General features: G+C 71.8%; 46 protein-coding genes and 1 tRNA gene. 26 read left to right on the top strand and 21 right to left on the bottom strand.

Translation table 11 applies throughout. The features are described from left to right. Window positions 1-92 precede the first annotated feature (92 nt). Window positions 93-1,640 (bottom strand): beta-N-acetylhexosaminidase, encoded by a 1,548-nt coding sequence (locus ACFVS8_RS19280; protein ID WP_387066113.1) that lies wholly within the window; start codon window positions 1,638-1,640, stop codon window positions 93-95. A gap of 420 nt (window positions 1,641-2,060) precedes the next feature. Between ACFVS8_RS19280 and glyA the strand changes: the two genes are divergently transcribed. From glyA to ACFVS8_RS19255, 5 genes are all read left to right on the top strand, one after another. Continuing rightward, window positions 2,061-3,335, top strand: coding sequence for a serine hydroxymethyltransferase (glyA, locus tag ACFVS8_RS19275; RefSeq protein WP_387066110.1), 1,275 nt, complete (start codon window positions 2,061-2,063; stop codon window positions 3,333-3,335). A gap of 7 nt (window positions 3,336-3,342) precedes the next feature. Continuing rightward, window positions 3,343-4,218: a bifunctional methylenetetrahydrofolate dehydrogenase/methenyltetrahydrofolate cyclohydrolase gene (locus ACFVS8_RS19270; RefSeq protein ID WP_387066107.1), complete on the top strand. Its 876-nt coding sequence runs from the start codon at window positions 3,343-3,345 to the stop codon at window positions 4,216-4,218. Window positions 4,219-4,364: 146 nt separating this feature from the next. Further along, complete coding sequence (locus ACFVS8_RS19265; protein ID WP_387066104.1) at window positions 4,365-5,645, top strand: cytidylyltransferase domain-containing protein; 1,281 nt, start codon at window positions 4,365-4,367, stop codon at window positions 5,643-5,645. 15 nt (window positions 5,646-5,660) lie between these two features. After that, the gene (locus ACFVS8_RS19260; protein ID WP_387066101.1) at window positions 5,661-6,533 is read left to right on the top strand and encodes an N-acetylneuraminate synthase family protein; all 873 of its coding nucleotides are present in this window, start codon (window positions 5,661-5,663) and stop codon (window positions 6,531-6,533) included. Continuing rightward, on the top strand, window positions 6,530-7,930 hold the full coding sequence (locus ACFVS8_RS19255; protein ID WP_387066098.1) for a DUF6716 putative glycosyltransferase: 1,401 nt from the start codon (window positions 6,530-6,532) through the stop codon (window positions 7,928-7,930). Before ACFVS8_RS19260 ends, ACFVS8_RS19255 begins: the two co-directional genes overlap by 4 nt. Here ACFVS8_RS19255 and ACFVS8_RS19250 read toward each other — a convergent pair. Together ACFVS8_RS19250 and ACFVS8_RS19245 are read right to left on the bottom strand one after the other, a co-directional pair. Then, window positions 7,889-8,422 (bottom strand): gamma carbonic anhydrase family protein, encoded by a 534-nt coding sequence (locus tag ACFVS8_RS19250; protein WP_387066095.1) that lies wholly within the window; start codon window positions 8,420-8,422, stop codon window positions 7,889-7,891. The two genes, ACFVS8_RS19255 and ACFVS8_RS19250, sit on opposite strands and share 42 nt — an antisense overlap. Window positions 8,423-8,431: 9 nt before the next feature. Next, window positions 8,432-9,712: an APC family permease gene (locus ACFVS8_RS19245; protein WP_387066093.1), complete on the bottom strand. Its 1,281-nt coding sequence runs from the start codon at window positions 9,710-9,712 to the stop codon at window positions 8,432-8,434. 108 nt (window positions 9,713-9,820) lie between these two features. Here ACFVS8_RS19245 and ACFVS8_RS19240 point away from each other — a divergent pair, with 108 nt between their 5' ends. Together ACFVS8_RS19240 and ACFVS8_RS19235 are read left to right on the top strand one after the other, a co-directional pair. Then, a complete protein-coding gene (locus ACFVS8_RS19240) occupies window positions 9,821-10,312 on the top strand; it encodes a YbaK/EbsC family protein (RefSeq protein ID WP_387066090.1) in 492 nt (163 codons plus the stop codon). After that, window positions 10,309-10,926, top strand: coding sequence for a GNAT family N-acetyltransferase (locus tag ACFVS8_RS19235; protein WP_387066087.1), 618 nt, complete (start codon window positions 10,309-10,311; stop codon window positions 10,924-10,926). Before ACFVS8_RS19240 ends, ACFVS8_RS19235 begins: the two co-directional genes overlap by 4 nt. Before the next feature lie 33 nt (window positions 10,927-10,959). Here ACFVS8_RS19235 and galK read toward each other — a convergent pair whose 3' ends face one another. Next, complete coding sequence (galK, locus tag ACFVS8_RS19230; protein ID WP_387066085.1) at window positions 10,960-12,123, bottom strand: galactokinase; 1,164 nt, start codon at window positions 12,121-12,123, stop codon at window positions 10,960-10,962. Continuing rightward, a complete protein-coding gene (galT, locus tag ACFVS8_RS19225) occupies window positions 12,120-13,310 on the bottom strand; it encodes a galactose-1-phosphate uridylyltransferase (RefSeq protein WP_387066083.1) in 1,191 nt (396 codons plus the stop codon). Before galT ends, galK begins: the two co-directional genes overlap by 4 nt. Window positions 13,311-13,393: 83 nt before the next feature. On the opposite strand from galT, the gene ACFVS8_RS19220 reads away from it, so the two are divergent. Both ACFVS8_RS19220 and ACFVS8_RS19215 read left to right on the top strand, forming a co-directional pair. Further along, complete coding sequence (locus ACFVS8_RS19220; RefSeq protein WP_387066080.1) at window positions 13,394-14,305, top strand: DeoR/GlpR family DNA-binding transcription regulator; 912 nt, start codon at window positions 13,394-13,396, stop codon at window positions 14,303-14,305. After that, window positions 14,302-15,237: an aldose 1-epimerase family protein gene (locus ACFVS8_RS19215; RefSeq protein WP_387066077.1), complete on the top strand. Its 936-nt coding sequence runs from the start codon at window positions 14,302-14,304 to the stop codon at window positions 15,235-15,237. The genes ACFVS8_RS19220 and ACFVS8_RS19215 overlap by 4 nt, the downstream gene beginning before the upstream one ends. Before the next feature lie 79 nt (window positions 15,238-15,316). Here ACFVS8_RS19215 and ACFVS8_RS19210 read toward each other — a convergent pair whose 3' ends face one another. Continuing rightward, the gene (locus ACFVS8_RS19210) at window positions 15,317-16,495 is read right to left on the bottom strand and encodes a MarP family serine protease (protein WP_387066074.1); all 1,179 of its coding nucleotides are present in this window, start codon (window positions 16,493-16,495) and stop codon (window positions 15,317-15,319) included. A gap of 308 nt (window positions 16,496-16,803) precedes the next feature. Between ACFVS8_RS19210 and ACFVS8_RS19205 the strand changes: the two genes are divergently transcribed. Continuing rightward, window positions 16,804-17,853 carry an LLM class F420-dependent oxidoreductase gene (locus ACFVS8_RS19205; protein WP_387066071.1) on the top strand — a complete coding sequence of 350 codons (1,050 nt, stop codon included), beginning with the start codon at window positions 16,804-16,806 and terminating at the stop codon, window positions 17,851-17,853. A 465-nt stretch (window positions 17,854-18,318) separates the two neighbouring features. Here ACFVS8_RS19205 and ACFVS8_RS19200 read toward each other — a convergent pair. After that, window positions 18,319-18,390: transfer RNA gene (locus tag ACFVS8_RS19200), tRNA-Lys, on the bottom strand. Window positions 18,391-18,396: 6 nt separating this feature from the next. On the opposite strand from ACFVS8_RS19200, the gene ACFVS8_RS19195 reads away from it, so the two are divergent. After that, window positions 18,397-19,008 carry a hypothetical protein gene (locus tag ACFVS8_RS19195; protein WP_387066068.1) on the top strand — a complete coding sequence of 204 codons (612 nt, stop codon included), beginning with the start codon at window positions 18,397-18,399 and terminating at the stop codon, window positions 19,006-19,008. A gap of 5 nt (window positions 19,009-19,013) precedes the next feature. Continuing rightward, a complete protein-coding gene (locus tag ACFVS8_RS19190; RefSeq protein WP_387066066.1) occupies window positions 19,014-19,658 on the top strand; it encodes a DNA-directed RNA polymerase subunit beta in 645 nt (214 codons plus the stop codon). A gap of 350 nt (window positions 19,659-20,008) precedes the next feature. On the opposite strand, the gene ACFVS8_RS19185 is transcribed toward ACFVS8_RS19190, so the two are convergent. Together ACFVS8_RS19185 and ACFVS8_RS19180 are read right to left on the bottom strand one after the other, a co-directional pair. Next, on the bottom strand, window positions 20,009-21,007 hold the full coding sequence (locus ACFVS8_RS19185) for a transglutaminase-like domain-containing protein (protein ID WP_387066063.1): 999 nt from the start codon (window positions 21,005-21,007) through the stop codon (window positions 20,009-20,011). A gap of 92 nt (window positions 21,008-21,099) precedes the next feature. Further along, window positions 21,100-21,930, bottom strand: a complete 831-nt coding sequence (locus tag ACFVS8_RS19180; protein WP_387066060.1) for a MerR family transcriptional regulator — start codon at window positions 21,928-21,930, stop codon at window positions 21,100-21,102. A gap of 93 nt (window positions 21,931-22,023) precedes the next feature. Between ACFVS8_RS19180 and ACFVS8_RS19175 the strand changes: the two genes are divergently transcribed. The 4 genes from ACFVS8_RS19175 to ACFVS8_RS19160 all read left to right on the top strand — a co-directional run bounded on the left by ACFVS8_RS19175 (window position 22,024) and on the right by ACFVS8_RS19160 (window position 30,238). After that, entirely contained in the window at window positions 22,024-22,905 is an 882-nt protein-coding gene (locus ACFVS8_RS19175) for an aminodeoxychorismate lyase (RefSeq protein ID WP_387066057.1), read from the top strand. Window positions 22,906-23,033: 128 nt separating this feature from the next. After that, entirely contained in the window at window positions 23,034-25,562 is a 2,529-nt protein-coding gene (locus tag ACFVS8_RS19170) for a LuxR C-terminal-related transcriptional regulator (RefSeq protein WP_387066054.1), read from the top strand. 106 nt (window positions 25,563-25,668) lie between these two features. Then, window positions 25,669-28,212, top strand: coding sequence for a glycosyl hydrolase family 18 protein (locus ACFVS8_RS19165; RefSeq protein WP_387066052.1), 2,544 nt, complete (start codon window positions 25,669-25,671; stop codon window positions 28,210-28,212). Between the two features lie 169 nt (window positions 28,213-28,381). Beyond that, window positions 28,382-30,238: a glycosyl hydrolase family 18 protein gene (locus ACFVS8_RS19160; RefSeq protein ID WP_387066050.1), complete on the top strand. Its 1,857-nt coding sequence runs from the start codon at window positions 28,382-28,384 to the stop codon at window positions 30,236-30,238. Between the two features lie 132 nt (window positions 30,239-30,370). On the opposite strand, the gene pstB is transcribed toward ACFVS8_RS19160, so the two are convergent. From pstB to ACFVS8_RS19125, 7 genes are all read right to left on the bottom strand, one after another. After that, window positions 30,371-31,150 carry a phosphate ABC transporter ATP-binding protein PstB gene (gene pstB / locus ACFVS8_RS19155; protein ID WP_387066048.1) on the bottom strand — a complete coding sequence of 260 codons (780 nt, stop codon included), beginning with the start codon at window positions 31,148-31,150 and terminating at the stop codon, window positions 30,371-30,373. A 60-nt stretch (window positions 31,151-31,210) separates the two neighbouring features. Continuing rightward, window positions 31,211-32,311, bottom strand: a complete 1,101-nt coding sequence (gene pstA / locus ACFVS8_RS19150) for a phosphate ABC transporter permease PstA (protein ID WP_387066045.1) — start codon at window positions 32,309-32,311, stop codon at window positions 31,211-31,213. Beyond that, the gene (pstC, locus tag ACFVS8_RS19145; protein ID WP_387066041.1) at window positions 32,311-33,255 is read right to left on the bottom strand and encodes a phosphate ABC transporter permease subunit PstC; all 945 of its coding nucleotides are present in this window, start codon (window positions 33,253-33,255) and stop codon (window positions 32,311-32,313) included. The genes pstA and pstC overlap by 1 nt, the downstream gene beginning before the upstream one ends. 123 nt (window positions 33,256-33,378) lie before the next feature. Beyond that, complete coding sequence (gene pstS, locus ACFVS8_RS19140) at window positions 33,379-34,467, bottom strand: phosphate ABC transporter substrate-binding protein PstS (RefSeq protein WP_387066037.1); 1,089 nt, start codon at window positions 34,465-34,467, stop codon at window positions 33,379-33,381. 212 nt (window positions 34,468-34,679) lie between these two features. After that, window positions 34,680-35,621 carry an NUDIX domain-containing protein gene (locus ACFVS8_RS19135; RefSeq protein WP_387066035.1) on the bottom strand — a complete coding sequence of 314 codons (942 nt, stop codon included), beginning with the start codon at window positions 35,619-35,621 and terminating at the stop codon, window positions 34,680-34,682. After that, window positions 35,618-37,798 carry an RNA degradosome polyphosphate kinase gene (locus ACFVS8_RS19130; RefSeq protein ID WP_387066032.1) on the bottom strand — a complete coding sequence of 727 codons (2,181 nt, stop codon included), beginning with the start codon at window positions 37,796-37,798 and terminating at the stop codon, window positions 35,618-35,620. Before ACFVS8_RS19130 ends, ACFVS8_RS19135 begins: the two co-directional genes overlap by 4 nt. A gap of 45 nt (window positions 37,799-37,843) precedes the next feature. After that, window positions 37,844-38,530 (bottom strand): DNA-binding response regulator, encoded by a 687-nt coding sequence (locus tag ACFVS8_RS19125; protein WP_387066029.1) that lies wholly within the window; start codon window positions 38,528-38,530, stop codon window positions 37,844-37,846. A gap of 74 nt (window positions 38,531-38,604) precedes the next feature. Between ACFVS8_RS19125 and ACFVS8_RS19120 the strand changes: the two genes are divergently transcribed. From ACFVS8_RS19120 to ACFVS8_RS19110, 3 genes are all read left to right on the top strand, one after another. Continuing rightward, entirely contained in the window at window positions 38,605-38,919 is a 315-nt protein-coding gene (locus tag ACFVS8_RS19120) for a hypothetical protein (protein ID WP_387066026.1), read from the top strand. Between the two features lie 205 nt (window positions 38,920-39,124). Beyond that, window positions 39,125-39,733, top strand: coding sequence for an FABP family protein (locus ACFVS8_RS19115; protein WP_387066023.1), 609 nt, complete (start codon window positions 39,125-39,127; stop codon window positions 39,731-39,733). Next, window positions 39,733-40,896, top strand: coding sequence for a YgfZ/GcvT domain-containing protein (locus tag ACFVS8_RS19110; protein ID WP_387066021.1), 1,164 nt, complete (start codon window positions 39,733-39,735; stop codon window positions 40,894-40,896). The genes ACFVS8_RS19115 and ACFVS8_RS19110 overlap by 1 nt, the downstream gene beginning before the upstream one ends. Window positions 40,897-40,914: 18 nt before the next feature. On the opposite strand, the gene ACFVS8_RS19105 is transcribed toward ACFVS8_RS19110, so the two are convergent. Next, window positions 40,915-41,772, bottom strand: a complete 858-nt coding sequence (locus ACFVS8_RS19105) for a class I SAM-dependent methyltransferase (protein ID WP_387066018.1) — start codon at window positions 41,770-41,772, stop codon at window positions 40,915-40,917. A 116-nt stretch (window positions 41,773-41,888) separates the two neighbouring features. Here ACFVS8_RS19105 and ACFVS8_RS19100 point away from each other — a divergent pair, with 116 nt between their 5' ends. Continuing rightward, window positions 41,889-42,635, top strand: a complete 747-nt coding sequence (locus ACFVS8_RS19100; protein ID WP_387066016.1) for a phosphoglyceromutase — start codon at window positions 41,889-41,891, stop codon at window positions 42,633-42,635. Window positions 42,636-42,721: 86 nt separating this feature from the next. On the opposite strand, the gene phoU is transcribed toward ACFVS8_RS19100, so the two are convergent. Beyond that, window positions 42,722-43,384 carry a phosphate signaling complex protein PhoU gene (gene phoU, locus ACFVS8_RS19095; RefSeq protein WP_387066013.1) on the bottom strand — a complete coding sequence of 221 codons (663 nt, stop codon included), beginning with the start codon at window positions 43,382-43,384 and terminating at the stop codon, window positions 42,722-42,724. A gap of 192 nt (window positions 43,385-43,576) precedes the next feature. Here phoU and ACFVS8_RS19090 point away from each other — a divergent pair, with 192 nt between their 5' ends. Both ACFVS8_RS19090 and ACFVS8_RS19085 read left to right on the top strand, forming a co-directional pair. Continuing rightward, the gene (locus ACFVS8_RS19090; RefSeq protein WP_387066010.1) at window positions 43,577-44,803 is read left to right on the top strand and encodes a sensor histidine kinase; all 1,227 of its coding nucleotides are present in this window, start codon (window positions 43,577-43,579) and stop codon (window positions 44,801-44,803) included. Between the two features lie 55 nt (window positions 44,804-44,858). Continuing rightward, on the top strand, window positions 44,859-45,539 hold the full coding sequence (locus ACFVS8_RS19085) for a winged helix-turn-helix domain-containing protein (RefSeq protein ID WP_387066007.1): 681 nt from the start codon (window positions 44,859-44,861) through the stop codon (window positions 45,537-45,539). Between the two features lie 72 nt (window positions 45,540-45,611). Here ACFVS8_RS19085 and ACFVS8_RS19080 read toward each other — a convergent pair whose 3' ends face one another. Next, window positions 45,612-46,061, bottom strand: coding sequence for a hypothetical protein (locus tag ACFVS8_RS19080; RefSeq protein ID WP_387066004.1), 450 nt, complete (start codon window positions 46,059-46,061; stop codon window positions 45,612-45,614). A gap of 158 nt (window positions 46,062-46,219) precedes the next feature. Here ACFVS8_RS19080 and ACFVS8_RS19075 point away from each other — a divergent pair, with 158 nt between their 5' ends. The 4 genes from ACFVS8_RS19075 to rlmB all read left to right on the top strand — a co-directional run bounded on the left by ACFVS8_RS19075 (window position 46,220) and on the right by rlmB (window position 50,576). Then, complete coding sequence (locus ACFVS8_RS19075; protein ID WP_022889889.1) at window positions 46,220-46,702, top strand: CarD family transcriptional regulator; 483 nt, start codon at window positions 46,220-46,222, stop codon at window positions 46,700-46,702. Window positions 46,703-46,813: 111 nt separating this feature from the next. Next, window positions 46,814-48,049 (top strand): 2-C-methyl-D-erythritol 4-phosphate cytidylyltransferase, encoded by a 1,236-nt coding sequence (gene ispD, locus ACFVS8_RS19070; protein WP_387066002.1) that lies wholly within the window; start codon window positions 46,814-46,816, stop codon window positions 48,047-48,049. An 89-nt stretch (window positions 48,050-48,138) separates the two neighbouring features. Then, entirely contained in the window at window positions 48,139-49,548 is a 1,410-nt protein-coding gene (gene cysS, locus ACFVS8_RS19065; RefSeq protein WP_387065999.1) for a cysteine--tRNA ligase, read from the top strand. Continuing rightward, complete coding sequence (rlmB, locus tag ACFVS8_RS19060) at window positions 49,545-50,576, top strand: 23S rRNA (guanosine(2251)-2'-O)-methyltransferase RlmB (protein ID WP_387065996.1); 1,032 nt, start codon at window positions 49,545-49,547, stop codon at window positions 50,574-50,576. Before cysS ends, rlmB begins: the two co-directional genes overlap by 4 nt. A gap of 131 nt (window positions 50,577-50,707) precedes the next feature. Here rlmB and ACFVS8_RS19055 read toward each other — a convergent pair whose 3' ends face one another. Together ACFVS8_RS19055 and ACFVS8_RS19050 are read right to left on the bottom strand one after the other, a co-directional pair. Then, a complete protein-coding gene (locus ACFVS8_RS19055) occupies window positions 50,708-52,027 on the bottom strand; it encodes a DUF4032 domain-containing protein (RefSeq protein WP_387065993.1) in 1,320 nt (439 codons plus the stop codon). A gap of 79 nt (window positions 52,028-52,106) precedes the next feature. Beyond that, complete coding sequence (locus tag ACFVS8_RS19050) at window positions 52,107-53,207, bottom strand: ABC transporter ATP-binding protein (RefSeq protein ID WP_387065990.1); 1,101 nt, start codon at window positions 53,205-53,207, stop codon at window positions 52,107-52,109. Window positions 53,208-53,229 lie beyond the last annotated feature (22 nt).

The following is a 53,229-nucleotide window of genomic DNA, read 5'->3' as shown; positions in this document are numbered from 1 at the left end:
GGGAGGAGATTCGCGCGACGGGAGGTCCGGGCTCGCCCCAGGTGCCTCCCGTCGCGCGAATCTCCTCCCCTCGCCGTGTGGAGCAGCCAGGGTCACTCGACCCAGGGCACCCCGCCGACCTTGCGGTACGAGACGCCGAGCGCGTCGAGGTGGGTGCCGAGCCCGGCGAGCCGGGCGTGCAACGACGCCTCGTCGCGCGCGCCGGCGGGTGCCGGAGACCAGGCGATCTCGGCGATCGCCGCGATGCGCGGGAAGACCATGTACTCCAGGTCGGGCGCGGTGCCGATCGTCTCGGTCCAGACGGGCGCCTCGACGCCGAGGATGTCGGACTCGGCGAGCCCTGGCACGATGGCGGTCGGCTCCCAGGCGTAGGCCTCCTCGAGGGTCGTGGGACCGTCGGCCCACAGCTGGCCGAGCTTCGTGCCGAGGGGGCCGTCGGGGTCGTCGGGGTACTTCATGTCGAGGTAGGCGACGTCGGCGGGGGAGAGGATCACGCTGCCGCCCTGCTCGACGAACGAGGTCGTGAGCGCGGCTGCGTCTTCGCGGGGGGTCACGAAGTCCCAGTACTGGCCGACGGTGCCGGCGGGCAGGTCGCGCGAGGCGCCCATCTCGTGCCAGCCGATGACGGTCTTGCCGGTGGCGGCGCCGGCCGCGGTGATGCGTCGCACGAGGTCGAGGTAGTCGGCCTCCGAGGTGGCGAGCGACTCGTCGCCGCCCACGTGGATCCACGGGCCGGGCGTCAGCTCGGCGACCTCGCCGAGCACGTCGGCGAGGAACCGGTCGGTCGCCTCGGCGCGTTCGGGCGTGGCGCACAGCGACGAGAAGCCGACCTCGATGCCCTCGTAGGGCTTCGGCGCGACCCCGTCGCAGTTGAGCTCGGGGTAGGCGCTGAGCGCGGCGTTCGTGTGGCCCGGCAGGTCGATCTCGGGCACGACGGTCACGAACCGCTCAGCCGCGTACTCGACGATGCGGCGGTAGTCGTCCTTCGTGTAGAAGCCGCCGCCGTCGCCGCCGGTCGAGGTCGAGGCGCCGATGCCGGTGAGCTCGGGCCACGAGTCGATCTGCAGGCGCCAGCCCTGGTCGTCGGTGAGGTGCAGGTGCAGCACGTCGAGCTTCAGCAGCGCGATGCGGTCGATGTGGTCGAGCACGTCTTCGACGGGGAAGAAGTGGCGTGCGACGTCGAGCATCGATCCGCGGTAGGCGAAGCGGGGCGCATCGGAGACGGATGCCGCGGGCGCCGTCCAGCCGTCGGCGGGCGCGCGCTCGGCGTCGCGCCGCTCGATCTCGGCGGGAAGCAGCTGGCGCAGCGACTGCGAGGCCCAGAACAGGCCGGCGGGGGTGTCGGCGGCCAGTTCGGCCCCGCCGTCGCCGGTCTCGAGCGTGTACCCCTCGGCCGCCCCGTCGGGCGCGGAGCCGGCGGCGACGGTGAACACGATGTCGGATGCCGCGGGCTCGCCGGCCGTCGCGGCGTCGACCACCGGCAGCTCGAACCCCGTCGAGGTGCGGGCGCGCTCGGCGAACGTCTCGGCCACGCCGTCGGCCCCTTCGCCGGAGACGACGAGGCGCGTGCGCTCGTCGAGCCGGAAGGGCGCGCGGTCGGGGTACTCGGCGCTCACCGGGGCGGGCACGATGCCGGTCATGGGTTCTCCGTTCTGGGATGGTGCGGTGCACGCGGTCAGGGTCGCGACCGCGACGCCGAGGACGAGGCCGAGTGCGGCCAGGCGGGCAGGGGTGCTGGGGCTTCGGTGCATGCGTCCTCGGGTTCGTGCGTCGGTGCGCGATAGGGAAGGAATCCTGACAATGCGGTGCGGGTTCCATTCTGGCATCCGGAGCCGGCGAACGACAGTGGATGCCGCGAACACCGCACGAGGTCGACCCGCCCGCCCGCGGCATCCGTTGCTATGCTTGCGGGGTCGCGACTGGCGTTGAGATGGATTCCCATCGGGGAGCGACTGGCGAGTACACGACCGCACGCCTGGGCCGGTACGGACGCCTCGTCGCGCGAGTCGCACGAGGTGGAACCACCTGTTTGGTCCGTACCGTCACTGAAGGAGCCAGTCTTGGCCGAGTCCGTTTTCAACGCCCCCCTCTCCGAGGTCGACCCCGAGATCGCCGAGGTGCTCGAGCTCGAGCTCGGTCGCCAGCGCGACTACCTCGAGATGATCGCGAGCGAGAACTTCGTTCCCGTCTCCGTCCTGCAGTCGCAGGGCAGCGTGCTCACCAACAAGTACGCCGAGGGCTACCCCGGCCGCCGCTACTACGGCGGCTGCGAGTACGTCGACATCGCCGAGTCGCTCGCGATCGAGCGCGCGAAGAGCCTGTTCGGCGCCGAGTACGCCAACGTGCAGCCCCACTCGGGCGCGACGGCCAACGCCGCGGTGCTCTCCGCGATCGCGACGCCCGGCGACACGATCCTCGGCCTCGAGCTCGCGCACGGCGGTCACCTCACGCACGGCATGAAGCTGAACTTCTCGGGCAAGCTCTACAACGCGGTCTCGTACGGCGTCGACCCCGAGACCTTCCTCGTCGACATGGACGTGGTGCGCGACAAGGCCCGCGAGCACAAGCCGCAGGTCATCATCGCGGGCTGGTCTGCGTACCCCCGTCACCTCGACTTCGCCGCGTTCCGCGAGATCGCCGACGAGGTGGGCGCGAAGCTCTGGGTCGACATGGCGCACTTCGCGGGCCTCGTGGCCGCGGGCCTGCACCCGTCGCCCGTGCCCTACGCCGACGTCGTGAGCTCGACCGTGCACAAGACCATCGGCGGTCCCCGCTCGGGCTTCATCGTCTCGCGCGACACCGAGCTCGCGAAGAAGCTCAACTCCAACGTGTTCCCGGGCCAGCAGGGCGGCCCGCTCATGCACGTCATCGCGGCCAAGGCCACGGCCTTCAAGATCGCAGCCTCCGCCGAGTTCAAGGACCGCCAGGAGCGCACCCTGCGCGGCGCGAAGATCCTCGCCGACCGCCTCACCGCCGACGACTCGCGCGCTGCGGGCGTCGACGTGCTCACGGGCGGCACCGACGTGCACCTCGTGCTCGCCGACCTCCGCAACTCGAAGATCGACGGCCAGCAGGCCGAAGACCTCCTGCACGAGGCGCTCATCACCGTGAACCGCAACTCGGTGCCGTTCGACCCGCGCCCGCCGATGGTCACCTCTGGCCTGCGCATCGGCACGCCCGCGCTCGCGACCCGCGGCTTCGGCGACGCCGAGTTCACCGAGGTCGCCGACATCATCGCGCTCACGCTCCAGGGCGAGGCGGATGTCGCGGCGCTCCGTGCGCGCGTCGAGGCCCTCACGGCGGGCTTCCCGCTGTACCCGGGCCTCGCGCAGTAGGTCGCGCATGACCGCCATCACGCTCGACGGGGTCGCCACGGCGACCGCCGTCAAGTCCGAACTCGCCTCCCGCATCGCCGCGCTCCGCGCGAAGGGCGTCGTGCCGGGCCTCGGCACGCTGCTCGTCGGCGACGACCCGGGCTCGCGCTCGTACGTCGCGGGCAAGCACCGCGACTGCGCCGAGGTGGGCATCGAGTCGATCCGCGTCGACCTGCCCGCGACGGCGACCCCGGCCGACGTGCGCGCCGCGATCGCCGACCTCAACGCGGCATCCGAGGTCACGGGCTACATCGTGCAGCTGCCGCTGCCCGCCGGGCACGACGAGAACGCCATGCTCGAGCTCATCGACCCCGACAAGGACGCCGACGGCCTGCACCCGACCAACCTCGGGCGCCTGGTGCTCGGCGTCGCGGGCGAGCTCGCCTCGCCGCTGCCGTGCACGCCCGCGGGCATCGTCGAGATGCTGCAGCGCTACGACGTGCCCATCGCGGGCCGCCACGTCGCGGTCATCGGCCGAGGCATCACGGTCGGGCGCCCGCTCGGCCTGCTGCTCACGCGCAAGGGGCTCGACGCGACCGTGACGCTCACGCACTCGCGCACCGTCGACCTCGAGGCCGAGGTGCGCCGCGCCGACATCGTCGTGGCCGCCGTCGGCGTGCCGCACCTGGTCAAGTCCGAGTGGGTCAAGCCCGGCGCCGCGGTGCTCGACGTGGGCATCACGCGCGTCGAAGACCCCGAGACCGGCAAGGGGCGCCTCACGGGCGACGTCGACCCGGGGGTCGCGGCCATCGCCGGCCACCTGTCGCCGAACCCCGGCGGCGTCGGCCCCATGACCCGCGCCATGCTGCTCGCGAACGTCGTCAAGGCGGCCGAGCTGCGGTAGCGCGCCACCACGCGAAGCGACACGGATGCCGCGGGCCGACGCCCGCGGCATCCGTCGTCTCCCGGTCTCCGCGCGTTCACCGGGGCATCATCCCGGGGCAAGGCCCCGGCAAGGCCCCGGCAAGGCGGCGACCGTAGCGTCGCAGCATGCTCGAAGACGGGCGGCCGTCGGGTCGCGCCATGCACCCCTCGCCGCGGGTGGTCGCCGTGATCCCCGCGCGCGGAGGCTCCAAGGGCCTGCCGGGCAAGAACCTCGCCGAGGTCGGCGGCATGCCGCTCGTCGCCCGGGCGGTCCGCGCAGCAGCCGCCGCCCGCAGCATCGACGCAGTGCTCGTGTCGACCGACGACGACCGCATCGCCGAGGTCGCGCACGCCGCGGGGGCCGGTGTCGTGCGACGTCCGGCCGGCCTCTCCGACGACACCTCGAGTTCGGAGTCGGCCCTGCTGCACGCGCTGCACAGCATCGCGGCGCACACCGGCGTGCGCCCGGAGGTGCTGGTGTTCGTGCAGGCGACGTCGCCGTTCATCGATCCGGCGTCGCTCGACCGCGCCGTCGAACGGGTGCAGGGCGGCGTCGAGGACGTGGTGTTCTCGGCGGTGCCGAGCCACGTGTTCCTGTGGCGCGAGACGCGCGGCGGCGCCGACGGCGTCAACCACGAGGCATCCGTGCGCCCGCGTCGGCAGGACCGGGAGCCGGAGTTCGCCGAGACCGGCGCCTTCTACGTCATGCGCGCCGGCGACTTCGAACGCTCCGGCCACCGCTTCTTCGGACGGGTCGGCATCGAACGCGTCCGGGCGGAGCACGCGGTCGAGATCGACGACGCCGACGACCTGTCGCGCGCGCGCCTGATCGCCGCGACGGTCGACCCGCTCGCCGAGATCGCCGACCCCCGGCATCCGATCGTCGACGTCGACGCCGTCGTCACAGACTTCGACGGCGTGCACACCGACGACACCGCATGGGTCGACACCCTGGGCCGGGAATCGGTGCGCGTGAGCCGCAGCGACGGCGCCGGGGTCGCCCGGTTGCGGGCCGCCGGCGTGCCGGTGCTGATCCTCAGCGCCGAGGCGAACCCGGTCGTCGCCCGTCGCGCCGAGAAGCTCGGCGTCGAGTGCCTGCACGGCGTCGAGGCGAAGGGCGAGGCGCTCGCCGAATGGGCCGCGGACCGCGGCATCGGCCTCGACCGCATCGCCTACGTCGGCAACGACCGCAACGACCTGCCCGCGCTCGAGCTGGTCGGCTGGCCGATCGCGGTGCGCGACGCCGTGCCAGACGTGCTCGCCGCGGCCAGGCACGTGCTCGAGCGCCGGGGCGGACACGGTGCCGTGCGCGAGCTCGCCGACCTCGTCGTCGCATCGCGCGAGCAGGCGGCCAGAGACGGCGCGACCCAGGACCACCCCCACCACGAGCGCGCCGCGGCGCACTGAGCAGAGGAGCACGACATGTCGGTGCGCATCGGACGATCCCTGATCGGCCCCGGGAACCCCGTCTACGTCATCGGCGAGATCGGCCTGAACCACAACGGCGACGTCGAGATCGCGAAGCGGTTGATCGACGTCGCCGTCGAGGCGGGTGCGCAGGCCGTGAAGTTCCAGAAGCGCACGCCCGAGATCGCGACGCCCGAGCACATGCGCGACGTGCCGCGGGAGACCCCGTGGGGCACCATGACCTACCTCGAGTACCGGCACCGCGTCGAGTTCGGCGAGGCCGAGTACCTCGAGATCGCGTCGTACGCCATGCGCGCGGGCGTCGACTGGTTCGCCTCGCCGTGGGACGTGCCGTCGGTCGAGTTCCTCGAACGGCTCGACGTCGCCGCCCACAAGGTCGCCTCGGCCTCGATCACCGACCTCGAGCTCCTCGACGCGCTCGCCGCGACGGGCAAGCCGATCATCCTCTCGACGGGAATGTCGACGATCGACGAGATCGATCGTGCCGTCGACCGCCTCGACCGCGACCGGCTCGTGGTCATGCACGCCACGTCGAGCTACCCGATGCCCGAGCACGAGGCGAACCTGCGCATGATCGACACCCTCCGCGGGCGGTACCCCGGCGTGCCGATCGGGTACTCGGGCCACGAGCGCGGCCTGCAGATCTCGCTCGCGGCCGTCGCTCTCGGTGCGGTCGCGGTCGAACGCCACATCACGCTCGACCGTGCGATGTGGGGCTCCGACCAGGCCGCATCGCTCGAACCTCAGGGGTTCGAGCACCTCGTGCGCGACATCCGCATCATCGGCGACGCCATGGGCGACGGCGTCAAGCGCGTGTTCCCGGGCGAGGAGGCCCCTCGGGCGAAGCTCCGCCGGGTGCCCGCATGATGTTCGACCGGTCGAGGGTCGCAGGAGCGACGGATGCCGCGGGCCGCCGCCTGCTCGTCGTCGCCGACTCCGACTCCTACGTGAAGTGGGGTGCGGCGCTCGCGTCGACGCTGCCCGATCGCTGGCGCGTGCAGCTCGTGGTGTTCGCCTCGCCCGTGCAGCCGAGCCCGACGCAGCTCGTGCACGCGCTCGCCGGTACCCGGTTCAGCCCGGCGCGCACCCGCGTCGTGCACCTCGACGACCTCGACGGCCTCCTCGACGTGTTCGATCCGCACGCCGTGCTCCTGTCGCTTCGCGGGCCCTTCGTGCGCGTCGTCGCGCCGCGCATCGAACGCCGTCCGAATCGTCCGGTGCTCGTGAGCGGGTTCCCGGGCCTCACGATCCCGGCCGTGCCGAAGGCCGTGGCCTACCGCGAGCAGACCGACCTCGTGGTGCTGCACAGCCGCCGCGAGGTGCGCGAGTTCCGGGCGAACGCGGCCGAGCTCGGGATCGGCACGACGTTCGCGCTCGCGACGCTGCCGTTCCTCGCGGTCGCCGGCCCCGCGGCATCCGATCGCACGGATGTCGTCTTCGCGACCCAGGCAAAGGTGCCGATGGCGCGGGAGGACCGCGTGCGCCTGCTCGGCGCGCTCGCGGAACTCGCGCGCCGGCGCCCGGACCAGCGGGTCGTGGTGAAGGTGCGCGCGCGCCGAGGCGAGGCCCAGACCCACGACGAGTCGTTCGACTACGCCGACCTCATGCCCGAGGTCGATCCGCCGGCGAACCTCGTCGTCGAGGACGGGCCGATGGCCGAGAAGCTCGAGCGCGCCGCCGCGCTCGTCACCGTGAGCTCCACGGCGGTGCTCGAGGCCGTCGCGCTCGACATCCCGGCGCTCGTGATCGAGGACTACGGCGTCTCGGCGGCCATGATCAACCTCGTCTTCGAGGACTCGGGGCTGATCGGCTCGACGGCCGATCTCGTCGAGGGCCGGTTCCGGACGGCGGATGCCGCGTGGCTGGCCGATAACTACTTCCACGCGCCGGATGCGGCCGACTGGGTGCGCCGACTCGACGCGTTCGCGGAGTCCCGTGAGATCGTGCCGCTCGGGCGACTGGAGCGGCGGCGGGACCTGTCGGGCGGCGTGCTCCGCTCGGCGTTCGAGCGGCGCCGCATGCTCGGCGAGCACGACCGGAGCGTGCTCGGTGCGTTCGCCTGGGGGGTCGGGGTGCCCGCACGCGGTGCCGTCCGTCGCGTGCGGCGCCTGCGGTCGCGATGGATCGGCCGCGGCGAGCCCGTCGTGCCGCCGAAGCGGGTCGAGGGCTGGCGCCCGTCAGACCCGGTGCGGGCGACCGCCGGTACGAGTCCTGCGGACCCCTCAGCCGAGCGACGAGTGCCGCTCGACATGGCCGAGGTATGACTCGGCGTTGCGGCGGATCCCCGCCCGCTCGTCGTCGGTGAGCTCCCGGCGCACCTTCGCCGGCACGCCGGCGACGAGCGAGCCCGGCGGCACGACCGTGCCCTCGAGCACGACGGCGCCCGCCGCGACCAGCGATCCCGCGCCGATGACCGCCCCGTTCAGCACGGTCGCGTTCATGCCGATCAGGCAGTCGTCCTCGACCGTGCAGCCGTGCAGCACGGCGCCGTGGCCGACCGAGACGCCCGCGCCGAGCACGAGCGGGAACCCCCGGTCGACGTGGCACGCGACGGTGTCCTGCAGGTTCGAGCGCTCGCCGATCGTGATCGGCTCGGCCTCGGCGCGCAGCACTGCGTTGTACCAGACGCTCGCGCGATCGCCCAGGCGCACGTCGCCCACGAGCACGGCGCCGGCGGCGACGAACGCGGTCTCTTCGACGGCGGGAGCCGGGAGGTCTGGCAGGGCGATGATGCGGGCTGACGGGTCGACGCTCATGGCGTCAGCCTAGCCGCGGTCGGCGGGGCGGCCGCGGGCGAACCGGGTGCGCACGAGCCGGTACCCCGCACCGACGGCGAAGACCGCGAGACCTCCGAGCACGGCCTCGACGGGCAGGGTGGCGACGAGCACGAGGCATCCGATCGCCCCGGCCGCGCTCAGCCATCGCGGCACCCGGCGCTCGCCCCTCGGCTGGGTCAGCGCGGCGGCGTTGGCGACGAGGTAGTAGGCCAGCACCCCGAACGAGCTGAACCCGATCGCGCCGCGCAGGTCGCCGATCAGCACGAGCAGCACGATCGCGACGGCCACGACGAGCTCGGCGACCCACGGCACGTGCGTGCGGGCGTGCACGGCCGCGAGCGGCGCGGGCAGTTCGCGGTCCCGGGCCATCGCGAGCGAGGTGCGCCCGACGCCGGCGACGAGCGCCAGGAGGGCCCCGCAGGCCGCGACCCCGGCCGCGACGCGCACGATCGGACCGAGCCAGGCCCACCCGCCCGCCACGGCGAGGTCGGCGAGCGGCGCGTCGTCGCTCGTCGCGAGGTGCGCGGGGCCGAGCGCCACGAGCAGCACGGCCGCGAGAGCCGCGTAGAGCGCCACGACCACGCCCAGCGAGATGGCGATCGCGCGGGGGATGGTGCGCGACGGGTCGCGCACCTCCTCGCCGAGCGTCGCGACGCGCGCGTACCCCGCGAACGCGAAGAACAGCAGGCCCGCGGACTGGAGCACGCCGTACCAGCCGGGCGACGGCATCGCGTCGCCCCGATGCGGCGGGAGGCCCGACGACAGGAGCCCCGCCGCGCCCGCCGCGAGCACGAGCAGCAGCACGGCGAGCACGCCCGCCGCGATGATCGCGGCCGCCTTCGCGGTGCGCGTGATGCCGAGCAGGTTCACGCCCGAGACCACGATCACGGCCGTCACCGCGATCGGCTTCTCCCACGGGCCGTCGACGAGGTAGTCGGCCGCCGTCAGCGCCATGGCGGCGCAGCTCGCCGTCTTGCCGACCACGAACCCCCAGCCCGCGAGGAACCCGGGCCACTCGCCCAGCCGCTCCCGCCCGTAGCGGTACGCGCCGCCCGACTCGGGATACCTGGCCGCGAGCTGCCCGGTCGAGCTCGCGTTCGCGAACGCGACGAACGCGGCGATGCCGAGCCCCGCGAGCAGCCAGGCGCCCGCCGCCTGCGCGGCCGGGTTCCACACCGAGAACACGCCGGCGCCGATCATCGACGCGAGGCCGATCGCGACGGCGTCGCGAAGTCCGAGTCGGCGCGCGAGCGCGGGGGAGTCGGTCACGCTCGCACCCTAGTGCACCCGGATGACGCGACGGCGACCCGGCGGGCGACCGGGTGCCGCGCCATCCGCTCGTCGGACGGCCCGCCCTCGCCTTCGTAGGATCGACGCATGAGCACACCCTCGCACCCCGCCGTCGAACGCGTCGCCGAAGCCCTCGCGGCGCATGGGCTCTCGCCCGAGATCGTCTGGTTCGACGACGCCGTCACGACCGCACCGCTGGCCGCCGACGCGCTCGGGGTCGAGGTCGGCCAGATCGCGAACTCGCTCGTCTTCACGCTCGACGACCAGCCCATCCTCGTGCTCACCTCCGGTGCGCACCGCGTCGACACCGACTGGCTCGGCTCGCAGCTCGGCGGCACCATCGGGCGGGCGTCGAAGGAGACGGTGAAGGATGCCACGGGGCAGGTCATCGGCGGCGTCGCACCGCTCGGCCACCCGTCGCCCGTGCGCACCATCGTCGACACCGCGCTCGCCGGGTACGACGAGGTCTGGGCGGCGGCCGGGCACGCGAAGACGGTGTTCCCGACCACGTTCGACGAGCTCGTGCGCATCACCGGAGGCACGCCGCACGCGGTCGAGGCGTCGGAGGCCGCGCGGTGACCCGTGCCGAGGTGTCCTGGCCGCGTCGGGCCGGCGAGCTCGAGCTCCGCACGCCCACCCGCGACGACCTCGAGGCGGTGCTCGCCTGGCGCAACCGGCCGGAGGTGACGCGCTGGCTGCTGCGCACGAGCGTCGCACCCGAAGCCTTCGTCGCGGCCTGGCTCGACGCCGTCGGCAACCCCGCCGAGCAGGCCGTCGTGGCCGTGCTCGACGGTGCGGTCGTGGGCACCGGCTCCCTCGAGGTGCACGACGGCATGGGACAGTTCGACGGCGACGCGTGGCGCGCGAGCGAGGGACTGCTCGGATACCTGATCGACCCGGCGCACGCGGGGCGCGGCCACGCGACCGAGATCGCCCGCGCACTGCTCGACGTGGCGTTCGGCGAACTCGGCCTGCACCGGGTGACCGCCGGGTGCTTCGCCGACAACCACGCATCGTGGCGGGTCATGGAGAAGCTCGGCATGCGCCGCGAGCAGCACGGCGTGCGCGATTCATGGCATGCCGAGCTCGGGTGGGTCGACGGGTACACCTACGGGATCCTCGCCGAGGAGTGGGCGACGGCGCGGGAGCACGGCCGGGCGTCGCCGCCCGGGCGACCTGCCGTGCGGGCCTGACTCAGCTCGGGCGTCGCCACCCGGGCGGCCCGATCACGCGTCGCGGCGCGCGCCCTCGCTCGGCCGCACGACGAAGGTCGTCGGCTCGCGATACCCCTGCGCGGCGAACGCGGCGTGCACCTCGCGCTCGATCACGGGAACGAGCGCGTCGATGACGAGCGCGATGGCCGAGCCGCCGAAGCCGCCGCCGGTCATGCGGGCGCCGATCGCGCCGTTGGACTGGGCGGTCTCGACCGCGAGGTCGACCTCGGGCACCGTGATCTCGAAGTCGTCACGCATCGACACGTGCGAGGCGTCGAGCAGCGGGCCGATGGCGCCCGCACCCTGCTCGCGCAGCGTGCGCACGGTGTCGAGCACCCGCCGGTTCTCGGTCACGATGTGGCGCACGCGCCGGAACGTCTCGTCGTCGAGCACCTCGGCGGCGCGGTCGAGGTCGGCGAGGTCCACGTCGCGCAGCGAGTCGACGCCGAGCGCGCGGGCGCCGGCCTCGCACGACGCGCGGCGTGCGGCGTAGCCGCCGGTCGCGTGCTCGTGCGACACGTTCGTGTCGATGACGAGGATCGAGAGCCCGTCGTCGACGAGCCCGAGCGGGATGACCTCGGCGTCGAGGCTGCGGCAGTCGAGGAACACCGCGGCGTCGGCTTGCGAGAGCAGCGAGGCCGACTGGTCGAGGATGCCGGTGGGCGCGCCGACGACTCGGTTCTCGGCGAGCTGGCCCACCTTGGCGAGCGTCGGGCGGTCGAGGCCGAGACCCCAGTGCTCGTCGAGGGCGAGCGCGACCGAGCACTCGATCGCGGCCGACGACGAGAGGCCGGCCCCCACGGGCACGGTGCTGTCGATGTGCAGGTCGACGCCGCCGACCGCCGACAGGTCGGCGCCGAACTGCGTGAGCGCCCATGCGACGCCGAGCGGGTAGGCCGCCCAGCCGACGACGGCGTCGGGCGCGAGGTCGTCGATGGCGAGCTCGACCGACTCCTCGGCGAACGTCGACGACACGCGGATGACCCGGTCGTCGCGCGCGCCGAGCGCGACGCTCGCACGCTGGTCGATCGCGAAGGGGAACACGAAGCCGTCGTTGTAGTCGGTGTGCTCGCCGATGAGGTTGACCCGACCGGGCGACGACCAGACGCCGGCCGGCTCGTGCCCGTGGCGCTCGATGAATCCGCGGGTCACGGTCTCGACGGGGGTGGCGGTCATGCGCGGGGTCCTTCGGGGTCGGTCGTGACGGGGGTCTCGGCGTCGGAGCGGGCGATCGCGGCGCGCAGCGCCTCGGCCGCGGCCTCGGGTGCGACGTCGCCGATCCAGGCGCCCTTCGCAGCCTCCGACCCGGCGAGGAACTTGAGTTTGTCGGCCGCGCGGCGGGGGCTTGTGATCTGCAGCATGAGCCGCGCGTCGTCGCGGTGCTCGTGCACGGGCGCCTGGTGCCAGGCGGCGATGTACGGCGTGGGCGAGTCGTAGAGCCGGTCGATGCCGCGCAGCAGGCGCAGGTAGAGCTCGGCGAGCTCGTCGCGCTCGGCGAGGGAGGTCGCGGCGAAGTCGGGCACGTGCCGGTGGGGGAGCAGGTGCACCTCGACGGGCCAGCGCGCGGCGAACGGCACGAACGCGGTCCAGTGCTCGCCGGTCAGCAGCACGCGCGGGCCGTTCCGCTCGCGTTCGAGGATGTCGGCCATGAGCGTCGGGCCGTAGTCGTCGATCGCGGCGAGCAGTCGCTCGGTGCGCGGAGTCACGTAGGGGTAGGAGTAGATCTGTCCGTGCGGATGCGGCAGCGTGACGCCGATCTCGCGGCCGCGGTTCTCGAACGGGAACACCTCCTGCACGCCGGGCAGTGCCGACAGCGCGGCGGTGCGGTGCGCCCACGCCTCGATGACGGTGCGGGCGCGGGAGCGCGAGAGCGATCCGAACGAGCCCTCGTGCTCGGGGCTGAAGCACACGACCTCGCAGCGTCCGATCGACGTTTTCGTGCGTTCGAGGCCGATGCGGCGCAGGTCGGCGAGCGCGTCGGCGTCGTCGAACGCACCGCTCGCACCCGGCTCGCCGAGCGCGGGGCCGAACGACGGCGAGCGGTTCTCGAACACCGCGACGTCGTAGAGGCTCGGGATCTCCGACGGGTTCTCCGGCGTCTGCGGCGCGAGCGGGTCGAGGTGCGCGGGCGGCAGCACGACGCGGTTCTGGCGCGCCGCGGCGATCGAGATCCACTCGCCGGTCAGCGGGTCCTGTCGCATGTGCGCGTTCGCGGGGCGCGGGTCGAGCACCCGTCCGTCGATCGCGCGCTCGGCCTCGAGCGTCGTGTCGGCGTCGTCGAAGTAGAGGAGGTCGCGGCCGTCGGCGAGCTTCGCCTGGCGCACCGTGATCGCGGGGTCGAAGTCGGGGGTGTTGTCTGGCACGCGGTCACCCTACGCGCTTTTCGTTTGGCAAACAAGCAGGTTTCGTATTGCAAAACCGGCTTGCGTGGTCGAAGATTGCCGACATGACGGATGTCGCGCGCGAGCCACTGCCCCCGACCGGCGCGCTCGCCGCCGGGGCCGCCGCGCTCCCGCCGGTGCCGGCCGCCGTGCCCGCCCCCGCGATGCCGGCACCCGAGCGCCGTGAGCGCGCCCTCGCGCTCGTCGCCGAACGCGGGTTCGTGCGCGTCGCCGAGCTCAGCCGCGTGTTCGGCGTCACCACCGTCACCGCCCGCGCCGACCTCGACGCCCTCGAGCGCGGCGGCTCCATCCGCCGCGTGCACGGCGGAGCCGTTCCGCTCACGTCCCTCATCGAGGCCGAGCGGCCCGAGCGCGAACCCAGCTTCGAAGAGGCGCTCGCGGCATCCGTCGAACCGAAGCGCCTCATCGGCGTGCACGCGGCCTCGCTCGTGCGCAGCGGCCAGAGCATCATCCTCGACGTCGGCACGACGACGCTCCAGATCGCCAGGGCGCTGCGCGCGAGGGGCGAGCTCGAAGACCTCACGGTGTTCACCAACGGGCTCTCGATCGCGCTCGAGCTCGAGCCCGAGATCCCGAGGTTCACGGTCATCGTCACCGGCGGCAGCCTCAGGCCGAAGCAGCACTCGCTCGTGCATCCGCTCGCGGGCTCGATGCTCGACGAGGTGCACGTCGACCTCGCCTTCATCGGCTGCAACGGCGTCGATCCCGTGCACGGGGTCACCAACGCGAACCTGCCCGAGGCGTCGGTCAAGGCGCTCATGCTGAAGGCCTCGGCGCGCTCGATCGTCGTCGCCGATGCCACCAAGCTCGGCGAGGTGCACCTCGGTCGCATCGCCGCCGTCGACGCCTTCGACACGCTCGTGACCGACGCCGCCGCGCCGCCCGCGCTCATCGCCGAGCTGCGCGAGGCGGGCCTCGCGACGGCCGTCGCGCGAGACCCTAGAGTTGAGGCATGACGCTTCCCACGGGCGAGCAGTTCGTGCTCGAGACCTCGACCGCGACCGGTGACCTCCGCGCCACGATCACGGCCGTGGCCGCCGGCATCCGGAGCCTCAGCATCAACGGCATCGACCTCGTGCCCGAGTACGGCGAAGACCTGCCCGCCCCGATGGGCGCCGGCATCGTGCTCGTGCCGTGGCCGAACCGCATCCGCGACGGCGTGTGGCGCGACGACGACGGCGTCGAGCACGCGCTCGCGATCACCGAGCCCAAGCACCGGAACGCGATCCACGGGCTGCTCCGCTACGCCGAGTACCGCGTCGTCGACCAGCAGCGCGACTCGGTGACGCTCGCCGCGAACGTCTACCCGCAGCTCGGATACCCGTTCCTGCTCGAGACCGCCGTGCACTACGAGCTCGTCGCCGACGGCCTGCGCGTCACGCACCACATCGAGAACCAGGGCGGCGAGGCCGCGCCCGTCGCCATCGGCACCCACCCCTATCTCAAGATCGGCGACGTGCCGACCGGCGACCTCGTGCTGCGGCTCGACGCCGCGAGCCACATCGAGGTCGACGAGCGACTGCTGCCGACCGGCGAGGTGCCCGTCGACGGCACCGAGTGGGATCTCCGAGAGGGTCGTCGCGTCTCCGAGCTGTCGCTCGACGACGCCTTCGGCGAGGTGACCGCCCACGATGGAGCGGTGCAGCACTCGCTCACCGCGCCCGACGGTCGCAGCGTGTCGATCAGGGCCGACGACGAGTTCGCCTACGTGCAGGTCTTCACGACGCACCGGTTCCCCGGCGAAGACGGCCAGGTCGCGATCGCGATCGAGCCCATGACGGCGCCGGCCGAGGCCTTCAACTCGGGCCGCGGCCTCCGCTGGCTCGACCCCGGCGAGGCGTGGGAGCTCTCGTGGGGCATCCACTTCGAGGGCTTCAGCGCCGAGTAATCCCGACCGCCGGCCCCGGGTCGCCGACCGGCCGGCCGAGCTGGGTCAGCCCGCCGAGCAGGTCAGCCCGCCGAGCAGGTCAGCCCGCCGAGCAGGAGCCGGAGTCGACCGGCTGCTCGAGCGACGACGCGTCGCCCGCGAACGCCTCCAGCGTCGAGACCGGGATCGCGAACCCGACGTTCTCGACGCTCTCCGACTTGGCGAACACGACGCCCGAGACCGCGCCGTCGCCCGTGAGCACGGGCCCGCCAGAATTGCCGTGGTCGACGTCGGCGGCGAGCGTCACGACGTCGCGCGTCGAGGTTCCCGCCGCCTCGCGGAACGTCACCGCCCCCGCCGACATGACCTGGCCGGGTCGCAGCTCGAGCGGCCCGCCGAACGGGTAGCCCGCGATCGCGACGGCGTCGCCCGCGGCGGCATCCGTCACCGGCAGCGCGGCCGCGTCGAGCCCGTCGACCGCGATGACCGCGAGGTCGAGGTCGGCGTCGAACGCGACGATCTCGCCCGTGCGCGCCTCGAGGCCGGGCGTCTCGACCACGGGCTCGTCGACGCCGGCCACGACGTGCGCGTTGGTCACGATGCGGTCGGGGGCGATCACGAACCCGCTGCCCGACATCGACACGCCGCACTCGAACGCGGTGCCGGTGATGCGGACGACGGATGCCGAGGCCTGCACGATCTCGGGATCGTCGACGCCGCCCGACGGCAGGGTCGGGGCGTCGGCCGGCACCTCGAACACGTCGACGAGCCACGGCAGCGCCTCGCCGACCGCTGCGGACCGCACCTCGGCGAGGAAGCGCTGCGCGGGCGTCGGCGTGAGCGCCTCGATCGTGCCGATCACGCGGGACCCGGCGATCGCCGGCGAGAGCACCGGCACGCCCATCGCCGAGACCCCTGAGGCGACGAGCAGCAGCACGAAGACCGTCACCAGCAGGTTGCCGACGGCGCCGAGCACCCGGTCGACGACGCCGAGCTTCACGGCCTCCGCCCCGCGACCCAACGCCGCGCCGAGCGCTCCGCCCGCCGTGCCGCCGATCGCGACCAGCGCGAGCGCGGACCCGAGGGCCGCCGGCGCCCGCCACTCGGGAGCCGCGACGAGTCCCATGACCCACGGCATGACGAACGCCGCGGCGACCGCACCCAGCAGCACGCCGATGAGGCCGGCGGCCGTGCGCAGCAGGCCGGCGCGGTACCCGTTCACGACGGCGCCGATGAGCATGAGCACCAGCAGCACGTCGAGCAGCAGGCTCCAGTCCATGTTCCTCCAGGGTCGGCGCAGCGGAGCTGGGCGGTGGTCATCGGGCGGCAGCGGTCGCCGGGCGGCAGCGGTCGGACGATCGCGGTCGGCGGCGCACCGTCGTGCGGACTCAAGCCTGCGGCATCCGCCTCGGAACAGGCTGAGCCCCGCCGAGGCCACCGCGTTCACGGAATCCACGACGCGACGCAGCCCGGTCGGGCGCCGAGTCGTGGGCGCCGCACAACCGACCCTGCCGTGCGGGGCCCGTCGGTTAGCCTCGGAGGGGCCGGACTCCGGCTCACCAGCACGATCGCACGATGAGGAGTGACATGCGCGTCGGGATGTTCCTGAACTATGCGGGCGGGTTCCGCGAAGCCGCCGACGAGGTCGCCGAGCTCGAGCAGGCCGGCATCGACCTCGTCGTCGTGCCCGAGGCCTACTCGTTCGACGCGGTCAGCCAACTCGGGTTCCTAGCGGCGCGCACGTCGACGATCACGCTCGCCTCCGGCATCCTGCAGCTCTACACGCGCACGCCGACGCTCACGGCGATGACGGCCGCCGGACTCGACTACGTCTCGGGAGGCCGCTTCGAGCTCGGCATCGGCGCCTCGGGCCCGCAGGTGATCGAGGGCTTCCACGGCGTGCGCTACGACGCGCCGCTCGGGCGCACGCGCGAGATCATCGACATCTGCCGCATGACCTGGCGCCGCGAACCGGTCGTGCACTCCGGACGCAACTACTCGATCCCGCTGCCGGCGGGCGAGGGAACCGGGCTGGGCAAGCCGCTGAAGCTCATCAACCACCCCGTGCGCGACCGCATCCCGATCACGGTCGCGTCGCTCGGCCAGAAGTCCGTCGAGCAGACCGCCGAGATCGCCGACGGCTGGCTGCCGATGTTCTTCCACTCCGGCCGGGCGGCCGAGGTCTGGGGCGACGCGCTCGCCGCGGGCGGGGCGAGGCGATCGGCCGACCTCGCACCGCTCGACGTCTTCGCGAACCCGGCGCTCGCGATCACCGACCGGCCCGAACTCGTGACGGCCGCGATCGCCGCGGTGAAGCCCCAGCTCGCCCTCTACGTCGGCGGCATGGGCGCGCGCGGCAAGAACTTCTACAACGACCTCGTCGCGAGCTACGGCTTCGAGGCGGATGCCGCGCACATCCAGGACCTGTACCTCGAAGGCCGCAAGGACGAGGCGATCGCCGCCGTGCCCGACGAGCTCGTGCGCGCGATCTCGCTCATCGGCTCGGCCTCGGAGGTCGCCGAGCGCGTCGCCGCGTTCCGCGAGGCCGGGGTCACGACGCTCGCCGTCACGCCGCTCGGGCGCACCTCGGCCGAGCGCATCGGCCTCATGGCGGGGCTGCGTTCGATCGTCGGCTGAGCACTGCGCGGATCGGCGTCGGGTCGGCGCCGATCCGGCGCGGTGACGCGCGTGAGCGCACGTTCCGCCTCGTGGCCGCGCTCTCACACGGACCCGTTCGCGCGAGCGGATAGGATCGCCGCCGATTGGGCACGAAAACCCCGGGAAAACACTGGATTTCGCGCGTGCAGAAGCGTACGGTGAGACCCAATTCGCACGGTGCCGTGCGAACCAAGGGGACACTTGGGGAGGGGCCGTCGGGGCGGGAGCATTCGTTCCTCGAGTGAGGGCGAACTCCCGCCGGGCGGTGCTCGTGTCGTCGCGTCGCGTCTCGTGGCCCCGCGACCGACCCCTCTGGCGAGATCTCATGTCGGTGGTCCCGGCCATGATCGAAGCATGTCCGAAATCCGCCATTCCGAGTGTTTCGTCGCCGCGCATCATCGCTTGGATCGATTCGGTCTGGCCATCGGTGCGGCTCGGTTGGAGTGCCCCCGGGGAATTCCGACATCCCGACCCGCTGATTAAAAGTCAGCTGCTCTGCCTCTGAGCTACGGGGGCCAACGCATGCACGAGAAACCCTGCACAAGCTGCAAGCAGTCTAAGCCACACGCGGAGTTCAACGTTCGAAGGGCCTCGGCCGACGGCCTCCAGAACGTGTGCAGATCCTGCAATCGTGCTCGCGCCAGACGGTACTACGCCGAGAACCGGGAGGCGCACGTCCAGGTCATCGTCGCGCGGAAGGCGAACATCCGGCGGGCGACGCTCGAATCGATCGGCGAGTACCTCGCCGGTCACCCGTGCATCGATTGCGGCGAACGCGATCTGCGCGTCCTCGATTTCGACCATCGAGAGGGCGCGAGCAAGTCCGCCGAGGTCATGAAGCTGGCACAGCACGGGTACGCCCTGCACCGGGTGATGGCCGAGATCGCGAAGTGCGACGTGCGCTGCCGCAACTGCCATGCCAAGGTCACGTACGACCGCATGGGCGCGAACTGGAGGTCCGCGCTCATGGGCCGGGTCGCGGCGGGCGAGCTCGAGGCGGTGCCGGGTTCCGACGATGATCGCGGGCCGGGCACCCGCGGGTCCGATCCCAGCGAGTCAGAGGGGGAGCCAGGCAGCGGCGACGCCGACGCAGCCCGAACCGGACCAGGGCCGGCTCGACGCGGGTACCCTTGACGGCAATGGCATCCGACGACTCCTTCCACCGTCCGACCAAGTTCCCGCCGCACGTGTTCGACTCGTTCCTCGGCGGCGAAGACCCCGCGCGACTCAGCCGCATGGCCCACGACACCGCCGCGGCCCTGCTGGCGCGCGTCCGCGAGGACCCCGACCCCGAGGTCGTCGCCCGACTCGTGTCGTACACCGACGAGCACGGCATCGACGCGATCGCGGAGTTGTGGTCGCAGGCGTCCGCGAAGAGCCTTCCGGGCGCGCTCTGGCGGGTCTACCTGCTTCGCACGCTCATCCGTCAAGATCCGCAGGGCGTGAGCCTCGGCTATCAACGCGGCGCCGAGGTGTCGCACACGATCGACCAGGTCGTCGCAGGAGCACCGGCCCCCGCCGGCCCCGACGAGGTGCGCGAGCTCGCCGACCGCATCCTGCACGGCCTGTTCGTCGGCGACTTCGCGGTCGCGCTCGACCGGGCCGCCGCGTTCTGCCGACTCGTGTCGGCCGGGTACACGAGCCTCGCCGACGACGCCGACGCGGTCGACCACGTGCACCCCGAGCGCTCCCGGAGCCTCACGCAGCGCGCGCTCCGGCTCACCGAACTCGCCGACGAGCTCGTCGCGTGCGCCAGGCTCTGGCGGCGCGACGCGCTCGACTGACCCGGCGTTCGGCGCAGGCGCGTCGCATGGCGAGCGGATGCCGCGGCGCCCCGCCCGTGCGATGACGAGGCCCCGCCGGCATCCGTCACCCGGCCTACGGCGAACAGCGGCCGTCGTTGCCTCCTCGACCTCCGACGACGGCGCTTCACGGCCCGAGCCGAGCGGGATCGCGCCTCCGCGGAATACGGCACCCCCTCGCCTCGTTTACACTTGACGTGGCCGGCCGCAGCAACCCCGGGCTCCAATATTCGCCGCTCCGAGCGGCCTCGCGCCGAGAGGCGTTCTGCGGCCGGCCTCTGCATGCCCGCCTGCTCGCGATGCCCGGCGCATGATGCCGCGGGCGTCGCCCGTCAGCCGGCGTCGACGGTGAGTACGGCGCCCGGGCCTCCGCTCCATTCGGTCGTGCGGCGGCGCAGGTCGGTGCGGCCGACGCGTCCCGTCGGGGAGTGGGTCTCCACGAACCGACCAGGTCGTACCCGGGAGTCGCCCGACCAGAGGTCGTCGAGACGGCGCTCGGCCTGCTCGTCGCCCGCATCCGCGGCGATCGTGAGGTCGGCGATCCGGTCGGTGAGGTCGAGCTGCTCCGCAGTGAGCTCGTCGCCCGGTGACGCCATGGCGCCCCACCCGTCCCAGAGCAGCAGCTCGCAGCGCTGCCGGTGCGCGAGGTCGGCGATCACGTAGCGATGCACGAACGACGGCCCTTGGAACGGCGTGTCGGGGCCGACGCCGTGGTCGGCGAGGTCCTCGAGCCCTGCGCGGTACGCGTGCCAGGCCTCGGCGGCCGTGCGGAAGCCGTCGGCGTCGCCGCGAGGCAGGTCGTCGACCGGGAACGCGAACCGCGCCCGGTCGAGCTCGGGGTCGAATCGCCGCCAGCGCCCGGCCGCGGCATCCCACCGCTCGGCCACGACGTGGTCGTTGCGGTAGCCGGGCGCGAAGTACCCGGCGAACCCGAGGCGCGTCCGTGCCGGGACGCCGTGCTCGCGCAGGATCGCGACGGCGAGCAGCGAATGGTCGCGGCAGCACCCGCCGAGCCTGCATGCGGCCGGGCGCGGCGCGTCGAGCGGGCCGGGTCGGCGTGCGACGAGCGCCTCCAACTGGGACGCGATCCATCGTCGGTCGATGTCGTCGACCTGGTCGGGGCCCACGCCGCCCGGGGTCGCGCGGTAGTGGTCGATGAGACCGTCGACCGTTCGGTGCAGTGCGTCGAAGTCGGTGGCGACGGCGCGCAGCAGTTCGGCGTGCCGGCCCGGATCGGTGAAGGGCGAGTGCGTGCGATGCCGCTCGAGGCAGGCGTCGAGGGGCGCCTCCGAAGACGCCGAGTCGGGTGCGGTGGCGAGCTGATCCGTCATGGGCCGAACGTACGGTCCGCCCCAAGGGCGGGGTCAAGCGGCCGAGCGGATGCCGTCGGCGGGTCGCGTGCGGGCGCCGACGGCGACCGGGTTCAGGGCGTCGCGATCGGCAGCGCGATGGTCGCCACCACCTCGCCCGGACCCGTGCTCCACGGACGCTCGTAGAGCTCGCGTGGAGCACCGGCCGCGCCGCCGTGCCGCTCGGCCGTACGCCAGAGGGCGTCGTAGAAGCGCAGCAGGGACGGGTATACGAGCTCCTCGGCCGTGACGTCGACGGCGAGGTACGTCGTCGCGGCCTGCATGCGCAGCACGATCCCGTCGGCCGGGTCGCAGGTGCCTCCGTAGGGCACGACGACCTCGACCCGTCCGGGCAGGTCGTGCCCGACGGGGTCGTGGAACACGAACCAGTGCTCGTCGGCCGGGTCGGCGCCCTGCTCGGCGAGGTGGCGGCGCACCGAGATGACGTCGGCGATCGAGGTCGGCACGAGGTGGGACTGCTCGACGACGCGCGTGACGGACGCGACCTTCAGCGCCGCCCTCCGGATGACCGCGACGCGTGAGTCGACCGCGCTCGCCGCGGCCGGGTCGAGGTGGGCCGCGGCCGCGGCATCCGTCACGACGTCGACCACCTGACTCCGCTCGGCGAACGCGTCTCGCTGGGACGACCACCACTGCGTGAGCTCGCCCCGGAGCGCGTCGGGCGCGGCATCGAGGAGCACGGACATGCGGGCGATCGGCACGCCGATGCGTCGCAGCGCCTGGATCGACCTCGCCCTCGCGAGCTCGGCCTCGCCGTAGCGACGGTATCCCGTGGCCTCGTCGACGGACGCCGGGAGGAGCAGCCCCTTCGCCTCGTAGACGCGCAGGGCCTTCAGCGACAGCCCGGAGGCTCGGCTCATCTCGCCGGTGCCGAGTTCGTGCATGGCTCGACGGTAGCGCCCGCATGGGACGTCGGCGAGCCGGGGAGGCGGGCCGGCCCGCGCGGCCGGCCGGCCGCATCCGCGTAGCATCGAGGCATGACCGTGACCCTGCTGCTCGAGCCGCTGCCCGCCGACGCCCGCCTCGACGACCTCGCGTCGACGTTCCGCGAGGTGCCGGCGGATGCCCCCGCGCTCCGCGTCGGCGAGCTGTCGACGCAGCGCGGCGACGGCGTGTTCGAGACGATCCAGGTCGCGAACGGGCACGCCCAGGAGGTCGGTCCGCACCTCGAGCGCCTGCGCAACTCGGCGGTCATCTGCGAGCTGCCCGAGCCGAACCTGCCGCAGTGGCGCGCGGCGATCGCCCGCGCGGTCGAGCTGCTGCCGTCGACCGGCGAGTTCGCGCTGAAGCTCGTGCTGAGCCGGGGCGTCGAACGCGGACCGGCGCCGACCGCATGGCTGCACGCGGCTCCCGCGGCCGATTTCTCCGGCCCTCGCGAGCGGGGCATCAGCGTCGTGACGCTCGATCGCGGCTACGCGCACGACGCGGCGGCGAATGCGCCGTGGCTCCTGCTCGGCGCGAAGACCCTGAGCTATGCCACGAACATGGCGGCGCTCCGCGAGGCGCACCGCCGCGGCGCCGACGACACGATCTTCGTCTCGTCCGACGGCTACGTCATGGAGGGGCCGACCTCGAGCGTGATCCTGCGCCACGGCGACGTCTACTCGACGCCCGCGCCGTCCGGCGCGATCCTGCACGGCACGACGCAGATGAGCCTGTTCGACCACCTCGCCGAGACGGGCCGCTCGACGGAGTACCGCGACATCCGCGCCGACGAGCTGGGCACGGCCGACGCGCTCTGGCTGGTCTCGAGCGTGCGCCTCGCCGCGGGCGTCACCGAGCTCGACGGCGCCACGTTCCCGTTCGACGCCGAGACGACGCGGGCGTTCAACGCCTACCTGCTCGAGCCGCGCGACTGAACTGCGCTGCGCCAGGCGTCCCCTGAACGGGGAATTGCGATCGGATGAATTCCCTCTCGACTCTTGTTTGTAAACGTTGCTAACATAACCGCACGCGATCAGTGAAGTGAGCGGAGGCGATGCAACGCATGGACGAGAACCGCACCGGGCCACGACACCGATCGAGCGTCGAGGCGTTCGAGAACTCCAACGCGATCGTGGGCCTGCTCGCCAGGCATCGGCTCGTCGTCGCGCCCCACGTCGCGTCCCGACTCGGACTCGCACTCTGCGGCGACGCCGACGCGATCATCGAGGTCGCGACACTGCTGCGCACCTCGCAGCGGCTCGGCCTGTCGGTGCTGCCCGATCCCCTTCCGCTCGTTCCCGCCATCACCGCGGCGATCGGCCCCCATGGCGAGCGGCTCACCGCTTGGGAGCGACAGGTGCTCGTCATCGCCGCGGTCTGCACCGACGACCGCAGCGACGTGCTCCTCGCGGCGGGCGGTCGCAGCATGGCGGAGCTCGTCGACGGGCAGCTCAGTCGCCACCTGCTGCTCGTCGCCGGCCACTTCGCCTTCGCCGATCCGCGCATGCGCATCTGGGTGCACGCCGAGGCCTCCCTCGCCGACCGCACGGCCGCGCACGAGCGGCTCGCCGACGCGTACGCCGGGCTGGGCAACGACGACCAGGCCGTCTGGCATCGCTCGCTCGCGACCCTCGAGGGCTCGCCCGACCTGGTCGCCCCGCTGCTTCGGATCGCGAAGCGGGCGGATGCCGCGGGCGACGCCGAGCGTGCGCATGCCGTCGCACGCGAGGCCGAGAGCCACGCGACGGGGGAGCGGGCGGCCCTCGCACGGCGAGTCGCCGGTCGGGCCGCGCTGCACGGCGGGTTCGTCGAGGATGCGGAGCTCTGGCTCGGCGAGCTGCTGACCGAGGGCGACGACGGCGACCGGGCGCACGTGCTCGGCGACGCCCTGCTGGCGACGACGCTGCTCCACGGCGACGTGGCCGAGTCCGACCTCGACGACCAGCTCGAGCGGCTCGAGCAGACCGACCGGACCGACGCCGAACAGGCCGCGGGCCGCGCGCGTGCGCTCGCCAGGGCCGCCGCGCTCACCGCGGGGCTGCTCGCCGAGCGGGGGGCGATGCAGCGCGCGGTGCGACGCCTCGACCAGGCGGCGGCCCTGATCGACCGTCACGGCCTCGCGGCAGACGACTGGGTCGTCGGCCACGCGCGGTACCGGCTCTTCGCCGGTGTGGGGCTGCACGGAGGCGCGTCGGAGTCGGCCGACGCACCGATCCTCCCCGTTTCGGTGGCGGCCGCGTGGGCCGCGTCGGGCGCAGCCGGAGGGTCGGGAGGGGCCGACGGGGCAGACAGGGACGGCCTGGATGTGTCGTCGGGGTCGGGCGAGGAGCCCGCCGACGGCGCCCAGACGGGCAGCCTGCACGCCGTCGCGATCGCCCTCGAACGCGGCCTCGCCGGAGACCCCTCCGGCGCCGTGCGCTGGCTCGGCGCGCGGCGCACCACCGTGCCCTCCGGCCCCACCGCCGACGTCGGCTTCGAGCGCTCGCCGCTGGTGCGCGCCGAGCGGGCCGTCGCCATCGCCCTGCTCGAGCTCTGGGCCGGCGAGGTGAGCCGGGCCGCGAACGGCCTGCGGCAGGCGGCGTGCGACCTGCCGATCGCGCTCGCCTTCGCCGGGCTCGGCGCTGCGCTCGCGCGGCGGCTCGAGCTCGTCGCGACCGGCGAGGTCGGGCCGTGGGCGCGAGCCGTCGAGGCGTCCTTGCCGCCGACGTCGACCTGCATCCGACGCGAGGACCTCGTCGACCGCGCCGTCGAGGCGCACCTGCACGGCCGTCGTGCCGAGGCCGAGACGCTCGTCGCCCTCGCCGACGAGCGCGCGCGCGGCGGGTTCGGCTGCGGGCTGCACATCCCCGGACTCGACGCGGCCGCCGAGCTCACGTCCACCCGGGCGCACGACGACGGCGCCGGCATCGCGAGGCGGCCGCCGGACGCACGGCTGGCGAGCGAACTGCGGCACGGCATGCGCGGCATCGGACGCGCGGGCTTCGCCGCCGAGTACTCGGCGATCGCCGACCGGGCCCGGTCCATCCGCTCGCCGTACGAGCGCGCGCGCACCGAGCTCATGCTCGCGCGCGTGTGCGCGGCATCCGGCGACGTCGACGCCGCCGGTCGTCACCTCGTCGCCGCCGAGCACCTGTTCGCCGGGTGCGGAGCGACCGGGTGGCTGCGGGCGGTCGCGGCCGAACGGGTCGCGCAGATCGCGACGCGGAGGGCCGCCGCGACCTCGATCGCCACGGTCGACGTGGCCGGGGTCGCTCGCGGAGGGCCCCGACCGGTCGAACGGTCGGCCGCGCCCGACGGCGGACCGGAGCAGGTGCGGCCGTCCGCGGCATCCGACGCCCCGACCGCCGACGACATGCTCGACGAGTGCCGCGCCGTCTGGGCGGAGCTGCTGACCGAGCGGGAGCTCGAGGTCGCGATGCTCGTCGTGGAGGGCTGCTCCAACCGCGAGGCCGCGTCGAGGCTCTACGTGTCGGTGCGCACGGTCGAGGTGCACGTCGGACGGGTGTTCACCAAGCTCGCCGTGCACTCGCGCGTCGAGCTCGCCGTGCTCGCCCATCGCATGCACGGGCGCCTGTCGGCCTCGCGTAGGTAGTCCTGCGTATGCGTGGATGTGCTGATTCGCCGCGCACCACGCTGTCGTAGCGTCGGGCTGCCCGCGTCGGAGCGGGCCATGACATCCCGATTCAGACAGGAACGACATGCGAACTCCTCATCATCGACGTGCCCGGCTCGCGGCCGCCGTCGCCGGGGTCGGCCTGCTCCTGGCGGCACTCATCCCCGCGACCGTCGCGAACGCCGCTGAAGCCTGCTCGCCCGCCTGGAACGCCGCCACCGCATACGGCGGCGGCGCCAAGGCGTCCTACCAGGGCGTGAACTACACCGCCAAGTGGTGGACGCAGAACAACGTGCCGGGCACCGAGCAGTGGGGCCCGTGGTCGAGCACCGGCGCGTGCGGGACCACGACGCCCGAGCCGACGCCCACCCCGACGCCGACGCCGACGCCCACCCCGACCCCGGAGCCGGGCACCCCGTGGACCTCGAACCCCGATGAGCAGTGCCGGCCCGACGGCCTCTACCAGACGCCGGGCGTCGACGTGCCCTACTGCACGATCTACGACGAGCAGGGCCGCGAGAAGCTGCCGAACGGCCTCGAGCACCGCGTCATCGGCTACTTCACGAACTGGCGCACGGGCGCGAACGGGCAGCCCCGCTACCTCGCGAGCGACATCCCGTGGACCAAGCTCAGCCACATCAACTACGCCTTCGCGCACATCGACGGGCAGGGCAAGGTCTCGGTCAACCAGACCGTCGCGGGCAACGCCTCGACCGACATGACCTGGCCTGGCGTCGCTGCAGCCGAGATGGACCCGACCCTGTCGTACAAGGGGCACTTCAACCTGCTCACGAAGTACAAGAAGCAGAACCCCGGTGTGAAGGCGCTCGTGTCGGTCGGCGGCTGGGCCGAGACCGGCGGGCACTTCGACGCGAACGGCGACCGGGTCGCCGACGGCGGGTTCTACACCCTCACCGACTCGCAGGCGAAGATCGACGCGTTCGCCGACTCCGCCGTGCAGTTCATCCGCACCTACGGCTTCGACGGCGTCGACATCGACTACGAGTACGCCAACTCCAACGGCAAGGCCGGCAGCCCCGACGACTTCGCGTTCTCGGAGCCGCGGCGGGCCAAGCTGTGGGCGGGCTACCAGTCGCTCATGAAGACGCTGCGCGAGAAGCTCGACCGCGCGGGCGCCGCGGACGGCCACCACTACCTGCTCACCGTCGCGGCGCCGGCATCGGGCTGGCTGCTGCGCGGTGCCGAGGCCTACCAGGTGACGCCCTACCTCGACTACGTCAACATCATGAGCTACGACCTGCACGGGTCGTGGAACGACTACGTCGGCGGCAACGCGCCGCTCTTCGACGACGGCAACGACCCCGAGCTCGCCGCCGGCGGCGTCTACGGCGCGTACAGCAACATCGGCTACCTCAACACCGACTGGGCCTACCACTACTTCCGCGGTGCGATGCCCGCCGGTCGCATCAACGTGGGCGTGCCCTTCTACACGCGCGGTTGGGACGGCGTGCAGGGCGGCACGAACGGCCTGTACGGCAAGGCGCCGCTCCCCGACCAGACGAAGTGCCCTCCCGGTACCGGACCGACGATCGGCGGCACCTCGAAGTGCGGCAACGGCGCGGTCGGCATCAACAACCTCTGGCGCGACCTCGACAAGACCGGCGCTGAGGTCGGCGCGGGAGCGAACCCGATCTGGCACGCGCTGAACCTGCAGAAGGGCGTCGTCGGCGACTACGCGGCCTCCTACGGCGCGCCCACGACGCTGACGGGCACGTACACGCACCACTTCGACCAGACGACGAAGACCGAGTGGTGGTGGAACGCCACGACCAAGACGTTCCTCACGGGCGACTCCGACCAGGCGATCAGCGCGAAGGCCGACTACATCGCCGACGAGGGGATCGGCGGGGCCATGATCTGGGAGCTCGCGGGCGACTACTCGTACAACGCGCAGAAGGGCCAGTACGAGATGGGATCCACGCTCGTGTCGCTGCTGCACGACCGCCTCGCGGCCTCCCAGCCGTACGGCGCGTCGAAGGCGAACGTCGCGATGCCGACGAAGGCGATCGACCTGCAGGTCGGGTACTCCGAGTTCGCGCTCGGCGACAACAATTACCCGATCAACCCGAAGGTGACGTTCACCAACAACTCGTCGGCCGCGATCCCCGCGGGCGCGACCATCACCTTCGACACCGCGACGAGCGACACCGGCGCGATGGGCGAGCAGAACGGCTGGGGCATCACGAAGGTCTCCAGTGATCACACCGGCTCGAACGTGGGCGGCCTCAAGGGCGACTTCCACACGTACTCGCTGAAGGTCCCGTCCGGCGGCATCCCCGCGGGCGGCAGTGCGTACACGAAGCTCTCGTGGCGCCTGCCGATGACGCAGATCTCGAACCTGCGCGTGAAGATCGGCAGCGAGACCTACGCGACCCTCGCCGACCTGCCGCGCGGCGTCACGCTGGTCGCACCCGGCGGGACCGGGGGCACGGGCGGCGGCACCGGTGGGGGCACCGGAACCTGCGACGCCCCGGCCTGGAGCGCCACGGCCGTCTACACGGGCGGCCAGCAGGTCTCCTACGGCGGTGCCGAGTACACCGCGAAGTGGTGGACGCAGGGCAACACGCCCGGCACGAACGACGTGTGGGGCACCGCGACCGCCTGTTGACGCCCACGACCTCGTCGTGATCGGAGCCGGGTACGTAGCACTACGTACCCGGCTTCGTGCGTGCGTGCGACCGAACATGTGGATCGTGCGGACGCCGAGCCGGGGCATCCGCTCGTAGCTTGACCTCGAGGGGCGCGACCGCGCCCGTTCCTCCTCGACGAAGGACACCATGCAGAGACAGAGAAGCACGCGACGGGGCCTGCGCACCGCGCTCGCCGCCGCCGCCACCGGCGCACTCGTCGCCGGACTCGCCGCGGTCGGCTCCGCCCTGCCCGCGGCCGCCGCGCCGGAGCAGGCGCCGAGCGCGATCAACGGCTACCGCAACGTCGGATACTTCGCCCAGTGGGGCGTGTACGGCCGGGCGTTCCAGGCCAAGCAGCTCGAGACCTCGGGCACGGCGGCCGACCTCACCCACATCAACTACTCGTTCGGCAACATCAACTACCAGACGCTCGAGTGCTTCATCGCGAACAAGGCGCAGGGCACCGGCCCCAACGGGTCCGACGGCGCCGGCGACGCGTGGGCGGACTTCGGCATGGGCTACACGGCGGCGAACTCCGTCGCGGGCACCGCCGACTCCTGGGACCAGCCGCTCGCCGGCTCGTTCAACCAGCTCAAGCAGCTGAAGGCCAAGCACCCGAACCTCAAGGTCATGATCTCGCTCGGCGGCTGGACCTGGTCGAAGAACTTCTCGAAGGCCGCGGCGACGGATGCCTCGCGCAAGAAGTTCGTGAAGAGCTGCGTCGACCTGTACCTCCGGGGCAACCTGCCCGTCATCGACGGCCGCGGCGGCGCGGGTGCCGCCGCCGGCGTGTTCGACGGCATCGACATCGACTGGGAGTGGCCCGGATCGCAGAACGGCGAGGTGGGCAACTACGTCGACGAGGCGAACGACAAGACCAACTTCACGCTGCTCCTGAAGGAGTTCCGCACGCAGATCGACGCGCTCACCGCTGAGAACGGGCACCCGTACCAGCTGTCGGCCTTCCTGCCGGCGAACCCCGCCGACATCGCGTCGGGCGGTTGGAACGACCCCGAGAAGTTCCGCTACCTCGACTACGGCAACATCCAGGGCTACGACCTGCACGGTGCCTGGAACCCGTCGCTCACCGGCCACCAGGCCAACCTGTTCGACGACCCCGCCGACACGCGGCCCGCCGCGCAGCGGTTCAGCGTCGACAAGGCCGTGAAGGAGTACCTCAAGACCGGCATCGACCCGAAGCAGCTGGGCATCGGCCTCGCGGCGTACGGCCGCGGCTGGCAGGGCGCCACGTCGTCGAACGCGTGGGGCGTCGCGACGGGTGCGGCCCCCGGCACCTGGGAGAAGGGAAACGAGGACTACGACAAGCTGAAGACCCTCGGCACCGGCTACTACGACGCCGCGCTCGGCGCCGCATGGCGCTACGACGGCAACCAGTGGTGGAGCTACGACAACGTGCAGTCCATCACGCGCAAGTCGCAGTACATCGTCGACCAGGGTCTCGGCGGCGGCATGTTCTGGGAGCTCGACGGCGACCGCAACGGCGAACTCACCGGAACCCTCGCAGACAAGCTCCGCGCGGCCAAGAAGGGGCCCGCGACCGACCCCGTCGGCACCACGACCCCGACCACGCCTCCGACGACCCCGCCGACCACGCCGCCCACGACGCCGCCCACGGGTGGCTGCACGGCTGCTGCCTGGACCGCCTCCGGCGTCTACACCGGCGGCCAGAAGGTGTCGTACAACGGCTCCGAGTACACGGCCAAGTGGTGGACCCAGGGCGAGACCCCCGGTTCGGCCGCTGTCTGGGAACTCGTCGCCGCCTGCTCGACGACGCCCCCGACGATGCCCCCGACCACGCCGCCCACGACCCCGCCGACCGACCCTGGCACCTGCACGGCCGCGGCGTGGGCAGCGGCCACGGCCTACAGCGGCGGTGCCGTGGTGAGCTACCAGGGATCGACCTACAAGGCGAAGTGGTGGACGCAGAACAACGTCCCGGGCGCCGAGCAGTGGGGCCCGTGGGAGAAGCAGGGGGCCTGCTGACCGGGCGATGAACCCGGTCGGGACGCCGTGCGTGCGCCCCGACCGGGCGACCCGGAACGACGGATGCCCCGGAGCGAACTTCGCTCCGGGGCATCCGTCGTTCGTGCGAGCCGCGTCGGCCGCGGCATCCGATCATCCGAATCGGCCGGACACGTAGTCTTCCGTGGCCTTCACCGACGGGTTGGAGAACATCGTCGTGGTGTCGTCGTACTCGATGAGCTTGCCGGGCTTGCCGGTTCCCGCGATGTTGAAGAACGCCGTCTTGTCGCTCACTCGCGACGCCTGCTGCATGTTGTGGGTCACGATCACGATCGTGTACTCCTGCTTGAGCTCCTCGATGAGGTCCTCGATCGCGAGGGTCGAGATGGGGTCGAGGGCCGAGCACGGCTCGTCCATGAGAATGACCTCGGGCGAGACGGCGATGGTGCGGGCGATGCAGAGGCGCTGCTGCTGGCCGCCCGAGAGACCCGATCCGGGGCGGTCGAGGCGGTCCTTCACCTCGTTCCAGAGGTTCGCGCCGCGCAGCGACTTCTCGACGAGGTCGTCGGCGTCGGACTTCGCCATGCGCTTGTTGTTCAGGCGCACGCCGGCGAGCACGTTCTCCTTGATGGACATCGTCGGGAACGGGTTCGGCCTCTGGAACACCATGCCGACCTGGCGACGCACGAGCACCGGGTCGACCGAGGAGTCGTAGAGGTTGTTGCCGTCGATGAGCACCTCGCCCTGCACGCGCGCGCCGGGGATCACCTCGTGCATGCGGTTCAGCGTGCGGAGGAACGTGGACTTGCCGCAGCCCGACGGGCCGATGAAGGCCGTCACGGTGCGGGGCTCGATCTCGAGCGAGACGCCCTCGACCGCGAGGAAACTGCTGTAGTAGACGTTCAGGTCGTTGACTTCGATGCGCTTGGACACGGGAGCTTCGCTTCTCTCTGGGCTCGGGCTTGGTTCAGGTCTGTGGTGGGATGACGCGGCTCAGCGCCCGGCCTTCGGCGAGAAGACCTTGGCGACGACGCGGGCGATGACGTTGAGCAGGGCGACGATGAGGATCAGCGTCAGCGCGCCGGCCCAGGCCCGGTCGATGTACGCCTGGGTGTCGGCGCCCTGGTTCGCGTACTGGGTGTAGACGAAGACCGGGAGGGTCATCATCCGCTCGCTGAAGAGGTTGTAGTTCATGCTCGTCGTGAAGCCCGCGATGATGAGCAGCGGTGCCGTCTCGCCGATGACGCGGGCGATCGAGATCATGACGCCCGTGATGATGCCGGCGATCGAGGTGGGCAGCACGACCTTGAGGATCGTGAGCCACTTCGGCACGCCGAGGGCGTAGGACGCCTCGCGCAGCTCGTTCGGCACGAGCTTCAGCATCTCCTCGCTCGAGCGCACGACGACCGGGATCATCAACACCGAGAGCGCGACCGAGCCGCCGAACCCGAACCGGATGCCCGGGTCGTCGAACAGGAGCGCGAACAGCGCGAACGCGAACAGGCCGGCCACGATCGAGGGGATTCCCGTCATGACGTCGACGAAGAACGTGATCGCGTGCTTCAGGCGTCCGCGGCCGTACTCGACGAGGTAGATCGCGGTGAGCAAGCCGACGGGCACCGAGATGAGCGTGGCCATGCCGGTGATGAGCAGGGTGCCGACGATCGCGTGCAGCGCGCCGCCGCCCGGGCCGACCACGTTGCGCATCGACTCGCTGAAGAACTGGATGTCGAAGCGCGGCAGGCCGTTGACGACGGTGGTCCACGCCACCGAGATGAGCGGCAGCAGGGCGATCGTGAAGGCCGTCGCGACGAGTGCGGTCACGAAGCGGTCGGCGGCCTTGCGGGACCCCTCGACCGCGCGGGACAGCACCCAGATGACGACGACGTAGGCGACCACGCCGAAGAACACCGAGGCGACGATGTTGAAGTCGGTGCCTCCCGCGACCGCGATCATGGCGAAGACGAGCGACATGACCGCGATGCATCCGATGAGCACCCAGACGGCCGTGAACCGCGGCAGCTTGCCCGCGGTGAGCGAGTTCGAGACCGGCGTGCCGACCGGCGACTTCGGGGGCGAGGTGAGGACGCTCATCAGTTCGCTCCCGAGAATTCCTTGCGCCGGTCGACGATGTACCGAGCGATCATGTTGACGGCGAGGGTGATCACGAACAGGATCAGGCCCGTCGCGATGAGGATGTTGACCCCGACGTCGTGCGCCTCGGGGAAGTTCAGGGCGATGTTCGCGGCGATCGTCGTGGGGTTCTGCGACTGCAGCAGTGCGAACGAGATGATCGAGGCGGGCGAGAGCACCATCGCCACGACCATCGTCTCGCCGAGCGCGCGTCCGAGGCCGAGCATCGAGGCCGAGATGATGCCGGGCCGGCCGAACGGCAGCACCGCGAGCTTGATCATCTCCCAGCGGGTCGCGCCGAGCGCGAGGGCCGCCTCCTCGTGCAGCACGGGGGTCTGGAGGAAGACCTCGCGGCACAGCGCCGTGATGATCGGCAGGACCATGACCGCGAGCACGACGGCCACGGTGAGGATCGTGCGCCCGGTGCCCGAGACGGGGCCGGCGAAGAGCGGGAACCAGCCGAACCACTCGGTGAGGCTGGTGTAGAGCGGCTGCACGGCCGGTGCGAGCACCGAGATGCCCCAGAGGCCGAAGACGACCGAGGGCACCGCGGCGAGCAGGTCTACGACGTAGCCGAGGCCCTGCGCGAGGCGACGCGGTGCGAAGTGCGAGATGAACAGCGCGATGCCGAGCGCGACCGGGATCGCCATGATCAGCGCGAGCGCGGCCGCCCAGAGGGTGCCGAACACGAGCGGACCGACGTACTGCCAGAAGTTCTCGGCGTCGCCCTTGAAGTCGGAGGGCTCGGCGGTGAACGCCGGCAGGGCCTGGGCGACCAGGAAGATCGCGACGGCCGCGAGGGTGACGAGGATGAGGACTCCGGCCACCACCGTGGCCGTGGAGAACACCCGATCACCGGGTCGTGGTTTCGCTGAGATCGCGGATGCCGGTGGGGCTGACGTCATGGCCGGGTCTTCCTGCGTGGGGCGGTCGGAACGGGTGCGGCGCACGGGCGGGTGCCTGTGCGCCAAGCCTGCCCGACCCGATCTCCGTGCGCAATGACGGGCGATCGGGCCGGGCGGACGGGGTTACTTGACGGTCTCGAGCGCTGCCGCGACCTTGTCCGAGAGCTCGGACGAGAGCGGGGCGGAGCCGGCCTGCTCGGCGGCGACCGACTGGCCGTCGGCGCCCGCGATGTAGCTCACGTACGACTTCACGAGCTCGCCCTGCGCCGCGTCGGCGTACTCCTGGCAGACGATCGCGTAGCTCACGAGCACCAGCGGGTAGTGCGACGGGTCGGTCGTGGTGCGGTCCAGCGCGATCGCGAGGTCGTTCGCGTCGCGGCCCTCGACCAGCGGCGACTCGGCGACGACGGCCGCGGCCGCCTCGGCCGTGTAGCCGACGAACTCGCCGCCGACCTCGAGGTTCGCGACACCGAGGTCGCCCGCACGGGAGGCGTCGGCGTAGCCGATGGTGTTCACGCCGTTGGTGACGGCGTCGACGACGCCCGAGGTGCCCTGGGCGCCCTCACCGGTCTGGTAGGGGAACGGGTCGGCCGGCTCGGCGTCCCACACGTCGGGGGCCGTCTGGAAGAGGTAGTCGGCGAAGTTCTTGGTGGTGCCCGAGTCGTCGGAGCGGTGCACCGCGGTGATGTTGGCCGCGGGCAGCGTCGCGTCGGGGTTCAGCGCGACGATCGCCGGGTCGTTCCACGTCGTGATCTCGCCCTTGAAGATCTTCGCGATCGTGGCCGAGTCGAGGTTGAGCTCGTCGACGCCCTGGATGTTGAAGATGAGCGCGATGGGGGAGATGTAGACCGGGAGGTCGATCGCCTTCGTGTCGGGGGCGCAGGAACCGAATTCGCCCGCGAGCTCCTCGTCCTTCAAGTACGAGTCGGAGCCCGCGAAGTCCACGCCGCCGGCGATGAAGGCCTCGCGACCGGCGCCGGAGCCCGACGGGTCGTAGTTGATCGTGACGCCGGTGTTGGCGGTCTGGAACGCTGCGATCCAGGCCTCCTGTGCGGAGCCCTGCGACGAGGCGCCGGCTGCGTTGATGGTGCCCGACAGCGTCGAGGCCGACTCTTCGGGTGCGGCGCCGCCTTCGTTCGAGGCGCAGGAGCTGAGTGCGAGCGCAGCCGTGATGGCGACGACGGCGGGCACGCCGAAACGCTTGAGGTTCACGAGTGGTTCCCTTCCGGGGATCGATTGCAGGTTCGGGCCGGGTGCCGACCCGCCTGCGAGGCTATGCAGCCCGCCTTACGAGCTTGCGCCACAGCGGTGAACGGAAGGTGAACGACCGCTGTCCGATGCGGAAGTCCCGCGGAATCCCGCGGGACTTCGCAGCACTCGGACAGGTTTCGGGAGGTGCGAGGGAGGTGCGAGGGGGGCTGCGCTCAGACCTTCGGCGCGTGGGTCTCGATCGCGATCACGCCCGAGCCCGAGTTCGTCTTCGACACGTGCACGACGCTGAATCCGCCGGGCTCGAGCTCGGCGGCATCCGTCACGTAGGAGCCGAGCGGGGTCGCCGTCGCGAGGGAGATCTCGCGGATGATCTCGGGCAGCACCGGCCCGTGGCTGCACAGCACGGCCGACCGCCCGGAACGGATGCGCTTGCCGATGACGCGGCGGATGTCGGCCTCGCCAGACCTCCAGGCGTCTTCGCTGATGTCGGCCTTCAGCTTGATCTTGATCGACGTCGCCGCCGAGAGCGGGCGCACGGTCGTGACGCATCGGATGGCGGGGCTCGACACGATGCGCGCGGGCCGCCAGGCCGAGAGCGTGTCGACGAGCGCGGTCGCCTGCGCGACGCCCCGAGCGACGAGCGGCCGCGCGGTGTCCTCGCCCTTCCAGCTGCTGCGGGCGAGGGCCTTGCCGTGGCGCACGAGCAGGAGCGCGAAGGTGCTGGTCACGCCCTGGTCGACGAGGGCGGCGAAGTTCTCGAGGATCTCGACGTCGGGCGCGTAGGTGAGGTACCCCCTGGCGCGCTTGACGGTGACCCACTCGAGCGCCGCGACCTCGCCGTTGGGCTTGAACGTGGAGTTCTGCAGGGCGCGGTCGCTGACCTCCCCCGCCCAGTAGTGCACGACCTTCTCGCGCCCGCTGGGCATGACGTACCGCGAGATGCCGAGCGGCACGCCGAGCGCGATCTCGAGCCCGGTCTCCTCGCGGATCTCTCGGACCGCGGTCTGCGGCAGGGTCTCGCCCGGGTCGACCTTGCCCTTCGGGATGGTCACGTCGCCGTGCACCGTGCGGTGGATGAGCAGCACGTGCATGCGCCCGTCGATGATGCGCCAGCACACCGCGCCGGCCGCGTACACCGCGGTCTCGACGCTCATCGGCGCTGCCCTGATCGACTGCTGCGCTGGGCGATCTCGAGCATCAGCGAGGACTGCATGTCCTCGAGCGGGTGACCGGCCTCGTCGACCGCATGCCTGGTCCAGGTGCCGTCGCCGTCGAGGTGCCACGCGCTCGTCGTCTCGGCCATGGCACGGTCGAAGAGCGCGTTGACCTCGGAGACGTGCCCGGGGTCGGTGAGCCGCACGAGCGCCTCGACGCGGCGATCGAGGTTGCGGTGCATCATGTCGGCCGAGCCGATGTGGATCTGCGGCTCGCCCGCGTTGACGAACGAGAAGATGCGCGAGTGCTCGAGGTAGCGCCCGAGGATCGAGCGAACGGTGATGTGCTCGCTGAGCCCCGGGATGCCGGGGCGCAGGCTGCAGATGCCGCGCACCCAGACCTCGACCTTCACGCCCGCGTTCGAGGCCCGGTAGAGCGCGTCGATGATGGCCTCGTCGACCATCGAGTTCACCTTGATGCGGATGCCCGCCGGCTTGCCGGCCTTCGCATTGGCGACCTCGGCTGCGATGAGCTTCAGCAGGCCCTTGCGCAGGTGCAGCGGGGCGACCAGCAGCCGCTTGAACTTCTTCTCGATCGCGTAGCCGGAGAGTTCGTTGAACAGGCGCGTGAGGTCCTTGCCGACCTGGTCGTCGGCGGTGAGCAGTCCGAGGTCCTCGTAGATGCGGCTCGTCTTGGGGTTGTAGTTGCCCGTGCCGATGTGCGAGTAGTGCCGCAGCGTGCCCTTCTCCTGACGGATCACGAGCGCGAGCTTGCAGTGCGTCTTGAGCCCGACGAGCCCGTAGACCACGTGCACGCCCGCCTTCTCGAGCTTGCGCGCCCAGGTGATGTTCGCCTGCTCGTCGAACCGCGCCTTGATCTCGACGAGCGCGAGCACCTGCTTGCCGGATTCGGCCGCGTCGATGAGCGCCTCGACGATCGGGCTGTCGCCCGACGTGCGGTAGAGCGTCTGCTTGATGGCGAGCACGTCGGGGTCGGCGGCGGCCTGCTCGAGGAAGGCCTGCACGCTCGTCGCGAACGACTCGTAGGGGTGGTGCAGCAGCACGTCGCGACGCGAGACGGCCTTGAAGATGTCGGCCCGCAGGTTCGTGTCGGAGGGCTGCAGCTGCGCCGCGGTCACCGGCACGTGGGTCGGGTAGTGCAGTTCGGGTCGGTCGAGCCGCGACAGGTCGAACAGGCCGCCGAGGTCGAGCGGCGCCGGCAGTCGGTACACCTCCTGCTCGGTCACGTCGAGTTCGCGCACGAGCAGCCCGAGGGTCACCTCGTCCATGTCGTCGGTGACCTCGAGGCGGATGGGCGGGCCGAACCGGCGTCGCAGCAGTTCCTTCTCGAGCGCCTTGATGAGGTTCTCGGTCTCGTCCTCCTCGATCTCGACGTCTTCGTTGCGCGTGACGCGGAAGACGTGGTGCTCGAGGATCTCCATGCCGGGGAACAGGTCGCCCAGGTGGTTCGCGATCAGGTCCTCGAGGGTGACGTACCGCGCGTCCTCGACCGACTCGTCGGGGTCGACGCGGACGAACCGCGGCAGCATCTGCGGCACCTTGACGCGGGCGAACTCCTGGCGGCCGGTGCGGGAGTTGCGCACGCGAACCGACAGGTTCAGCGAGAGCCCGGAGATGTAGGGGAAGGGGTGCGCCGGGTCGACCGCGAGCGGCATGAGCACCGGGAAGATCTGGCTCGAGAAGTAGTCGCGGAGGTGCGATCGAGCGTCGTCGCCGAGCGCCTCCCACGAGACGACTCGGATGCCGGCCTCGGCGAGGGCGGGCTTCACGAGGTCCTGGTAGACGGCCGCGTGGCGCGCCTGCAGCTCGTGGGCCTGCTGGGAGATGTCGCTCAGCACGTCGAGCGGCGCGCGCCCGACGTTGGTGGGCACCGCCAGCCCGGTGATGATGCGGCGCTTGAGGCCGGCGACCCTGACCATGAAGAACTCGTCGAGGTTCGAGGCGAAGATCGCGAGGAAGTTCGCGCGCTCGAGCACGGGGAGCGTGGCGTCTTCAGCGAGCTCGAGCACCCGCTTGTTGAAGGCGAGCCAGCTGAGCTCGCGGTCGAGGTACCGCTCGGCGGGCAGCTCGGGCGCGCCTTCGATGTCGAAGGGTTCGAAGTCGTCGTCGAAGTCGCTCGAGGTGCGGTCTTCGTCGAGGGCGCTGTCCGTGGTCATCCCCTCATAATGCCATTCGGCGCGTTTCGGGCGATGAACAGCTCGTCAACGCGTCGTGACGGGGGCGCCCTCGTCGTCTTCGTGCACGTTGAAGCGGTAGCCGACGTTGCGGACCGTGCCGATGAGGCTGTCGAGGTCGCCGAGCTTGGCGCGCAGGCGCCGCACGTGCACGTCGACCGTGCGGGTGCCGCCGAAGTAGTCGTACCCCCAGACCTCGCTGAGCAGCTGCTCGCGCGTGAACACCCGCGAGGGGTGGGCGGCGAGGAACCGGAGCAGCTCGAACTCCTTGTACGTCAGGTCGAGCGTGCGCCCGTGCACCTTCGCCGAGTAGCTGGCCTCGTCGATCACGACGCCGGAGGTCTGGATGCGCTCCGTGGGCTGCGTCGCGGCCGCCCGCCCGAGGGCGAGGCGGATGCGCGCGTCGACCTCGGCCGGACCGGCCTGGTCGAGCACGACGTCGTCGACGCCCCAGTCGGGCGTGACCGCGGTGAGGCCGCCCTCGGTGACGATCAGCAGGAGCGGCGACGAGAGCCCGGTCGTCCGAAGGATCTGCGCCAGGGCCTTGGCCGCGGCGAGGTTCGTGCGGGCGTCGAGGAACACGAGGTCCGATTCGGGCGCTCTGACCAGCTGCTCAGGCGAAGCGGGGATGATCCGCGTTCGGTGAGTCAGAAGTGAAAGCGCCGGAAGAACTTCTTCGTTAGCCGCCGGCGACAGGATCAGCAACTGCGCCACGTACACACTCCAGGAGTAAGGTTCGTCAATACTACGGGACGTCAGGGGCCCGAGACCGACACGAAGAGGACGACATGCAGGCGGAGCGCGAATCGAGGGCCGGATGGCTCGCCATCGGCGTCGTCTGGGCCATCGCCGTGGTCGGCTCCGCGATCGTGGTCTCGCTCGCCTACGCCGGCACGTCCGCGTGGTTCGGCGACTCGGGCGCGCTCGGCGTCTACGACGCGCTGGGCGTGGTGCTCGCGACGAGCGTGGTCGGCGCGCTCGCGGCCCAGCTGGCGACGCGCCGACCGCCCGGCTTCGTCGTGCGGGCCAGCGCGAGCGTCGGCGGCGCGGCCGCCGTGGTGGCCGTCGCCGCGCTCGCCGTCGCGCCGACCGTCACGGCGTAGTCGGTCGGCGCACGCCGGAGCGCCGCCGCCGCGCCGCCGAAGTCGAGCGGAGCGGATAGACTCTCAGCATGTCGCAGCTGCTCGCACTCGAACTCCTCTTCATCGGCCTGCTCGGTCTCGCGAGCCTCTCGATCGCGTGGATCAGCGGCGTCGTGGTCTACAAGCTGTTCAAGGGCCAGCGCTAGGCGCTGGTGAGGGCGCGGCGATGATCGAGCTCCCCGTCGACCTGCCGGCCGAACTCGTGCCGCTCTCGTGGCTGCTCGGCGTGTGGGAGGGATCGGGCGTCATCGACTACAAGGTCGGCGATGAGAAGGTCACCCACGAGTTCGGGCAGCGCATCAGCTTCAGCCACGACGGCCTGCCGCACCTGAACTACACGTCGTACACGTGGCTGTTCGCCGACGAGCCCGACGGCGAGCCGCGTCCGCTCGCGACCGAGACGGGCTACTGGCGCATCGCGCGCGAACTCGGCGAAGGCGACCCCGGCCCGGCGCTGCTGCCGGGTGTCGGCGAGTCCCGCTATCGCTCGGCCGACGACGTCGAGGCGTTGCGCAACGCCGACGGCGGGTTCGACCTCGAGGTCTCGCTCGTGCACCCCGGCGGGGTCTCCGAGCTCTACCTCGGGCAGGTCAAGGGCCCGCGCATCGACCTCGCGACCGATGCCGTCATGCGGGGCTCGGGCGCGAAGGACTACGCGGCGGGGACCCGCCTCTACGGGCTCGTCGAGGGGCACCTGCTGTGGGCGTGGGACATCGCCGCGCTCGGTCAAGACCTCCGCACGCACGCCTCCGCGCGTCTCGCGAAGGTCGACTGATGGCCGCGTCGCCCTTCCTCGCCCTCCCGGGCGCCGTTCCCGCCGACGACGTCGACGACGCCGTCGCCGGCCCGGGGCACTACGGCAACCCGATCGTCGAGCAGCGCCACCTCGAGCGCGGCACCGCGATCGTCGACCTCTCGGATCGCGGCGTCGTCACGGTGACGGGCCCCGACCGCCTCTCGTGGCTCCACTCCATGGCCAGCCAGTCGTTCACCGGGCTGCGACCGGGCGACGCCGCCGAGGCGCTGTTCCTCGACGCGTCGGGCCGCATCGAGCACGTCGTGCACGCAGTCGACGACGGCGAGACGGCCTGGCTCATCGTCGAGGGTGCGGATGCCGCGCCGCTGGCGTCGTTCCTCGACCGCATGCGGTTCATGCTCCGCGTCGAGGTCGCCGACCGCACGGCCGAGTTCGCGATCCTCGGCGCCACGTCGGCCGACGCGCTCGACGCCGCGATCCCGGCCGCGGCGCCCGCAGGCATCGGGCTCGACTGGGTCGACCCGTGGTCGACCCGCACGCCGGGCACGCACCGGTACGCGCGCGACGCCGGGCACCCGGCATCCGACTGGCACTGGATCGAGCGCATCGTGCCCCGCGAGGCGCTGCCCGCGGCGGTCGCCGCCGTGCGCGCCGGACGGGTCGAGGTCGCCGGATCGCTCGCCGCCGAGGCGCTGCGCATCGCGGCGTGGCGCCCGCGTCTCGCGACCGAGGTCGACGAGAAGAGCCTGCCGCACGAGCTCGACTGGCTGCAGAGCGCGGTCGATCTCGGCAAGGGCTGCTACAAGGGCCAGGAGACCGTGGCCAAGGTGCTGAACCTCGGGCGTCCGCCGCGGCGTCTCGTGCTGCTGCACCTCGACGGCAGCGACACCGTGCTCCCCGCCCCCGGCGACGAGGTCATCGGCGAGAAGGTGCGGCCCGAACCGCTGCCGGGCGAGGCGCCCGAGCGACGCGTGGTCGGCCACATCACGTCGAGCACGATGCACCACGAGCTCGGCCCGGTCGCGTTGGCGGTCATCAAGCGGCAGGTTCCCGCCGACCTCCCGCTCATCGTCGAGAGCCACGGCACGGATGTCGCGGCCGCCCAGGTCGAGATCGTGCCGGCCGACGCTTCCGCCGCGGTCGACGTGCCGCGACTGCCGCGGCTCGGGGCGCGTCCCTGACGACGCCTCGACGTCGGTTCAGTCGAGCGGTGCGACGGCCGACCAGGGCACGGTCAGCTCGCCGAGCCTGGTGCGCCGGGGGCCGCCGATGATCGGCCAGCCCTCGTGGCGCAGGGTCGCGACGGTGGCGATCCAGCGCTGCGACGGCCCGTAGACGGCCATCGCCGCGTGCGTGCGCCAGGCGAGGTCGAGGTCGAGGAGGAGCGCGTGGATGCGCTCGCCGGGCACGTTGCGGTGGATGAGCGCCTTCGGCAGGCGCTCCGCGACGACCGACGGCAGCTCAAGGCCGGATCGACGCAGGCTCACGGTGAACGTGCGGGGGCCGTCCTCGCCGATGCCCACCCAGCTCGACACCCGGCCGAGCTCGTCGCACGTGCCCTCGACGAGCAGGCCGCCGGGTGCGAGCCGTGAGCGCATGAGCTCCCATGCCGCCGCCACGTCGGACTCGTCGTACTGCCGCAGCACGTTGAACGCCCTGATGACGGCGGGCCGTCGCGCGTCGGGCAGGGGCACCTCGAAGCCCCCGACGGCGAAGTCGACGTCGAGCCCGGAGGCGAACGAGGCCTCGCCCGACCGCACCCTCGCGAGCTGCTCGAGCGCGACGCGCACCCGCTCGGGCTCGATCTCGAGCCCGAGCACGCGCACGTCGGGCCGCACGTGGGCGAGGCGCGAGGCGAGCTCGAGCGTCGTGACGCCGCTCGCGCCGTAGCCGAGGTCGACGACGAAGGGATCCGGTGCGTGCAGCAGGGCGGCGTGCGCGGCGATCCAGCGATCGACGCGCCGCAGGCGGTTGGTGTTCGTGGTGCCGCGCGTCACGGTGCCCACTCGCTGACCCGGGCGGAGCCGCCTGGGGTGGGGCGAGGCATCCGCGGGCATGACCCAAGTCTGCCAGCCCCGGCCGGGCCGGCCCTCCGGTGCGGGCCCGGGTGCGGTGCGTGACGCTCGACGACCCGCGGCCATGACGGAGGATGCCTCACGGCTAGGCTGGACGCATGCCTCACACCCTCGTGCTGCTTCGCCACGGCAACAGCGAATGGAACCAGAAGAACCTGTTCACCGGTTGGGTCGACGTGCGACTCAGCGACCTCGGCCGTACCGAGGCCGCCCGTGCCGGCGAACTGCTCGCCGAGTCGGGCATCCTGCCCGACGTGCTGCACACCTCCGTGCTGACCCGCGCGATCCAGACCGCGAACATCGCGCTCGACGTCGCCGACCGCGCGTGGATCGACGTGCGCCGCACCTGGCGCCTCAACGAGCGCCACTACGGCGCGCTGCAGGGCCTCGACAAGGCCGAGACGCTCGAGAAGTACGGCCCCGAGCAGTTCCAGCTCTGGCGCCGCTCGTTCGACGTGCCCCCGCCCGTGCTCGAAGACGACGCCGAGTACTCGCAGGTCGGAGACCCCCGCTACGCCGGCCTCGCCGACGACGAACTGCCGCGCACCGAGTGCCTGAAGGACGTCATCGCCCGCATGCTGCCCTACTGGGAGGAGGGCATCGTGCCCGACCTCGCCGCAGGCAGGACCGTGCTCGTCACGGCGCACGGCAACTCGCTGCGCGCACTCGTCAAGCACCTCGACGGCATCAGCGACGACGACATCGCCGAGCTGAACATCCCGACCGGCATCCCGCTGGTCTACGAGCTCGGCGACGACTTCACGCCGCTCGCCCCCGCGCGCTACCTCGACCCCGAGGCCGCCGCAGCGGGCGCCGCCGCGGTCGCCGCGCAGGGCAAGAAGTAACCGGGCTTCGGGCCGCCGTCATCGCGCAGCCCGAAGACGCGGGAAGGGCCGGGGGAGACCCCGGCCCTTCGTCGTACCCGCGCGGACTAGAGTCCGGCGCTGATGTCGGGGTCCCAGTCGCCCGTCACGAGGTACTGCACCTTCTTGGCGATCGACACTGCGTGGTCGGCGAAGCGCTCGTGGTAGCGGCTGGCGAGGGTGGCGTCGACGGTGTCGGCCGCCTCGCCCTTCCACTTCTCCCCGAGCACGGTGTCGAAGACCGAGAGGTGCAGGTCGTCGACCTTGTCGTCCTCGTTGCGGATCTCCTCGGCGAGCTTGACGTCTTCGGTGCGCAGCAGTTCGGTGAGCTTCTGCGCGATCTCGACGTCGAGGGCGCCCATGTCGGCGAACGTGCCGCGGAGCCGCTTCGGCACGACCTTGTCGGGGAACCGGTACCGCGAGAGCTGGGCGATGTGCGTCGACATGTCGCCCATGCGCTCGAGGGAGGCGCTGATGCGCAGCGCGCTCACGACCGTGCGCAGGTCGCGCGCGACGGGGGACTGGCGGGCGAGGATCGTGATCGCGAGCTCGTCGAGCTCGACTGCGGCCTGGTCGATGCGGTGGTCGTCGGCGATCACCTCCTCGGCAAGGCTCACGTCGGACTCGTTGAAGGCGCGGGTCGCCTTCTCGATCGACGTCGCCACGAGCTCCGAGATCTCGACGAGTCGGTCCTGGACTTCTCGAAGTTCCTGCTGGAACACCTCACGCATATACGAAACATCCTCTGTCGGGTGCGCGCGCGGCGCGCACGCGGGATCGGTCCGGAGGTCGCACCGGACCAGCACATCGTCGCCCGAGAAGGTGAACACCGGGTGCCGTGGACCTGAACACTCGTTAACCTACCCTCGGTGCGCGCCCGTTTTCGCGATCCGGGGCGATGGGGTGTGGTTACGCTACTGAGCATGGACTCCATCTGGCTGGTCCTCGGCGCGCTCGCTCTCGGCGCGTTCCTCGGGGCCGGCTTCCTCCTCCTGCTCTACATGGCCGAGCGTCGCGGCGCCCGTGCCGCGCAGGTCATCGCGCCGACGATCCCCGACGGGGTCGATCAGGTGCTCGACGTGCTCGAGTCCGCGGGCGTCGTCATCGATCCGTCCAACAACGTGTTGAAGGCGTCTCCCGGTGCGCTCGCGCTCGGACTCGTCCGCGGCAGCGCGCTCGTGCATCCGGAGCTCGTCGAGCTCGCGGCATCCGTCCGTCGTTCGGGTGAGACGATCGCCGACGAGTTCACGCTCGCGCGCGGCCCCTACGGCGAGTCGACCATGCGGCTGCGCGTGCTGGTCGCCCGCCTCGGCACCCGCTTCGTGCTGCTGCTCGCCGACGACCGCACCGAGTCGCACCGCCTCGACGAGGTCCGCCGCGACTTCGTGGCGAACATCTCGCACGAGCTGAAGACGCCGATCGCGTCGGTGAGCCTCCTCGCCGAGGCGCTCGACATGGCCGCCGACGAGCCCGACCAGGTGCGACGGTTCGCCGGCCGGCTCTCGACCGAGGCCGCCCGCCTCGCGCACATCACGAGCGAGGTCATCGAGCTCTCGCGCCTCCAGGCGAGGGACGCGCTCCGTCCAGACGTGCTCGTCCCGATCGACGAGGTGGTCGCCGAGGCGGTGGATCAGAACCGCATCGTCGCGACGGCCAAGCACGTCGAGATCGGCGTGCGCGCCACTAGCAAGGCGCAGGTCTACGGTGACCGTGCGCTGCTCGTGGTGGCCGTGCACAACCTGCTCTCCAACGCGATCGCCTACTCGCCCGAGGGAAGCCGGGTCGGCGTCGGCGTCAAGCTCGACGGCGACACCGTGTCCATCGCGGTGACCGACCAGGGCATCGGCATCCAGCGCGAAGACCTCGACCGCGTCTTCGAGCGGTTCTTCCGGGTCGACCAGGCGCGCTCGCGCAACACGGGCGGCTCGGGGCTCGGTCTGAGCATCGTGAAGCACACGGTGCAGAACCACGGCGGCGACGTGCGGGTCTGGTCGACGCCGGAGCGCGGTTCGACCTTCACGATCCGCCTGCCGCTCGCGGAACCGCCGATGGCGCCGACTCCGGATGCCTCGGCCGAGTCATCGCGCTCCACGCCGGCGTCCGAGCCGGCCGCCGAGAAGCAGCCGCGCGCGGCCCACCCCGTCCGATGACCGAACCCAGCACCGGAGCGGCGACCGTCGTCGTTCCCGACCGAGGAGACACCCTGTGACCCGCATCCTGCTCGTCGAGGACGAGATCGCGCTGAGCGACCCGCTGAGCTTCCTGCTCGAACGCGAAGGGTACGAGGTCGAGGTCGCGGCCGACGGGCCCGCGGCGCTCGCGGCCTTCGACCGCAACGGCGCCGACCTGCTGCTGCTCGACCTCATGCTGCCCGGGCTGCCGGGCACGGAGGTGTGCCGCGAGATCCGCGCCCGCTCGAACGTGCCGATCATCATGCTCACGGCGAAGGACTCCGAGATCGACATCGTCGTGGGCCTCGAGCTCGGCGCCGACGACTACGTCACGAAGCCGTACTCGACGCGCGAGCTGCTCGCGCGCATCCGGGCGGTGCTCCGTCGCCGCATCGACGCCGACGACTTCGACGAGTCGCTCATCGAGGGAGGGCGCGTGCGCATGGACGTCGACCGCCACACGGTCGAGGTCGACGGCGACCCGGTTCCCATGCCGCTGAAGGAATTCGAGCTGCTCGAGCTGCTCATGCGCAACCCCGGGCGCGTGCTCACCCGCGGCCAGCTGATCGACCGCGTCTGGGGCTCCGACTACTTCGGCGACACGAAGACCCTCGACGTGCACATCAAGCGCATCCGCTCGAAGATCGAGAAGCAGCCGTCGGAGCCCGTGCAGCTCGTGACCGTGCGCGGACTCGGGTACCGGTTCGAGGCCTGAGCCCGTCGGCGGAGACGCGAAACGGCTCCCGCCCCGGCGGGAGCCGTTTCGCGTGACCTCGGTGACTCGGCCTTACGGGGCGAGGCCCGGGTAGAGACGGTCGTCGAGCACGGGCACCTGCTTCTCGATGCCCTCCTCGCTCGCGTACTGGAAGAAGATGGGGGTGAGGCCGCCGACCTCGGCGTCGATGCCCTCGAGCAGCACCGGTTCGTTCTCGCCGTCACCGAGCACGAGCGTGCTCCCGGCCTCGACCTCGAGCTCCTGCGTCGCCGAGCCGGCCTCGATCTCGAGCGTCTGGTCGCGGTCGCCGGTGTTGACGACGGTCATCACGAGGTTGCCGTCTTCGCCGTCTTCGCTCACGACGAGGATGTTGCGCAGGTCGAGGTCGCCAACGGTGACGGAGACGCCGTCGCTCGCGTCGTAGTGCTCGGTCGTCGCCTGGTAGGTGATCATCGAACAGCCGGTCGCGCCGACGGCGAGACCCAGGGCCAGAACAGCGGATGCCGCGAGACGCGCCTTCACAGAACCTCCAAGTACGGGCGTGCGCGAACGTTCGAACCGCGCACGCGAATCGATTCCGAGTGTAGCGCAACGGTGCGGACGGGCCTGCGGGCGAGCGGCGGAACCTTAGCACGAAGGCGAGTGTGATATCCTGAAAGTTGCCGGAAGGACATATATTCATGCTTTTTGAGGTTGGCGAAACCGTCGTGTACCCGCATCACGGCGCCGCAACGATCACCGAGGTGAAGAAGCGCATCATCAAGGGTGAGGAGAAGCTCTACCTCAAGCTGAACGTCACGCAGGGGGACCTCGTCATCGAGGTGCCCGCTGAGAACGTCGACCTGGTCGGCGTCCGCGACGTCATCGGCAAGGAGGGCCTCGACAAGGTCTTCGAGGTGCTGCGTGCTCCCTTCACCGAGGAGCCCACGAACTGGTCCCGTCGCTACAAGGCGAACCTCGAGAAGCTCGCCTCGGGCGACGTGATCAAGGTCTCCGAAGTGGTGCGCGACCTGTGGCGTCGAGACCAGGACCGCGGCCTGTCCGCGGGTGAGAAGCGCATGCTCGCCAAGGCGAGGCAGATTCTCATCTCCGAGCTCGCGCTGGCGGAGAAGACCGACGAAGAGGCCGCCTCGACGGTGCTCGACGAGGTCCTCGCCTCCTAGTCCGCACCGACGTCGCGCCCGTTGCCGGGCGCGACGTCGTCGCGTGCGCCTCGACCCGCTCGGCCGCGGTGCACGCAGCCGCGAGCCCTCGCGGCTGGCTAGGCTCGAGCCATGAGTTCGTCGACGGTCGCCGTCATCCTGGTCGCCGCGGGCAGCGGCACGCGCCTCGGTCGCCCCGAGCCCAAGGCCTTCGTGCCCTTGGGCGATTCGACGATCCTCGGCGTCGCGCTCGATGCCGTCCTGGGCATGCGCGAGGTCCCGCACATCGTGGTCGTCGCGCCCGAAGACCGCGTCGCCGAGGTGCGTGAACGGTTCGCGGGCGCCGCGGCCGCGGCATCCGCACCCTTCGACGTCGTTCCGGGCGGAGCATCGCGCCACGACTCCGTCGCTGCCGGACTCGAGGTGCTGCCGCACGTCGTCGACACCGTGCTCGTGCACGACGCGGCCCGCCCCCTCACTCCCTCGCTCGTGTTCGACGAGGTGGCCGCCGCCGTGCGCGCCCGCGGGCACGGCATCGTGCCCGGCCTGCCCGTGGTCGACACCATCAAGCGCATCGACGGTTCGCGCATCGTCGAGACCGTCGACCGATCGCGGCTCTCGGCGGTGCAGACGCCGCAGGGGTTCCCGCGCGAAGACCTCGACGACGCGTTCGACGCCGCCGACCCCGCGATCGAGTACACCGACGACGCCGCGATCGCCGCGGCCGCCGGGCTCGTCGTCGACCTCGTTCCCGGCGACGCCCGCGCCTTCAAGATCACGGTTCCCGAAGACCTGCGGCGTGCCGAACGCCTGGTCCGCGACGAGAGGAACGGCATGCCGGATCCGCGGGTGTCCGATTCAGACGCGCAGTCGCCGGGAGAGCCCGCCGTGCCCGCGCTCCGCATCGGCACCGGGGTCGACGTGCACGCGTTCGACGACGACCCGGCGACCCCGCTCTGGCTCGCCGGCCTCGAGTGGCCGGGGGAGCGCGGCCTCTCCGGCCACTCCGACGGCGACGCGGCCGCGCATGCGATCTGCGACGCGCTCCTCGCCGCGGCCGGACTCGGCGACGTCGGAGCCGTCTTCGGCACGGCCGATCCGCGGTTCGCGGCGGCGCACGGAGAGGTCTTCCTCGCCGAGGCCCGACGGCTCGTCGAGGCATCCGGATTCCGCATCGTGAACGTGACGGTGCAGGTCGTCGGCAACCGGCCGAAGCTCGCCCCTCGCCGGGCCGAGGCAGAGGCGCTGCTCTCCGACGTGCTCGGCGCTCCCGTCTCGGTCGCGGCGACGACGACCGACGCGCTCGGGTTCACGGGTCGGGGCGAAGGCGTGTCGGCCATCGCGACGGCGATGCTCTCGGGAGCCTGACCGGGCGGTCACCATGCTCTGGCCATGCGGCGACCACGCCGGGCCCGGCACCGATCGGGCGCTCGGCCGCGCGCCGGTAGGCTTGGCGGGTGACCGTGCGACTCTACGACTCGAAGGCCCAGGCCCTGCGTGACTTCGTTCCCCTCCGCGAGGGGTCCGTCGGCATGTACGTCTGCGGTCCGACGGTGCAGTCGAGCCCGCACATCGGGCACCTGCGCAGCGCGCTCGTCTACGACATCCTGCGCCGCTGGTTCTCCTACCGCGGGTACGACGTCGCCTTCGTGCGCAACGTCACCGACATCGACGACAAGATCCTCGCCGCCGCGACCGGCGAGCAGTGGTGGGCCCTGGCCTATCGCGTCGAGCTCGAGTTCACCGCGGCCTACGGCTCGCTCGGCATCCTCGCGCCGACCTACGAGCCGCGCGCGACCGCGAGCGTTCAGCAGATGCAGCAGCTCATCGGGAGGCTCATCGAGCGCGGGCACGCCTACGCCGCGCCGGATGCCTCGGGCGACGTGTACTTCGACACCGCGAGCTGGCCCGCCTACGGCGAGCTCACCCGCCAGGCGCGCGACAACATGGAGGCCGCGGCCGATGCCGACCCGCGCGGCAAGCGCGACCCGCGCGACTTCGCGCTCTGGAAGGGCCGCAAGGCCGACGAGCCCGAGTCGGCGTCGTGGGCGTCGCCGTGGGGCGACGGCCGCCCCGGCTGGCACATCGAGTGCTCGGCCATGGCGACCCGGTACCTCGGCACCGAGTTCGACATCCACGGCGGCGGTCTCGACCTGCGGTTCCCGCACCACGAGAACGAACTCGCCCAGTCCACCGCCGCCGGCGACGCGTACGCCAGGTACTGGGTGCACAACGGACTCGTCAACGTCGGCGGCCAGAAGATGTCGAAGTCGCTCGGAAACTCGGTCTTCGCGGCCGAGCTCCTCGAGCTCGCGTCGCCGCTCGCCGTGCGCTACCTGCTCGGCGCTGCGCACTACCGCTCGACGCTCGACTACGCACCCACCTCGCTCGCCGAGGCCGAGGCGGCGGTCGACCGCATCCGCACGTTCCTCGATCGGGTCGAGCGCCGCCTCGCCGGCACCCGGTACGCGGGCGTCGGCGCGGCCGTGATCCCCGACGCGTTCGGCGCGGCCATGGACGACGACCTCGGCGTCCCCCAGGCACTGGCGGTGCTGCACGACACCGTCCGGGCCGGCAACCAGGCGCTCGACGCCGACGAGCTCGATCAGGCCGCGGTCCTGCACGGGCAGGTCTCCGCGATGGTCGGGGTGCTCGGCATCGACCCGCGCGACCCGCACTGGGCGCCCGACGCCGCGCCCGCGGCATCCGCCCTCGGCACGCTCGTCACCCGACTCATCGAAGACCGCCAGACGGCGCGCGCGGCGAAGGACTTCGCCGCCGCCGACCGTATCCGCGCCGAACTCTCGGCTGCGGGCATCACCATCGAAGACAGCCAGAACGGCACGCATTGGAGCTTGGAATCATGAAGGGCAGCGGAAAGCCCCGCGCCGGCGCGGTGCGCAAGGGCAAGAACAAGCAGGTCGGGTCGGGCGGCCAGGGCCGTCAGGCGCTCGAGGGCAAGGGGCCGACCCCGAAGGCCGAGGATCGCGCCTGGCACCCTGCGGGCAAGCGCAAGGCCGCACAGGAGCGCTACGCAGCGTCCGGCGGCAAGGGCAAGCCGGGCGGAGCCAAGGTCGCGGGCCAGGGCGGTCGTGCGGGAGCACCCCGCGGCGCCTCCGGCGCCTCGCGTCGCTCGAAGTCGGGCGACGAGTCCGAGATCGTGACGGGCCGCAACTCGGTCGTCGAGGCGCTGCGCACGCGCATCCCCGCGACGACGCTCTACGTGGCCGCACGCATCGAGATGGACGACCGCGTCAAGGAGGCGATGAAGATCGCCACCAACCGCGGCATCCCCATCCTCGAGGTCATGCGCCCCGAGCTCGACCGCCTCGCGGGCGAGGGCGGTGTGCACCAGGGACTCGCGCTCAAGGTGCCCCCGTACGAGTACGCGCACCCGATCGAGCTGCTCGACGAGGTCATCGCCCGCGACGAGACGCCGCTCTTCGTGGCGCTCGACGGCATCACCGACGCGCGCAACCTCGGCGCCATCATCCGCTCGACCGCGGCCTTCGGCGGTCAGGGGGTCATCGTGCCGCAGCGCCGCTCGGTCGGCGTGAACGCGGGCGCATGGAAGACCTCTGCTGGTGCGGCCGCGCGAATCCCGGTCGCGATGGCGCCCAACCTCACCCAGACGCTCAAGTCGCTGAAGGATCGCGGCGTGTTCGTGCTCGGCCTCGACGGCGGCGGCGACGTGTCGCTGCCCGGCCTGTCCTGGGCCGGGCGCCCCATCGTCATCGTCGTCGGCAGCGAGGGCAAGGGGCTGTCGCGACTGGTCGCCGAGACGTGCGACGCGATCGTCTCCATTCCGATCAGCGCGGCGACCGAGTCGCTGAACGCCGGCATCGCGGCATCCGTCACGCTCTACGAGATCTCGAAGCTGCGCGCCGAGGGCTGAGCCGCACGCCACTTCCGAACCGAACGACGACGCCTCGCTGCACGTGCGCAGCGGGGCGTCGTCGTCTTCGTCGAGGCCGCGGTCGCGGTCGCCTCAGTCGGCCGATCGGGCCGGTCGAGGGAGCCGGCCGATCAGACCTTCAGCCGCCAGTCGTCCTCGTCGTCGGGGTCGACGACCGCGACCGCCGAGGTGTCGAGTGGCACGACCTCGATGGACGTCGTGATGGCGCCGGTCTGCGGCCCGATGACGGTCGCCTCGTCGCGGCGGTGGCGCAGCACCGTGTTGATGTACGACGCCACGGCCTCGGCGAGCGGGATGTCGTGGCCCGCCTTCTGCGCGAGGAACCAGCGGTGCTCGAGGAGCTGGTGGAAGACCTCGGCGGGTTCGAGCTTGCCGCGCAGGTCGGACGGGATCGCGCGCACCACGGGCTCGAACACGCGCACCAGCCACTCGTGCGCGACCATCTCCTCGTCGAGCTCGCCCTTGCCGTAGCTCGCCCGGTAGGAGTCGAGGTCGTTGAGCAGGCGGCGGGCCTGGTTCTCGCCGGCGTCGAGGCCGGTCAGGCGCAGCAGGCGACGCTGGTGGTGGCCCGCGTCGACGACCTTCGGCTGGATGCGAACGGTCGTGCCCTGGTCGTCGGTGCGGATGGCGAGCTCTTCGATGTCGAAGCCGAGCTTGTTCAGGCGGCTCACGCGCTCGTTGATGCGCCAGCGCTCGGCCGACGAGAACGACTCCGACCCGGTCAGCTCGCTCCAGAGGCTGCGGTAGGCGTCCACGATGCCGTTCGAGATGCGCACGGGGTCGAGCTCGTCGGCCACGCGGCCGCCGGCCTCGAGGTCGAGCAGCTCGCCCGCGATGTTCACCCGGGCGATCTCGAGGTCGTTCTCGCGCTGCCCGTTCGAGAGGCCGCCCTCGTAGAGCTTGCCGGTCTCGGCGTCGACGAGGTACGCGGCGAACGCCCCGGCGTCGCGGCGGAAGAGCGTGTTCGAGAGCGACACGTCGCCCCAGAAGAAGCCGATGATGTGCAGGCGCACGAGCAGCAGCGCCAGGGCGTCGACGAGACGGGTCGCCGTGTCGGGGCGCAGCGTCTGCGAGAACAGCGCCCGGTAGGGGAGCGAGAACCGGAGGTGCCGGGTGACGAGCACGGGCTTCAGCGGATCGCCCTCGGCGTCGGAGCGATTCGTGATCACGGCGACGGGCTCGACGCACGGGATCTCGAGGCGCTGCAGCGTGCGCAGCATGTCGTACTCGCCGCGGGCCATCTCGGCCGTGGTCTCCTTGATCGCGACCACGTGGCCCGCGAGGTGCGCGAAGCGCACGAGGTGGCGCGAGATGCCCTTGGGCAGTGCGGCGATGTTCTCGTTCGGCCAGGCCTCGAGGGGCAGGTGCCAGGGGAGGTCGAGCAGTGCGGGGTCGGTCGTGGCCGACGTGATCGAAAGTGAGCCGCTCATCGTGGTTCAGCGTAGCCCGAAACGCCGATGCCGGCCGGGCCATGGCCCGACCGGCATCGATCGTTCGTACGGGGCGACGTCAGCTGACGACGGCCTTGTTGCCGAGGCGCGCGCCCGACTCGGCATCGAAGAGGTGCACGTGGTTCGGCGTGGCCGTGAGGTACACGCGGTCGCCGGCGTTGGGGTGGTTGCGGCCGTCGACGCGAGCGACGATGTCGGTGCGCTTGCCCTCGACCGTGGAGTGGCCGTAGAGGTAGCCGTCGGCGCCGAGCTCCTCGACGAGGTCGACGTCGACCGCGAGGCCCTCGCCCTCGACACCCGAGACGGTGATGTCCTCGGGGCGCACGCCGATCGTGGCGACCTTGGCCGACGACTCGGAGAGGATGTCGCGCTCGACCGGAACGGTCGCGGTGCCGAACTTGACTCCGCCGTCGACGAGGTCGGCGTGGAACAGGTTCATGGCGGGCGAGCCGATGAAGCCGGCGACGAACACGTTCTGCGGCTTCTCGTACAGGTCGCGCGGGGTGCCGACCTGCTGCAGCAGGCCGTCCTTCAGCACGGCGATGCGGTCGCCCATGGTGAGCGCCTCGGTCTGGTCGTGCGTGACGTAGACGGTGGTGACGCCGAGGCGACGCTGGAGCGAGGCGATCTGGGTGCGGGTCTGCACGCGGAGCTTGGCGTCGAGGTTCGAGAGCGGCTCGTCCATGAGGAACACCTGGGGCTGGCGCACGATCGCGCGGCCCATGGCGACGCGCTGGCGCTGGCCGCCCGAGAGGGCCTTCGGCTTGCGGCTGAGGTAGGGCTCGAGGTCGAGGAGCTTCGCTGCCTCGAGCACGCGAGCCGCGCGCTCCTCCTTGCCGACGCCGGCGATCTTGAGCGCGAAGCCCATGTTCTCGGCCACGGTCATGTGGGGGTAGAGCGCGTAGTTCTGGAACACCATCGCGATGTCGCGGTCCTTCGGCGGCACGTCGGTGACGTTGCGGTCGCCGATGAAGATGTTGCCGTCGTTGACCTCTTCGAGGCCCGCGAGCATGCGGAGGGAGGTCGACTTGCCGCAGCCGGAGGGGCCGACGAGCACGAGGAACTCGCCGTCTGCGATGTCGAGGTCGAGCTGGTCGACGGCCGGACGGGTGCCGCCGGGGTACAGGCGGGTGGCCTTGTCGAACGTGACTGACGCCATGATTCTGCTTCTCCTTCACCGG

Origin of the sequence: Agromyces sp. NPDC058110 (assembly GCF_042884735.1) — a bacterium.
Classification (GTDB): domain Bacteria; phylum Actinomycetota; class Actinomycetes; order Actinomycetales; family Microbacteriaceae; genus Agromyces.
Note: the sequence above shows the minus strand (reverse complement) of the source record. Positions and strands in the feature narration are given on the sequence as shown.

What these genes read in the sequence shown, in the direction of transcription:
- ACFVS8_RS19170 (WP_387066054.1), top strand. Translation starts at nt 23,034, where the DNA reads ATGGACGAGAACCGCACCGGGCCACGACACCGATCGAGCGTCGAGGCG.
- ACFVS8_RS19205 (WP_387066071.1), top strand. Translation starts at nt 16,804, where the DNA reads ATGCGCGTCGGGATGTTCCTGAACTATGCGGGCGGGTTCCGCGAAGCC.
- ACFVS8_RS19050 (WP_387065990.1), bottom strand. Translation starts at nt 53,207, where the DNA reads ATGGCGTCAGTCACGTTCGACAAGGCCACCCGCCTGTACCCCGGCGGC.
- ACFVS8_RS19215 (WP_387066077.1), top strand. Translation starts at nt 14,302, where the DNA reads ATGACGCTTCCCACGGGCGAGCAGTTCGTGCTCGAGACCTCGACCGCG.
- ACFVS8_RS19185 (WP_387066063.1), bottom strand. Translation starts at nt 21,007, where the DNA reads ATGACGGATCAGCTCGCCACCGCACCCGACTCGGCGTCTTCGGAGGCG.
- ACFVS8_RS19265 (WP_387066104.1), top strand. Translation starts at nt 4,365, where the DNA reads ATGCTCGAAGACGGGCGGCCGTCGGGTCGCGCCATGCACCCCTCGCCG.
- phoU (WP_387066013.1), bottom strand. Translation starts at nt 43,384, where the DNA reads ATGCGTGAGGTGTTCCAGCAGGAACTTCGAGAAGTCCAGGACCGACTC.
- ACFVS8_RS19110 (WP_387066021.1), top strand. Translation starts at nt 39,733, where the DNA reads ATGGCCGCGTCGCCCTTCCTCGCCCTCCCGGGCGCCGTTCCCGCCGAC.
- ACFVS8_RS19115 (WP_387066023.1), top strand. Translation starts at nt 39,125, where the DNA reads ATGATCGAGCTCCCCGTCGACCTGCCGGCCGAACTCGTGCCGCTCTCG.
- ACFVS8_RS19090 (WP_387066010.1), top strand. Translation starts at nt 43,577, where the DNA reads ATGGACTCCATCTGGCTGGTCCTCGGCGCGCTCGCTCTCGGCGCGTTC.
- ACFVS8_RS19180 (WP_387066060.1), bottom strand. Translation starts at nt 21,930, where the DNA reads ATGCACGAACTCGGCACCGGCGAGATGAGCCGAGCCTCCGGGCTGTCG.
- ACFVS8_RS19165 (WP_387066052.1), top strand. Translation starts at nt 25,669, where the DNA reads ATGCGAACTCCTCATCATCGACGTGCCCGGCTCGCGGCCGCCGTCGCC.
- ACFVS8_RS19160 (WP_387066050.1), top strand. Translation starts at nt 28,382, where the DNA reads ATGCAGAGACAGAGAAGCACGCGACGGGGCCTGCGCACCGCGCTCGCC.
- ACFVS8_RS19105 (WP_387066018.1), bottom strand. Translation starts at nt 41,772, where the DNA reads ATGCCCGCGGATGCCTCGCCCCACCCCAGGCGGCTCCGCCCGGGTCAG.
- ACFVS8_RS19280 (WP_387066113.1), bottom strand. Translation starts at nt 1,640, where the DNA reads ATGACCGGCATCGTGCCCGCCCCGGTGAGCGCCGAGTACCCCGACCGC.
- ACFVS8_RS19255 (WP_387066098.1), top strand. Translation starts at nt 6,530, where the DNA reads ATGATGTTCGACCGGTCGAGGGTCGCAGGAGCGACGGATGCCGCGGGC.
- ACFVS8_RS19270 (WP_387066107.1), top strand. Translation starts at nt 3,343, where the DNA reads ATGACCGCCATCACGCTCGACGGGGTCGCCACGGCGACCGCCGTCAAG.
- ispD (WP_387066002.1), top strand. Translation starts at nt 46,814, where the DNA reads ATGAGTTCGTCGACGGTCGCCGTCATCCTGGTCGCCGCGGGCAGCGGC.
- ACFVS8_RS19260 (WP_387066101.1), top strand. Translation starts at nt 5,661, where the DNA reads ATGTCGGTGCGCATCGGACGATCCCTGATCGGCCCCGGGAACCCCGTC.
- ACFVS8_RS19120 (WP_387066026.1), top strand. Translation starts at nt 38,605, where the DNA reads ATGCAGGCGGAGCGCGAATCGAGGGCCGGATGGCTCGCCATCGGCGTC.
- ACFVS8_RS19055 (WP_387065993.1), bottom strand. Translation starts at nt 52,027, where the DNA reads ATGAGCGGCTCACTTTCGATCACGTCGGCCACGACCGACCCCGCACTG.
- ACFVS8_RS19210 (WP_387066074.1), bottom strand. Translation starts at nt 16,495, where the DNA reads ATGGACTGGAGCCTGCTGCTCGACGTGCTGCTGGTGCTCATGCTCATC.
- pstC (WP_387066041.1), bottom strand. Translation starts at nt 33,255, where the DNA reads ATGACGTCAGCCCCACCGGCATCCGCGATCTCAGCGAAACCACGACCC.
- ACFVS8_RS19075 (WP_022889889.1), top strand. Translation starts at nt 46,220, where the DNA reads ATGCTTTTTGAGGTTGGCGAAACCGTCGTGTACCCGCATCACGGCGCC.
- galK (WP_387066085.1), bottom strand. Translation starts at nt 12,123, where the DNA reads ATGACCGCCACCCCCGTCGAGACCGTGACCCGCGGATTCATCGAGCGC.
- ACFVS8_RS19135 (WP_387066035.1), bottom strand. Translation starts at nt 35,621, where the DNA reads ATGAGCGTCGAGACCGCGGTGTACGCGGCCGGCGCGGTGTGCTGGCGC.
- ACFVS8_RS19250 (WP_387066095.1), bottom strand. Translation starts at nt 8,422, where the DNA reads ATGAGCGTCGACCCGTCAGCCCGCATCATCGCCCTGCCAGACCTCCCG.
- ACFVS8_RS19195 (WP_387066068.1), top strand. Translation starts at nt 18,397, where the DNA reads ATGCACGAGAAACCCTGCACAAGCTGCAAGCAGTCTAAGCCACACGCG.
- pstA (WP_387066045.1), bottom strand. Translation starts at nt 32,311, where the DNA reads ATGAGCGTCCTCACCTCGCCCCCGAAGTCGCCGGTCGGCACGCCGGTC.
- rlmB (WP_387065996.1), top strand. Translation starts at nt 49,545, where the DNA reads ATGAAGGGCAGCGGAAAGCCCCGCGCCGGCGCGGTGCGCAAGGGCAAG.
- ACFVS8_RS19100 (WP_387066016.1), top strand. Translation starts at nt 41,889, where the DNA reads ATGCCTCACACCCTCGTGCTGCTTCGCCACGGCAACAGCGAATGGAAC.
- ACFVS8_RS19175 (WP_387066057.1), top strand. Translation starts at nt 22,024, where the DNA reads ATGACCGTGACCCTGCTGCTCGAGCCGCTGCCCGCCGACGCCCGCCTC.
- ACFVS8_RS19240 (WP_387066090.1), top strand. Translation starts at nt 9,821, where the DNA reads ATGAGCACACCCTCGCACCCCGCCGTCGAACGCGTCGCCGAAGCCCTC.
- ACFVS8_RS19220 (WP_387066080.1), top strand. Translation starts at nt 13,394, where the DNA reads ATGACGGATGTCGCGCGCGAGCCACTGCCCCCGACCGGCGCGCTCGCC.
- ACFVS8_RS19130 (WP_387066032.1), bottom strand. Translation starts at nt 37,798, where the DNA reads ATGACCACGGACAGCGCCCTCGACGAAGACCGCACCTCGAGCGACTTC.
- ACFVS8_RS19190 (WP_387066066.1), top strand. Translation starts at nt 19,014, where the DNA reads ATGGCATCCGACGACTCCTTCCACCGTCCGACCAAGTTCCCGCCGCAC.